At 69.1% G+C, this 45,360-nt stretch carries 51 protein-coding genes (1 of these 51 cut by a window edge); 31 read left to right on the plus strand and 20 right to left on the minus strand.

Annotated elements, in window-relative coordinates; all coding sequences use genetic code 11:
- The 8 genes from ubiE to aspS form a co-directional block, all read left to right on the plus strand.
- Positions 1-509 carry the 3' portion of a bifunctional demethylmenaquinone methyltransferase/2-methoxy-6-polyprenyl-1,4-benzoquinol methylase UbiE gene (gene ubiE / locus A9977_RS11855; protein ID WP_183025047.1) on the plus strand. Its footprint begins 223 nt before the window's first position, so the window shows 509 of its 732 coding nt (coding positions 224-732); its start codon lies beyond the left edge, outside the window; its stop codon occupies positions 507-509.
- Between the two features lie 46 nt (positions 510-555).
- Complete coding sequence (locus A9977_RS11860) at positions 556-1,596, plus strand: Tim44 domain-containing protein (protein ID WP_183025096.1); 1,041 nt, start codon at positions 556-558, stop codon at positions 1,594-1,596.
- Between the two features lie 70 nt (positions 1,597-1,666).
- Positions 1,667-2,224 carry an SCP2 domain-containing protein gene (locus tag A9977_RS11865; protein WP_183025048.1) on the plus strand — a complete coding sequence of 186 codons (558 nt, stop codon included), beginning with the start codon at positions 1,667-1,669 and terminating at the stop codon, positions 2,222-2,224.
- Positions 2,221-3,786, plus strand: coding sequence for a ubiquinone biosynthesis regulatory protein kinase UbiB (gene ubiB, locus A9977_RS11870; protein WP_183025049.1), 1,566 nt, complete (start codon positions 2,221-2,223; stop codon positions 3,784-3,786). The genes A9977_RS11865 and ubiB overlap by 4 nt, the downstream gene beginning before the upstream one ends.
- A 65-nt stretch (positions 3,787-3,851) precedes the next feature.
- Entirely contained in the window at positions 3,852-5,300 is a 1,449-nt protein-coding gene (locus tag A9977_RS11875) for a sodium:solute symporter family protein (protein WP_183025050.1), read from the plus strand.
- An 82-nt stretch (positions 5,301-5,382) separates the two neighbouring features.
- Entirely contained in the window at positions 5,383-5,730 is a 348-nt protein-coding gene (locus A9977_RS11880) for an FmdB family zinc ribbon protein (protein ID WP_183025051.1), read from the plus strand.
- 18 nt (positions 5,731-5,748) lie between these two features.
- On the plus strand, positions 5,749-6,372 hold the full coding sequence (locus A9977_RS11885; protein WP_183025052.1) for a DUF502 domain-containing protein: 624 nt from the start codon (positions 5,749-5,751) through the stop codon (positions 6,370-6,372).
- Positions 6,373-6,407: 35 nt separating this feature from the next.
- Positions 6,408-8,216 carry an aspartate--tRNA ligase gene (aspS, locus tag A9977_RS11890; RefSeq protein WP_183025053.1) on the plus strand — a complete coding sequence of 603 codons (1,809 nt, stop codon included), beginning with the start codon at positions 6,408-6,410 and terminating at the stop codon, positions 8,214-8,216.
- A 102-nt stretch (positions 8,217-8,318) separates the two neighbouring features.
- Here the strand turns inward: aspS and mqo are convergent, their stop codons facing one another.
- The gene (gene mqo / locus A9977_RS11895; RefSeq protein ID WP_183025054.1) at positions 8,319-9,986 is read right to left on the minus strand and encodes a malate dehydrogenase (quinone); all 1,668 of its coding nucleotides are present in this window, start codon (positions 9,984-9,986) and stop codon (positions 8,319-8,321) included.
- Positions 9,987-10,379: 393 nt separating this feature from the next.
- On the opposite strand from mqo, the gene nudB reads away from it, so the two are divergent.
- The 8 genes from nudB to A9977_RS11935 all read left to right on the plus strand — a co-directional run bounded on the left by nudB (position 10,380) and on the right by A9977_RS11935 (position 15,498).
- The gene (gene nudB, locus A9977_RS11900) at positions 10,380-10,841 is read left to right on the plus strand and encodes a dihydroneopterin triphosphate diphosphatase (protein ID WP_183025055.1); all 462 of its coding nucleotides are present in this window, start codon (positions 10,380-10,382) and stop codon (positions 10,839-10,841) included.
- Positions 10,838-11,596 carry an endonuclease/exonuclease/phosphatase family protein gene (locus A9977_RS11905; RefSeq protein ID WP_183025056.1) on the plus strand — a complete coding sequence of 253 codons (759 nt, stop codon included), beginning with the start codon at positions 10,838-10,840 and terminating at the stop codon, positions 11,594-11,596. The genes nudB and A9977_RS11905 overlap by 4 nt, the downstream gene beginning before the upstream one ends.
- Positions 11,597-11,666: 70 nt before the next feature.
- Positions 11,667-12,398 (plus strand): GTP cyclohydrolase I, encoded by a 732-nt coding sequence (gene folE, locus A9977_RS11910; protein ID WP_183025057.1) that lies wholly within the window; start codon positions 11,667-11,669, stop codon positions 12,396-12,398.
- Between the two features lie 5 nt (positions 12,399-12,403).
- On the plus strand, positions 12,404-12,826 hold the full coding sequence (locus A9977_RS11915) for a BLUF domain-containing protein (protein WP_183025058.1): 423 nt from the start codon (positions 12,404-12,406) through the stop codon (positions 12,824-12,826).
- Positions 12,827-12,882: 56 nt separating this feature from the next.
- Positions 12,883-13,764: a DMT family transporter gene (locus A9977_RS11920; protein WP_183025059.1), complete on the plus strand. Its 882-nt coding sequence runs from the start codon at positions 12,883-12,885 to the stop codon at positions 13,762-13,764.
- Between the two features lie 13 nt (positions 13,765-13,777).
- Positions 13,778-14,614, plus strand: a complete 837-nt coding sequence (locus tag A9977_RS11925; RefSeq protein WP_183025060.1) for a DUF429 domain-containing protein — start codon at positions 13,778-13,780, stop codon at positions 14,612-14,614.
- 121 nt (positions 14,615-14,735) lie between these two features.
- Positions 14,736-14,933, plus strand: coding sequence for a CsbD family protein (locus tag A9977_RS11930; RefSeq protein WP_183025061.1), 198 nt, complete (start codon positions 14,736-14,738; stop codon positions 14,931-14,933).
- 43 nt (positions 14,934-14,976) lie between these two features.
- Positions 14,977-15,498 carry a BON domain-containing protein gene (locus tag A9977_RS11935; protein ID WP_259651921.1) on the plus strand — a complete coding sequence of 174 codons (522 nt, stop codon included), beginning with the start codon at positions 14,977-14,979 and terminating at the stop codon, positions 15,496-15,498.
- A 68-nt stretch (positions 15,499-15,566) separates the two neighbouring features.
- Here the strand turns inward: A9977_RS11935 and A9977_RS11940 are convergent, their stop codons facing one another.
- The 4 genes from A9977_RS11940 to A9977_RS11955 form a co-directional block, all read right to left on the minus strand.
- Positions 15,567-16,022, minus strand: coding sequence for a hypothetical protein (locus A9977_RS11940; RefSeq protein ID WP_310936118.1), 456 nt, complete (start codon positions 16,020-16,022; stop codon positions 15,567-15,569).
- Entirely contained in the window at positions 16,012-16,392 is a 381-nt protein-coding gene (locus A9977_RS11945; RefSeq protein ID WP_183025063.1) for a hypothetical protein, read from the minus strand. Before A9977_RS11945 ends, A9977_RS11940 begins: the two co-directional genes overlap by 11 nt.
- 38 nt (positions 16,393-16,430) lie before the next feature.
- Positions 16,431-16,805 carry a hypothetical protein gene (locus tag A9977_RS11950; RefSeq protein ID WP_183025064.1) on the minus strand — a complete coding sequence of 125 codons (375 nt, stop codon included), beginning with the start codon at positions 16,803-16,805 and terminating at the stop codon, positions 16,431-16,433.
- 171 nt (positions 16,806-16,976) lie between these two features.
- Complete coding sequence (locus tag A9977_RS11955) at positions 16,977-18,332, minus strand: CHASE3 domain-containing protein (protein ID WP_183025098.1); 1,356 nt, start codon at positions 18,330-18,332, stop codon at positions 16,977-16,979.
- A gap of 132 nt (positions 18,333-18,464) precedes the next feature.
- Here A9977_RS11955 and A9977_RS11960 point away from each other — a divergent pair, with 132 nt between their 5' ends.
- Positions 18,465-19,097 (plus strand): response regulator transcription factor, encoded by a 633-nt coding sequence (locus A9977_RS11960; protein ID WP_183025065.1) that lies wholly within the window; start codon positions 18,465-18,467, stop codon positions 19,095-19,097.
- 68 nt (positions 19,098-19,165) lie between these two features.
- Here the strand turns inward: A9977_RS11960 and A9977_RS11965 are convergent, their stop codons facing one another.
- Positions 19,166-19,567, minus strand: coding sequence for a response regulator (locus A9977_RS11965; protein ID WP_183025066.1), 402 nt, complete (start codon positions 19,565-19,567; stop codon positions 19,166-19,168).
- Between the two features lie 308 nt (positions 19,568-19,875).
- Here A9977_RS11965 and A9977_RS11970 point away from each other — a divergent pair, with 308 nt between their 5' ends.
- Positions 19,876-21,897, plus strand: coding sequence for an AsmA family protein (locus A9977_RS11970; protein ID WP_183025067.1), 2,022 nt, complete (start codon positions 19,876-19,878; stop codon positions 21,895-21,897).
- A gap of 15 nt (positions 21,898-21,912) precedes the next feature.
- On the opposite strand, the gene A9977_RS11975 is transcribed toward A9977_RS11970, so the two are convergent.
- The 3 genes from A9977_RS11975 to gpmA all read right to left on the minus strand — a co-directional run bounded on the left by A9977_RS11975 (position 21,913) and on the right by gpmA (position 24,971).
- Positions 21,913-22,671, minus strand: coding sequence for a molybdopterin-synthase adenylyltransferase MoeB (locus tag A9977_RS11975; RefSeq protein WP_183025068.1), 759 nt, complete (start codon positions 22,669-22,671; stop codon positions 21,913-21,915).
- Positions 22,672-22,705: 34 nt separating this feature from the next.
- On the minus strand, positions 22,706-24,148 hold the full coding sequence (locus A9977_RS11980; protein WP_183025069.1) for a S41 family peptidase: 1,443 nt from the start codon (positions 24,146-24,148) through the stop codon (positions 22,706-22,708).
- 79 nt (positions 24,149-24,227) lie between these two features.
- Positions 24,228-24,971: a 2,3-diphosphoglycerate-dependent phosphoglycerate mutase gene (gpmA, locus tag A9977_RS11985; RefSeq protein ID WP_183025070.1), complete on the minus strand. Its 744-nt coding sequence runs from the start codon at positions 24,969-24,971 to the stop codon at positions 24,228-24,230.
- Positions 24,972-25,065: 94 nt separating this feature from the next.
- Here gpmA and A9977_RS11990 point away from each other — a divergent pair, with 94 nt between their 5' ends.
- The 7 genes from A9977_RS11990 (at position 25,066) to pabB (ending at position 31,247) form a co-directional block, all read left to right on the plus strand.
- The gene (locus A9977_RS11990; protein ID WP_183025071.1) at positions 25,066-25,485 is read left to right on the plus strand and encodes a rhodanese-like domain-containing protein; all 420 of its coding nucleotides are present in this window, start codon (positions 25,066-25,068) and stop codon (positions 25,483-25,485) included.
- Positions 25,486-25,551: 66 nt separating this feature from the next.
- Positions 25,552-25,812 (plus strand): glutaredoxin 3, encoded by a 261-nt coding sequence (gene grxC / locus A9977_RS11995; protein ID WP_183025072.1) that lies wholly within the window; start codon positions 25,552-25,554, stop codon positions 25,810-25,812.
- Between the two features lie 140 nt (positions 25,813-25,952).
- On the plus strand, positions 25,953-26,411 hold the full coding sequence (gene secB, locus A9977_RS12000) for a protein-export chaperone SecB (RefSeq protein WP_183025073.1): 459 nt from the start codon (positions 25,953-25,955) through the stop codon (positions 26,409-26,411).
- A gap of 24 nt (positions 26,412-26,435) precedes the next feature.
- The gene (locus A9977_RS12005) at positions 26,436-27,467 is read left to right on the plus strand and encodes an NAD(P)H-dependent glycerol-3-phosphate dehydrogenase (RefSeq protein ID WP_183025074.1); all 1,032 of its coding nucleotides are present in this window, start codon (positions 26,436-26,438) and stop codon (positions 27,465-27,467) included.
- Between the two features lie 31 nt (positions 27,468-27,498).
- Complete coding sequence (gene nadC / locus A9977_RS12010; RefSeq protein ID WP_183025075.1) at positions 27,499-28,377, plus strand: carboxylating nicotinate-nucleotide diphosphorylase; 879 nt, start codon at positions 27,499-27,501, stop codon at positions 28,375-28,377.
- Positions 28,378-28,383: 6 nt separating this feature from the next.
- Positions 28,384-29,496 (plus strand): quinolinate synthase NadA, encoded by a 1,113-nt coding sequence (gene nadA, locus A9977_RS12015; protein ID WP_183025076.1) that lies wholly within the window; start codon positions 28,384-28,386, stop codon positions 29,494-29,496.
- Positions 29,496-31,247, plus strand: coding sequence for an aminodeoxychorismate synthase component I (gene pabB, locus A9977_RS12020; RefSeq protein WP_183025077.1), 1,752 nt, complete (start codon positions 29,496-29,498; stop codon positions 31,245-31,247). Before nadA ends, pabB begins: the two co-directional genes overlap by 1 nt.
- 3 nt (positions 31,248-31,250) lie before the next feature.
- Here the strand turns inward: pabB and panC are convergent, their stop codons facing one another.
- From panC to A9977_RS12045, 5 genes are all read right to left on the minus strand, one after another.
- Positions 31,251-32,081 carry a pantoate--beta-alanine ligase gene (gene panC, locus A9977_RS12025; RefSeq protein ID WP_183025078.1) on the minus strand — a complete coding sequence of 277 codons (831 nt, stop codon included), beginning with the start codon at positions 32,079-32,081 and terminating at the stop codon, positions 31,251-31,253.
- A 13-nt stretch (positions 32,082-32,094) separates the two neighbouring features.
- Positions 32,095-32,982 carry a 3-methyl-2-oxobutanoate hydroxymethyltransferase gene (panB, locus tag A9977_RS12030; RefSeq protein WP_183025079.1) on the minus strand — a complete coding sequence of 296 codons (888 nt, stop codon included), beginning with the start codon at positions 32,980-32,982 and terminating at the stop codon, positions 32,095-32,097.
- 60 nt (positions 32,983-33,042) lie between these two features.
- Positions 33,043-34,620, minus strand: a complete 1,578-nt coding sequence (nadB, locus tag A9977_RS12035) for an L-aspartate oxidase (protein WP_183025080.1) — start codon at positions 34,618-34,620, stop codon at positions 33,043-33,045.
- Positions 34,621-34,709: 89 nt separating this feature from the next.
- Positions 34,710-35,507, minus strand: coding sequence for a ScpA family protein (locus A9977_RS12040; protein ID WP_183025099.1), 798 nt, complete (start codon positions 35,505-35,507; stop codon positions 34,710-34,712).
- Between the two features lie 58 nt (positions 35,508-35,565).
- On the minus strand, positions 35,566-35,772 hold the full coding sequence (locus A9977_RS12045; RefSeq protein WP_183025081.1) for a DUF3460 family protein: 207 nt from the start codon (positions 35,770-35,772) through the stop codon (positions 35,566-35,568).
- A gap of 41 nt (positions 35,773-35,813) precedes the next feature.
- Here A9977_RS12045 and A9977_RS12050 point away from each other — a divergent pair, with 41 nt between their 5' ends.
- Positions 35,814-36,305: an outer membrane protein assembly factor BamE gene (locus A9977_RS12050; protein ID WP_183025082.1), complete on the plus strand. Its 492-nt coding sequence runs from the start codon at positions 35,814-35,816 to the stop codon at positions 36,303-36,305.
- Between the two features lie 12 nt (positions 36,306-36,317).
- Here the strand turns inward: A9977_RS12050 and A9977_RS12055 are convergent, their stop codons facing one another.
- The 3 genes from A9977_RS12055 to A9977_RS12065 form a co-directional block, all read right to left on the minus strand.
- Positions 36,318-36,524: a hypothetical protein gene (locus A9977_RS12055; RefSeq protein WP_183025083.1), complete on the minus strand. Its 207-nt coding sequence runs from the start codon at positions 36,522-36,524 to the stop codon at positions 36,318-36,320.
- A gap of 147 nt (positions 36,525-36,671) precedes the next feature.
- Positions 36,672-38,768: a methionine--tRNA ligase gene (gene metG, locus A9977_RS12060; RefSeq protein ID WP_183025100.1), complete on the minus strand. Its 2,097-nt coding sequence runs from the start codon at positions 38,766-38,768 to the stop codon at positions 36,672-36,674.
- Positions 38,769-38,895: 127 nt separating this feature from the next.
- Positions 38,896-39,561: a hypothetical protein gene (locus A9977_RS12065; RefSeq protein ID WP_259651922.1), complete on the minus strand. Its 666-nt coding sequence runs from the start codon at positions 39,559-39,561 to the stop codon at positions 38,896-38,898.
- Positions 39,562-39,664: 103 nt separating this feature from the next.
- Here A9977_RS12065 and A9977_RS12070 point away from each other — a divergent pair, with 103 nt between their 5' ends.
- The 4 genes from A9977_RS12070 (at position 39,665) to A9977_RS12085 (ending at position 42,401) form a co-directional block, all read left to right on the plus strand.
- Complete coding sequence (locus A9977_RS12070; protein ID WP_183025084.1) at positions 39,665-40,240, plus strand: TetR/AcrR family transcriptional regulator; 576 nt, start codon at positions 39,665-39,667, stop codon at positions 40,238-40,240.
- Between the two features lie 17 nt (positions 40,241-40,257).
- A complete protein-coding gene (locus A9977_RS12075) occupies positions 40,258-40,575 on the plus strand; it encodes a hypothetical protein (protein WP_183025085.1) in 318 nt (105 codons plus the stop codon).
- A gap of 76 nt (positions 40,576-40,651) precedes the next feature.
- Positions 40,652-41,689 (plus strand): isocitrate/isopropylmalate dehydrogenase family protein, encoded by a 1,038-nt coding sequence (locus A9977_RS12080; RefSeq protein WP_183025086.1) that lies wholly within the window; start codon positions 40,652-40,654, stop codon positions 41,687-41,689.
- A 1-nt stretch (position 41,690) separates the two neighbouring features.
- On the plus strand, positions 41,691-42,401 hold the full coding sequence (locus A9977_RS12085) for a YceH family protein (RefSeq protein WP_183025087.1): 711 nt from the start codon (positions 41,691-41,693) through the stop codon (positions 42,399-42,401).
- Between the two features lie 16 nt (positions 42,402-42,417).
- Here the strand turns inward: A9977_RS12085 and A9977_RS12090 are convergent, their stop codons facing one another.
- The 3 genes from A9977_RS12090 to A9977_RS12100 form a co-directional block, all read right to left on the minus strand.
- A complete protein-coding gene (locus A9977_RS12090) occupies positions 42,418-43,287 on the minus strand; it encodes a nucleotidyl transferase AbiEii/AbiGii toxin family protein (RefSeq protein WP_183025088.1) in 870 nt (289 codons plus the stop codon).
- A complete protein-coding gene (locus tag A9977_RS12095) occupies positions 43,284-43,889 on the minus strand; it encodes a type IV toxin-antitoxin system AbiEi family antitoxin domain-containing protein (RefSeq protein WP_183025089.1) in 606 nt (201 codons plus the stop codon). The genes A9977_RS12090 and A9977_RS12095 overlap by 4 nt, the downstream gene beginning before the upstream one ends.
- A gap of 62 nt (positions 43,890-43,951) precedes the next feature.
- Positions 43,952-45,214 (minus strand): patatin-like phospholipase family protein, encoded by a 1,263-nt coding sequence (locus tag A9977_RS12100; protein ID WP_259651923.1) that lies wholly within the window; start codon positions 45,212-45,214, stop codon positions 43,952-43,954.
- On the opposite strand from A9977_RS12100, the gene A9977_RS12105 reads away from it, so the two are divergent.
- On the plus strand, positions 45,171-45,360 hold a 190-nt coding region (locus A9977_RS12105; RefSeq protein WP_310936119.1), incomplete at its 3' end, for a patatin-like phospholipase family protein. The genes A9977_RS12100 and A9977_RS12105 overlap by 44 nt on opposite strands.

Below are 45,360 nucleotides of genomic sequence, written 5' to 3' on the forward strand. Positions count from 1 at the left end.
CCTTCGCCAAGAAGGTCGGCGCTTCGGGCCAGGTGGTGCACACCGACATCAACGAGGCCATGCTGAGCACCGGCCGCGACCGCCTGCTCGATGCCGGCGTGGTGCTGCCCACCATGGTCTGCGACGCCGAGAAGCTGCCCTTCGCCGACGGCCACTTCGACGTCGTGACCGTGGCCTTCGGCCTGCGCAACATGACCCACAAGGACATCGCGCTCAAGGAGATGAACCGCGTGCTCAAGCCCGGCGGCAAGCTGCTGGTGCTGGAGTTCTCCCGGGTCGCGAAACCCCTGCAGAAGGCCTACGACTGGTACTCCTTCAACGTGCTGCCGCGGCTGGGCAAGCTGGTGGCCGGCGACGACGCCAGCTACCGCTACCTGGCCGAGTCGATCCGGATGCATCCGGCGCAGGAAGAGCTCAAGACCCTCATGAAAGAGGGTGGTTTCGGGCATGTGGACTATCACAACATGACGGGTGGCGTGGCGGCCTTGCATGTTGGAATCAAGTGTTGAATTGACGATTGCATTGCCGTTTCTGGCGATCAGAGGAGACTTCATGATGAAAAAACTGGGTACTGTTTTGCTGGTGTGTGCCATGACCTTGGGCGGCATGCAGGCTGAAGCCGCGCGCATGGGCGGCGGCAAGTCCTTCGGCCGCCAGTCGGGCAACGTGACACAACGCCAGGCGACCCCGCCGGCCAACGCGCCGGGTGCACCGGCACAGAACGCCACCAATGCGGCACCGGCCAAGCCGGCTGGCGCCGCCGCCCCCGCGGCCGCCGCCGCGCCCAAGCGCCCCTGGGGCGCGATGCTGGGCGGCCTGGCCGCCGGCCTGGGCCTGGCCTGGCTGGCGAATTCGCTCGGCCTCGGTGCGGCCTTCGGCAACATGCTGCTGATCGGCCTGCTGGTGCTGGCGGCGGTGGTGGTGTGGCGCATCTTCGCGGCCCGTTCGCGTGCCGGCAGCGGCAATGGCGCCAACCAGGGCGGCTTCGCCTTCCAGGGCGCAGGCGGCCCGGGCAACCCGTCGGCTCCCGCGCAGTACAACCCCGGCAATGTCGGCAACGACGCGTCGGCCCGTCCCTGGGAGCGCCAGAACGCCGCCTCCTTCGACGCCAGCCCGGCCACGGCCAGCGGCTCGTCGATGGCCGGTGCGGCCGGTGCCGGCGGCGCGAGCATGATCGGTTCGGCGCTCGAGGGCGGACAGTCCTGGGGCATCCCCGCGGGCTTCGACGTCGACGGTTTCCTGGGCGCGGCCAAGCGCAACTTCGTGACCCTGCAGGACGCCTGGGACCGCAACGACATCCAGTCGCTGCGCTCGATGATGACCGACAGCATGGTCGGCGAGATCCAGGCCCAGCTGGCCGAGCGTGAAGCGCACATCGGCAGCCAGCCCAACAAGACCGAAGTCGTGATGCTCGATGCCAAGCTTCTGGGCATCGAAGAAGCGCCCGACGTCTACCTGGCCAGCGTCGAGTTCTCGGGGATGATCCGCGAAGACGCATCGGCCGGCCCGAGCCCGTTCCGCGAGGTGTGGAACATGACCAAGCCCACCGACGGCCGCGGCGGCTGGCTGGTGGCGGGCGTGCAAGCCCTCCAATGACCCGATAGATAGGCGCGATCTGTCGCATCGCAGGCCCCGATCCAGGGGCCGGGTCGGGAATAATGGGGACATGGCCACACCATCGTCCCCATTCGCATTTCTGAATGACCTCGTCAGCCGCATCGGCACCCGGCTGCAGCCGCCGCCGTGGGCCGTGCACGAGATCCAGCACCGCGCGGTGCTCTTCCTCAACCATGTGCTGCAGCAGGAGCCCGAGGCCCAGCAGCGCCTGGTGCGGCAGAAGGGGCGGGTGGTGCAGTTCGAATGGAGCTTCGTCACGATGCGGCTGATCGCCACGCCGGCCGGCCTGCTCGACCTGGCGCCCGAGGGCGCGGTCCCCGAACTCACGCTCACCGTCACCGACACCTCGCCCTTCGACCTGGCCCGCGCCACCTTGCGCGGCGACAAGCCGGCGGTGCGCATCGTCGGCGACGTACAACTGGCGGCCGAGGTGAACTGGCTGGTCGACCATGTGCGCTGGGACGTCGAGGACGACCTCGCCCGCGTGATCGGCGACGTGCCGGCCCACACCCTGGGCAATGCGGCGCGCCGCGTGGTGGGCGCGCTGCGGCAGTTCGTCGGCGATCGTGTGCCCAGACCTGGCATCGGCGGCACGGGCGCCGAATGACGCGTTTCTATCGCGGCATCTTCATCGTCTGGGTCGCGCTGCGCTACGGCCTCGACGAGCTCGTGCTCACGAGCTTCCAGAAGCCCTGGCTTCGCATCGTGGCGCGCGTCGTTTCCATCGGCCGCAACCTCGATGCGCCGCGCGGCCAGCGGCTGCGCGAGGCGCTCGAACGGCTGGGCCCGATCTTCGTCAAGTTCGGCCAGGTGCTGTCGACCCGGCGCGACCTGCTGCCGCCCGACATCGCCGACGAACTGGCCTTCCTGCAGGACCGCGTGCCGCCGTTCCCTTCCTCGGTAGCCATCGCCACCATCGAGCGCGCCTTCCGCCGCCCGGTGGGCGAGGTGTTCGTGCAGTTCGACGAGACGCCGGTGGCCAGCGCCTCGATCGCGCAGGTGCACTTCGCGACCGTGCGCGACGCCAAGGGCGCGCTGCGCGACGTGGCGGTCAAGGTGCTGCGCCCGGGCATGCGCACGGTCATGGAGAAGGACCTGGCGCTGATGGCCATGATGGCGCGCTGGGTCGAGAACCTGTCGGCCGACGGCAAGCGGCTCAAGCCGCGCGAGGTGATCGCCGAGTTCGACAAGTACCTGCACGACGAGCTCGACCTGGTGCGCGAGGCCGCCAACGCGGCGCAGCTGCGGCGTAACATGGAGAAGCTCGAGCTGGTGCTGATCCCCGAGATGCTCTGGGACTACTGCCACCCGGAAGTGATCGTGATGGAGCGCATGAACGGCGTGCCCATCGCGCAGCTCGAGCGCCTGCGCGCGGCCGGCGTGGACATCCCCAAGCTGGCGCGCGACGGCGTCACCATCTTCTTCACCCAGGTGTTCCGCGACGGCTTCTTCCACGCCGACATGCACCCAGGCAACATCATGGTGAGCCTGCAGCCGCAGACCTTCGGGCGCTACATCTCGCTCGATTTCGGCATCGTGGGCACGCTCACCGAGACCGACAAGGAATACCTGGCGCAGAACTTCGTGGCCTTCTTCCGGCGCGACTACAAGCGCGTGGCCGAGCTGCACCTGGAAAGCGGCTGGGTGCCCGAGGGCACGCGCATCGACGAGCTCGAGGCCGCGATCCGCACCGTCTGCGAACCCTACTTCGACCGGCCGCTCAAGGAGATCTCGCTGGGCATGGTGCTGATGCGCCTGTTCCAGACCTCGCGCCGCTTCCACGTCGAGATCCAGCCGCAGCTGGTGCTGCTGCAGAAGACGCTGCTCAACATCGAGGGCCTGGGCCGCCAGCTCGACCCCGAACTCGACCTCTGGGCCACGGCCAAGCCCTTCCTCGAGAAGTGGATGATCGACCAGATCGGCCCCAAGCGGCTGTTCGCGCAGCTCAAGGCCGAGGCGCCGCGCTATGCCAAGCTGCTGCCCCAGCTGCCGCGCCTGCTGCACGAGTTCCTGGAGAACAAGCCGGCCGACCACCGCCGGGAACTGCTGGAGCTGCTGGCGGCGCAGAAGCGCACCAACCGGCTGCTGCAGACCGTGATCGCGACCGGCCTGGGCTTCGTGCTGGGCCTGGTCGTGATGCAGATCGTCGTGCGCGTCCAGGTCTTCTGACTGGCACGGCCCTTGCGCGGCCTCCAAGAGCCGCATCGAATTGAGAGAGAAGAGGAGAAATCGTCGTGTTGTTGACCCTGGTCGCCGTCTACCTGCTGTTCACGATCGCCATCGGGCTCTATGCGGCCCGGCGGGTCAAGAACACCACCGACTTCGCGATTGCCGGGCGGCACCTGCCGCTCTTCATGATCGTGACCACAACCTTCGCGACCTGGTTCGGGTCGGAGACGGTGCTGGGCATTCCGGCCAAGTTCATCGAGGGCGGTCTGAACGGCGTGATCGAGGACCCCTTCGGCGCCGGCACCTGCCTGATCCTGGTGGGCCTGTTCTTCGCCGGCAAGCTCTACCGCATGACGCTGCTGACCATCAGCGACTACTACCGCGAGCGCTACGGTCGGGTGATCGAGGTCGCGTGCTCGCTGATCATCATGCTGAGCTACCTGGGCTGGGTCTCGGCCCAGGTCACGGCGCTGGGCCTGGTCTTCAACGTGCTCTCGGGCGGCGCCATCGGCGTGTCGCTGGGCATGGTGATCGGCGTGGTGTCGATCCTGGCGTACACGCTGTTCGGCGGCATGTGGTCGGTGGCCGTCACCGACTTCATCCAGATGATCATCCTGGTGCTGGGCCTGGCGGTGATCGCGGTGTTCGCGGGCCAGATGGCCGGCGGCGCGGACAAGGTGGTGGCCTTCGCGGTCAGCAAGGACCTGTTCAAGTTCTGGCCCGAGCCGAACTACAAGGACATGGTGTTCTTCTTCGCCGCGGCGATCACCATGATGCTGGGCTCGATCCCGCAGCAGGACGTGTTCCAGCGCGTGATGTCGGCCAACAACGTCAAGTCCGCGACCCGCGGCCCGGTGATCGGCGGCATCGCCTACATCCTGTTCGCTTTCGTCCCGATGTTCCTGGTGGCCAGCGCGCTGCTGATCATGCCGGAACAGACCGCGGCCCTGCTCAAGGACGATCCGCAGAAGGTGCTGCCCACGCTGGTGCTCGAGAAGATGCCCTTCGTGATGCAGGTGCTCTTCTTCGGTGCGCTGCTGTCGGCCATCAAGTCGACCGCCTCGGCCACCTTGCTGGCGCCCAGCGTGACCTTCACCGAGAACATCTGGCGCCAGTTCCGCCCGGCCGGCAACGACCGCGAGAACCTGCGCACCATGCGCATCACCACCCTGGTCTTCAGTGCCGCGGTGCTGGCCTATTCGATCCGCATGCAGGGCACGCCGATCTACGAGCTGGTCTCCGGCGCCTACCAGGTGCCCCTGGTCGGCGCCTTCGTGCCGCTGGTGTGCGGGCTCTACTGGCAGCGGGCCACCACGCAGGGTGCGGTGGCGGCGGTGCTGCTGGGCATCGGCACCTGGCTGCTGTTCCTGGCGCTGCCCTGGGGCCAGGCCTTCCCGGCGCAGCTGGCCGGCGTGCTGGCGGCCTTCGTGGGCATGGTGGCCGGTTCGCTGGCGCCGCAGTGGGTGTCCAACACCCGCACGCCGCACCGTCCGCTGGTCGAGGGCACGCTCTGAGCGTGGAGGGCGGGGTCGGGCCCGGCCGTATAATTGCGGGCTTTGCGAGCGACAGCTGCGTCGTTCTTTTTCGCCCACTCCCATGCCCATCTACGCCTACAAGTGCAGCGCCTGCGGCTTTGCCAAAGACGCGTTGCAGAAAATGTCCGACGCCCCTCTCACGGTGTGCCCGGCCTGCGGGGCGAGCACCTTCGAGAAGCAGGTGACCGCCGCCGGCTTCCAGCTCAAGGGCTCGGGCTGGTACGTGACCGATTTCCGTGAAGGCGGCGGCAAGAAGGCCGAGCCCGCGACCGCGCCGGTCTCGGGCGACGGCGCCAAGTCCGGTGGCGAGTCGTCGTCGGCCGCCCCCGCGGCGAGCCCGGCACCCGCACCCGCCGCATCCCCCGCACCGGCGCCCGCGCCGGCCACCGCCGCCAAGAGCGGCGACTGAACGGGGCCCGCCACCGCCATGCTCGCCCTGCGCAAATGGTTGTTCGCCGGCCTGCTGGTGATCGTTCCGCTGTTCGTCACCCTGGCGGTGCTCAAGTGGATCATCGACACGCTCGACCAGACCCTCTGGCTGCTGCCCGAGGACTGGCAGAGCTGGCTCACGATGCACAAGATCCGCGGCCTGGGCGTGCTGTTCACGCTGGCGATCCTGCTGGTGGTGGGCGCGGTGGCGAGCAATTTCATCGGCAAGCGCCTGCTGGGCTGGGGCGACGCGGTGGTGCGGCGCATCCCGGTCGTGCGTTCGATCTACTCCAGCGTCAAGCAGGTGTCGGACACGCTGTTCTCCGAGAACGGCAACGCCTTCCGCACCGCGGTGCTGGTGCAGTGGCCGCGTGAAGGCGTCTGGACCATCGCGTTCGTGACCGGCACGCCCGGCGCCGACGTGCTGGCGCACCTGGGCGGCGGCGAATACCTGGGCGTCTACGTGCCGACCACGCCCAACCCCACCGGCGGCTACTTCGTGATGCTCAAGCGCAGCGACTGCATCGAACTCCAGATGAGCGTGGACGAGGCGCTCAAGTACATCGTCTCGATGGGCGTGGTCGTTCCCGGCGGCCCCGCGACCCTCGCAACTTCTTCCTGAATGAACACGCGCCCTCCCGGCGCCGGAATCGACTTATGGCCATGCGTTCTCACTACTGCGGTCTCGTGACCGAAGCCCTGCTGGGCGAAACCGTCACCCTGTGCGGCTGGGTCAACCGCCGCCGCGACCATGGCGGCGTGATCTTCGTCGACGTGCGCGATCGCGAAGGCTACGTGCAGGTGGTCTGCGATCCCGACCGTGCCACCACCTTCGCCGTGGCCGAAGGCCTGCGCAACGAGTTCTGCGTGCAGATCAAGGGCCTGGTGCGCGCACGCCCCGAAGGCACGACCAACGACAGCCTCAAGAGCGGCAAGATCGAAGTGCTGTGTCACGAGCTCAAGGTGCTCAACCCTTCGGTCACGCCCCCCTTCCTGCTCGACGACGACAACCTGTCGGAGACCACCCGCCTCACGCACCGCGTGCTCGACCTGCGCCGCCCGGCGATGCAGCGCAACATGATGCTGCGCTACAAGGTGACGATGGAGACCCGCAAGTTCCTCGACGCCAACGGCTTCATCGACATCGAGACCCCGATGCTCGGCAAGTCCACGCCCGAAGGCGCGCGCGACTACCTGGTGCCCAGCCGCGTGCACGACGGCAGCTTCTTCGCGCTGCCGCAGTCGCCCCAGCTGTTCAAGCAGCTGCTGATGGTGGCCGGCTACGACCGCTACTACCAGATCGTCAAGTGCTTCCGCGACGAGGACCTGCGCGCCGACCGCCAGCCCGAGTTCACGCAGATCGACATCGAGACCTCCTTCCTGTCGGAAGAAGAGATCCGCGAGATGTTCGAAGGCATGGTCCGCACCATGTTCCGCAACGCCGCGGGCATCGACCTGCCGGTGTTCCCGACCATGACGTACGGCGACGCGATGTTCAAGTACGGCTCGGACAAGCCCGACCTGCGCGTCAAGCTCGAGTTCACCGAACTGACCGAGCTCATGAAGCGCGTTGAGTTCAAGGTGTTCTCGAACGCCGCGACCATGGCCGGCGGCCGTGTGGTGGCCCTGCGCGTGCCCGGCGGCGGCGGCGAGGGCGGCCTGTCGCGCGGTGAAATCGACGCGTACCAGGAATTCGTCAAGATCTACGGCGCCAAGGGCCTGGCCTACATCAAGGTCAACGACGCGGCCGCGGGCCGCGAAGGCCTGCAGAGCCCGATCGTGAAGAACCTCGACGACGCCACGCTGGCCGAGATCATCGCGCGCACCGGCGCGCGCAACGGCGACATCCTGTTCTTCGGCGCCGACAAGGAAAAGATCGTCAACGACGCCATCGGCGCGCTGCGCGTGAAGATCGGCCACAGCGCCTTCGGCAAGAAGAGCGGCCTGTTCGACGACCGCTGGGCACCGCTGTGGGTGGTGGACTTCCCGATGTTCGAGTTCGACGAGGAAGGCCAGCGCTGGTCGGCCGTGCACCATCCGTTCACGGCCCCCAAGGACGGCCATGAAGACCTGATGGACACCGCGCCCGAGAAGTGCATCGCCAAGGCCTACGACATGGTGCTCAACGGCATCGAGATGGGCGGCGGCTCGGTGCGTATCCACCGCGAGGAAGTGCAGAGCAAGGTCTTCCGCGCGCTCAAGATCAGCGCCGAGGACGCACAGCTCAAGTTCGGCTTCCTGCTCGACGCGCTGCAGTACGGCGCGCCCCCGCACGGCGGCATCGCCATCGGCCTGGACCGCCTGGTCATGCTGATGACCGGCGCCGAGTCGATCCGCGACGTGATCGCCTTCCCCAAGACCCAGCGCGCGCAGGACCTGCTGACGCAGGCGCCGAGCCCGGTCGACGAGAAGCAGCTGCGCGAACTGCACATCAAGCTGCGCAACGTGCAGCCCGCGGCGGCCTGACGCTGCGGCCGGCGGCGCAGGCCGCAACGACAAAAAAAGGCACCCCGAGGGGTGCCTTTTTCTTTGGCCGAAAGCCGGAGCCTGCGCTCCGGTGGCTGCGCCTTACAGCGCGACGTCGGCGACGGGCTTGCTCTTGCGCGCCGCGGCCGGGGCGTTGGTCGGCGCTGAGGCTGGCGCAGGCGCGGCCGCGCCCGGCGTGAGGTCGATCGCCGGCGGCGGGCTCAACTGCAGCACCTGGGCCGTGGCGGTCCATTCCTGCACCACCTTCTCGGGCGAGGCGTTGAGCGCGGTGCCGTAGCTGGGCACGATCTCGCGGATCTTGGCCTGCCAGGCGGGCGTCGCCAGCTTGTCCTTGAAGACCTGCTTCATCAGGTCCAGCATGATCGGCGCGGCCGTGGACGCGCCGGGCGAGGCGCCCAGCAGGCCGGCCAGGCTGCCGTCCTGCGAGCTGACGATCTCGGTGCCCAGCTTGAGCACGCCGCCCTTGGCTTCGTCGCGCTTGATGATCTGCACGCGCTGGCCGGCCTGCCAGAGGCGCCAGTCTTCCTTCTTCGCGTTCGGGAAGTACTCGCGCAGGGCCTTCATCCGGTCGTCGTCCGACAGCATCAGCTGGCCGGCCAGGTACTGGACCAGCGAGAACTCGGCCATGCCCACCTTGGCCATCGGCCAGACGTTGTGCGGCGTGGTGCTGGTGAACAGGTCGAGGTAGGAGCCTTCCTTGAGGAACTTGGTCGAGAAGGTGGCGAAGGGACCGAACAGGATCACGCGCTTGCCGTCGAGGATGCGGGTGTCGAGGTGGGGCACCGACATCGGCGGCGAACCAACCGAGGCCTTGCCGTAGGCCTTGGCCAGGTGCTGCTCGGCGATGCCGGGGTTCTCGGTCACGAGGAAGGAGCCGCCGACCGGGAAGCCCGCGTAGTTCTTCGCCTCGGGGATGCCCGACTTCTGCAGCAGGTGCAGCGCGCCACCGCCGGCGCCGATGAACACGAACTTCGCGTCGGTCTGCGTGGCCGTGCCGTCCTTGACGTTCTTGTAGGCGATGCGCCAAGTGCCGTCGGCGTTGCGCGTGATGTCCTGCACCTCGCTCGACAGCTTGAGCGAGAAGTTCGGGCGCGACTGCAGGTGGCCGACGAACTGGCGCGTGATCTCGCCGAAGTTCACGTCGGTGCCGATGGGCGTCCAGGTGGCGGCGATCTTCTGGGCCGGGTCGCGGCCTTCCATCATCAGCGGCACCCATTGCTTGATCTGCGCCGGGTCTTCCGAGTACTGCATGCCGCGGAACAGCGGGCTGGCCTGCAGCGCGTCGTAGCGCTTCTTGAGGAAGGCGATGTTGTCGTCGCCCCAGACGAAGCTCATGTGCGGCGTCGAGTTGATGAAGGAACGCGGGTTCTTCAGCACGTTGTTCCTGACCTGCCAGGACCAGAACTGGCGCGAGATCTGGAAGGCCTCGTTGATCTCCACCGCCTTGGCGATCTCGACCTTGCCGTTCTTGTCCTCGGGCGTGTAATTCAGCTCGGCCAGCGCCGAGTGGCCGGTGCCGGCGTTGTTCCAGCCGTTCGAGCTTTCCTGGGCGACCTGGTCCAGCCGTTCGACCATCTCCATCGACCAGCCGGGCTCGAGTTCGCTGAGCCAGATGCCCAGGGTCGAGCTCATGATGCCGCCGCCGATGAGCAGCACATCGACCTTCTTCGGCTCGGCCGCATGGGCCGTGGCCAGGGTGAGGGACAGCGCCCAGCCCAGCAGGACGGGGTAGGTTTTCTTCAAGATCATCTTCTGGTGATTCCTGTGGTGTGGAAGGACACCCGTCTGCCGTCATCGACCTGTGGACGCCAGCCGAGCGCGGGGCAGGGCGGGGGCATGCACGGTGCGTGCGGAGGTCGAGGCGGACGAACGGACACGACCGAGACCGAGGGCTCACGCCCCGTTCTCGAATCTTTATGTCCCCTGCACCGTCGTCTACCGACTTCTGGATTGAACCGTGCGCGCGGAGCTCGTCGGACGGGCTTAAGGCCCGGGCTCCTGGATGCGTGGCTTGGCTTGCTCCGGGCCGGCCGGGAAGCGCCATCGCTGCGTCGGGGTGGATTTTACCGGGGGCGCCAAAACCCGGGCCATGGCAAGGCCGCATGCTGTACCGTGGCTGCTTTGCCCGCCCGCCTGCCGACGATGAACCCCTTCAAGATTCCCGAGTCCGTGCTGGTCGTGGTCCACACGCCGGCGCTCGACGTGCTGCTGATCCGGCGCGCCGATGCCGACGAGTTCTGGCAGTCGGTGACCGGCAGCAAGGACCATGTCGACGAGCCGCTGGCGCTGACCGCCGCGCGCGAGGTGGGCGAGGAGACCGGCATCGACTGCATGCCCGGCAGCGCGCTGGCGCCGCAGCTGCGCGACTGGCGGCTGCAGAACGTCTACGAGATCTACCCGCGCTGGCGCGCGCGCTATGCGCCGGGCGTGACGCGCAACACCGAGCACCTGTTCGGCCTGTGCGTGCCCGAGCGCATCGTGCCGGTGCTCGCGCCGCGCGAGCACACGGCCTGGCAATGGCTGCCGCACCGTGCCGCGGCCGAAGCCTGTTTTTCCCCTTCGAACGCCGAAGCCATCCTGCTGCTGCCACAATTTGCGCCATGAACGCGACCGCGAACACCTTTCGGGTGGCGACCTACAACATCCACAAGGGCGTGCAGGGCATCGGCCCGGCGCGCCGCCTCGAGATCCACAACCTCGGCCACGCGATCGAACAGCTCGACGCCGACATCGTGTGCCTGCAGGAAGTGCGCAAGATGAACCGGCAGGGCGAGCGCCACTTCGCGCGCTGGCCCGAGCTGCCGCAGGCCGATTTCCTCGCGCCCGAGGGCTACACCGCCGTCTACGAGACCAACGCCGTCACGCGCCATGGCGAGCACGGCAACGCGCTGCTCACGCGCTGGCCGGTGATCCGCACCACCCACCAGGACATCTCCGACCACCGCTTCGAACAGCGCGGCCTGCTGCACGTGCTGATCGACGTCGACGGCGCGCCGGTGCACGCCATCGTGGTGCACCTGGGCCTGATCAAGGGCAGCCGGGTGCGCCAGATCGCCCGGCTGCGCGAATTCATCGAGCGCGAGATCCCGCCCGACGAGGCGGTGCTGGTGGCCGGCGACTTCAACGACTGGGGCGCGCGCATGCGTTACGCGATGAACGCCATGGGCATGCGCGACTCCAGCGACCTGCGCGGCCCGCCGACGCTGACCTATCCTTCGCGGCTGCCGGTCACGCAGCTCGACTTCATCTATGCGCGTCGGCTGGCGCCGGTCGCCTGCAGCGTGCCGCGCGGCCCGATCTGGGCCCGGATGTCCGATCACCTGCCGCTGCTGACCGACTTTTCGCTATCGAATAAGTAGCGCTTCGCGGGCGCGGGGTGTGCGCCGGCGGCCCCGCGGCGTTCGGGCGTTCGCTGGTAGGATTCCCGCCATGCTCAGGAAGATCGACGCCCCCCAACCCCCCGCCGCACCGGCCGATGACGAGGGGACGCCCGTCTCCGTCAAGATCCGGGAGCGCCTGCAGGCCGCGCGCAAGCGCTTCAACGCCAACGACAACATCGCGGAGTTCGTGCAGCCGGGCGAGCTCGAGGCGCTGCTCGACGAAGTCGAGGTCAAGATGAAGGGCGTGCTCGAGAGCCTGGTGATCGACGTCGAGAACGATCACAACACCGACAACACCGCGCGCCGCGTGGCCAAGATGTACCTCAACGAGGTGTTCCGTGGCCGCTACGTGCCGCCGCCCTCGCTGACCGAATTCCCCAACGCCGAGCACCTCAACGAGCTCATGATCGTCGGCCCGATCACGGTGCGCAGCGCCTGCTCGCACCACTTCTGCCCGATCATCGGCAAGCTCTGGATCGGCGTGATGCCCAACGAGCACACCAACGTGATCGGCCTGTCGAAGTACGCGCGGCTGGCCGAGTGGGTGATGGGCCGGCCGCAGATCCAGGAAGAGGCCGTGGTCCAGCTGGCCGACCTGATCCAGGAGAAGACCCAGCCCGACGGCCTCGCGCTGGTGATGGAGGCCGAGCATTTCTGCATGGCCTGGCGTGGCGTCAAGGAAATGGACAGCAAGATGATCAACTCCGTCATGCGCGGCGTGTTCCTCAAGGACCCGAACCTGCGCCGCGAATTCCTCTCCCTGCTGCCGCGCTCGCGCTGAACGCCATGCTCGTACGCCTCCTCTACGCCAGCCGCGCGGTCGACAACAGCACCAGCGCCACCGATGCGATCCTCGCGCAGTCGAGGGCGCACAACACCGCCTGCGGCATCACCGGCATCCTCTGCTACAGCGCGGGCATCTTCCTGCAGGCCATCGAGGGCGGCCGCGTGGCCGTGAGCGACCTCTACGGCCACATCCAGAAGGACCCGCGCCACAAGGACGTGGTGCTGCTGCACTACGAAGAGATCAGCGAGCGCCGCTTCGGCGGCTGGACCATGGGCCAGGTGCACCTGACCAAGGTGCATGCCGCCACGCTGCTGCGCTATTCCGAGCGCCCGGAGCTCGACCCCTACGCCGTCTCCGGCAAGGTGTCGATGGCCCTGCTCGAGGAACTGATGGCCACCGCCGCCATCGTCGGACGCAACTGAGGCCCGTGGGTCCCGCGCCCGGTCTCTCGCACCGCCGCGTCCGCGTCTAGACCGCGGTGCCGCTGTCCGCCTTCGCCCTGATCCTGCTGGCCGGGATCATCCACGCCAGCTGGAACATCGCCGCCAAGAAGGCCAACGGCGACGCGCGCTTCGCCTTCCAGACCAGCGTGCTGATGATGTTCGTCTGGGGCCCCGTGGGCCTGTGGCTGGGCTGGAACGTGGTGCCGCAGTGGGGCGCGAAGGAGTGGGCCTTCATCGGCGTCAGCGGCCTGCTGCACGTGGTCTATTACGTCACGCTGCTGCGTGGCTACCGCAAGTCGGACCTCACGGTGGTGTACCCGCTGGCGCGCGGCTCCGGTCCCTTGCTCTCCTCGCTGGTGGCCATCCTGTTCCTGGGCGAGCGCATCAGCCTGGTGGGGCTGGTCGGCATCGTCGGCGTGGTGCTCGGCGTGTTCCTGGTGGCGGGCGGCCCGCGGCTGTGGCGCGGCCCGCACGATGCGGCGCAGCGCGACCGCGTGCACAAGGGCATCCGCTACGGCGTGCTCACCGGCGCCTTCATCGCGGCCTACACCGTGGTCGACAGCTACGCGGTCAAGTTCCTCGCGATGTCGCCGATCCTGCTCGACTACTTCGGCAACCTGGTGCGCATCGTCCTGCTGCTGCCCGTGGCCCTGCGCGACCGGCCGGCCACGGTGCGGCTGTGGCGCGCGCAGTGGAAGTACGCGCTGGTGGTGGCCGCCATCAGCCCGGTGTCCTATGTGCTGGTGCTGTACGCGGTGCAGCAGGCGCCGATCTCGCACGTGGCGCCCGCGCGCGAGGTCTCGATGCTCTTCGCCGCGCTGATCGGCGGGCACCTGCTGCGCGAGGGCGACCGCGTGCTGCGCCTGATCGGCGCCTGCTTCATCGCGGTCGGCGTGATCGCACTGGCGCTGGGGTGAGGCGCGCGTGCCGATGAGCCCGCAGCCGCCGCCGCTGCTGTTGGGCTGCGACTTTTCCAGTGCACCCTCGGCCCGCAAGCCGATCGTGGTGGCGCTGGGCGCGATGCGCGGCGCGCGCGTGACCCTGTCGAAGCTGCTGCCTTTCGCCACGCTCGAGGCCTGGGGCCAGTGGCTGCACGACACGCCGGCCTGGATCGGCGGCTTCGACCTGCCTTTCGGCCTGCCGCGCGAGCTGGTCGAGCAGCTGGGCTGGCCGCAGGAGTGGCAGGCCTGCATGGCGCACTACGCGGGCCTGGAGCGTGCGCAGATCCGCGACGCCTTCGCGGCCTTCTGCGATGCGCGGCCGATGGGCGGCAAGTTCGCGCATCGGCGCACCGACCTGCCGGCGGGTTCGAGCCCGTCGATGAAATGGGTGAACCCGCCGGTGGCCTTCATGCTGCATGCGGGCGTGCCCAGGCTGCTGGCCGCGGGGGCCGCCTTGCCGGGCCTGCACGCGGTGCCGGGCGCCACCCGCATCGCGCTCGAGGCCTACCCCGGCCTGCTGGCGCGCGAGCTGATCGGCCGGCGCAGCTACAAGAGCGATGACCTGGCACGGCAGGACACCGAGCGCTGGGTGGCGCGGGCCGACCTGCTGTCGGCGCTGGAGCGCGGCGCGACCCGGCTCGACCTGCGGCTGGCGCTCACGCACGCCCAGCGCGACCAGCTGCTGGCCGATGCGCGCGGCGATGCGCTCGATGCGGTGCTGTGCCTGGTCCAGGCGGCCTGGGCGGCGCGGCAGGGCCATGAAGCGCACGGTTACGGCCTGCCTGCCGACCTCGATCCGCTCGAGGGCTGGATCCTCAGCGCCTGACGCAGCACCGTCCTACAGGGCCTTGAGGCAATGGCGACGGGGTGGGGCAGGGGGTGCCGGGCCACAGTGGACGCAGTCGCCTCGATGAGGCGCGTTTCTCCAACTCACCGAAAGGCAAACCATGAACAAAGATCAAGTCGCAGGCCGTGTGGACCAAGCCAAGGGCAAGGTCAAGGAAGTGACCGGCCGGGTCGTGGGCAACGAGTCGCTCGAAGCCGAGGGCGCCGCCGAGAAGGTCGCGGGCAAGGTGCAGAGCACCTATGGCGACGTCAAGGAAAAGACCAAGGACGCCATCAAGGACGGCGCCAAGAAGCTGTGAGTCCGAGGGTCCCCACGGGACCCGCGTCTGAAAGGACAGTGCGATGAACTCCCCGATGCATTTCCACGGGGCGCCGCGCGGGCGAATTCCGGGCCTGGCACGCTTTGCGTTGCTGGGCCTTTTGCTTGCGCTGGCTGCCTGCGACGAGGCCGACGAACGCAGCGCGGGCCAGAAGGTGGATTCCGCGATCGCGCGCACCCAGCAGGCTGCGACCGAAGCGGCGGCGCGCACCGAGGCCCTGGCCCGCGAGGCAGGCGCCAAGGTGAAGGCTTCGAAGCCCGCGATGCAGCAGGGCCTCGACAGAATCAAGGAAGCCGCCAAGGAGACCGGTGCGGCCGTCTCCGCGGGGGTCAGCGATGCCACCATCACCGCCAGCGTGTCCGCCGGATTGGCCAGGGACCCGGCGCTGAGCGCCACCCGCATCGACGTCGACACCCAGGGCGGCACGGTCACTCTGCGCGGCCCGGCGCCCAACGCCGAGGCGAAGGCGCGGGCCGAGACCATCGCGCGCGGCGTGACCGGTGTGAGCCAGGTCGACAACCGGCTGGAAGTGAGGGCGATGTAGACGCGCCTCCTCCGCCCCCAAGAAAAAAACCCGGCATGCCGGGTTTTTTCATGGGGGCAGGGGCGTGCTCAACGCCGTTCGTCGTCGCGCTGCATCAAGGTGGTGACCATGTCGGCCACGTCGGAAGTCTTGAGCAGCATGGCCAAGACGGCCGTGACCGACAGCAGGCGCCACGGCTTGACCAACACCGCCAGCGCACCGGTGCCGGCGGCCACGGCCATCAGGCGGCCGGGACGCTCCTCGGCGAAGCGCTGCAGTACCGGGCGGGCCAGCTGGCAGGCAGCGTTGGCCGGATGCCGGCGCCACCAGCGCAGGGCGACGCTGCGGCCCATGTCCAGCCACGGCAGGCCCTGCAGCGAGAACGCTCTGGCCATGGGTTGATCGCCGCGCGCGGCCGAGGTTTCGGCCGCTTCCAGCGGGGCGTCGTAGGCTTCGTCGGGAACGGGGGCGGGCTGTCGGAACAGCGCGCGGCGCGAGAGCGCCAGGCGCTGCTGCGGTGTCAGAGCATCACGGTCAATCGCCACGGCGTCCTCCAGCGGCATGCAGTGCACGCAGGTCTTCGTCGAACTGCGCGCGGACTTCGGCCAGGCCGTGCCAAGCCAGCGGCCGGCAGGCGATCCAGCCGGCGATCAGTGCGATCAACAGCGATCCGGCAGGGATGGCGACCAGCGTCCAGTGGAAGCGGCCTTCCATGCCGTAGAGCATGGCGGCCACGCCCGCCAGGCCGAGCGCCAGCAGCAGCGCGATGGCGGCCACAACGCCCGCGGCAATGCGCGCGCCCAGACCGCGCCCGGCCTGTGCGGCTTCGAGCTTGATCAGGGCGGCGTAGTTGCCGACGTGTTCGGCGATGAGCTCCGGATGCCCGAGCACCGTTGCATAGAGGGGATGAAGCATGGTGCGCGAGCGGGGACGGTGTCAGCGGCCGTCAGGGCTCAGTAGTCATCCCGGTTGCCGCGGCGGCTGGCCAGCACGATCAGCGCGGTGATGGCGGCGCCGGCGGCGGCGGCGATCAGCACCGAACGCACGGGCTGGTCGGAGATGTACTTGCCCGTCACGTCCGCGGCCTGTTCCAGGCGGCGCTGGGCGCGTGCGCTGGTGGTCGATGCGGCGTCGAGGCCGCGCTGCACGGCCTGTTGCACGCGGGCCGCGATCTGTTCGACGCTGGGCTCGGCTTCGCGGCGCAGGTCGCGCACCTTCTCGCCTGCGGCGTTCACGGCGTTCTGTGCGTAAGCGCGGGTCGACTCGATGGCGTCGTTGGCGGTGCGGCTGGCTTCGTCGGCGAGTTGCGATGCGGTCTTCGTGTTCATGGAAAGAGTCCTTTCTGGGAGATTGAGCGCTTTGGCCTGTCCATCGTAACGGCGTCCGCCCGGCGCTGGAAGGCGTTGGCGGGCCGTGATGAGCAGCTTGGTGTCCACCTTAGCCACGCTGCCCGCCGCGGCTTGTCAGCAGCCGTGCGCGGGCCTCGTAGGAGAGCAACGTCAGCGTCCCGGCGCCACGCCGGCCGGCGTCGGCGTCGCGACGACGCGGCGAACCGGCAGCATGGCCGTGAGCCGGGTGCCGTGGCCGGGCGTGGAGATCACCGTGAGCTTGCCTTGCGCGGCCTCGACGCGGTGCCGCATGCCCGCCAGGCCATGGGTGGAAGGGCGCACGCGCTGGGTGTCGAAGCCCTTGCCGTTGTCGGCCACTTCGACGATCACGTGGTTGCCGTAGTCCTTCATCACGATGGTGGCTTCGGAGGCCTCGGCGTACTTGCCGATGTTGGTCAGGCTCTCCTGCACCATGCGGTAGATCGTGAGCTGGCGTGCTTCGTCGAGCACGGCCGGCTCCAGCGACATCTCGATCTGCAGGCCGGAGCGGTCGGCGAATTCACGGCCCAGGATCTCGAGCGAGGCGACCAGGCCCAGGTTGGACAGCGACGAGGGCCGCAGGTCCTCGATGATTCGTCGCTTGAGCGCGATGCCGCTGTTGAGCAGCTCGGTCAGGTGCTGCAGGCGTTCGATCGCGTCGGGCGTGTCGGCCAGGCGCGACTTGAGCCGGGCCACGTCGAGCTTGGCGGCCGTGAGCAGCGAGCCGAGCTCGTCGTGCAGCTCGCGTGCGAGGTAGCCGCGTTCCGTTTCGCGCACTTCCTGCAGGTGGGTCGCCAGCTCGGCCAGCGTGGCCGTGCGATCCTGCACCTCGGTCTCGAGCGCATTGCGTTCGCGTTGCAGGGCCTCCTGCTGGCGTTCGCCGGCCGAGCGCAGCGCGTGGCTCTGGCGCAGGTAGAGGTAGAAGGCCAGCAGCGCGGCCAGTGCCACCACGGCGATGCCGACGCGGGCCAGCTGCAGCGACTTCGCGATCTGCACCTGGCCGCGCGCCAGGGCGGCGTCGCTGCTGGCGACCAGTGCGTTGGCCTGGGTCCGGATGGCCTCCATCTCCTCGCGGCCGACGTCGGTGGTGATGACGAACTTCCAGGCGTCCTCGTTGCCGTTGGTGCGCAGGCGCACGCTCATCTCCATCTCGGCGAGCTTGCGCGCCACATGCGTCGACAGCACGGTCAGCCGGGCGCTGTCCTCCGGCCGGTCGGCGTACAGCGCGCGCAGCACGTTGAGCTGGCCGTCGATCTGGCGGATCGCGTTGTCGTAGGGCTCGCGGTAGTGCGTCTCGCCGGTCAGCAGGTAGCCGCGCTGGCCGGTCTCCGCATCCACCACGTTCTGCAGCAGGGCGCTGAGGGCCGTGCGCATGCGCTGGGCCTGGCCGACCTCTTCGAGCGCGCGGGTCGACTGGCGGAATCCGGCTTCGTTGATGCCCACGAGCACCACCGCGGCCAACAGGGCCAGGGTGAGGCTCAAGGCCATCTTGGGAAAGGCTAACCAACGCATGTAGAGGCTTCCGCTGACGGTCCCGTGATCAATTTCGTGAATAATCAATGCCGTTCAGGGAACGATATATCGCGACTCACGAGTGCGCGACAACAAAGAGGATGACAGATGATCAAGATCGGAATTGTGGATGACCACGCCATCGTTCGGTCCGGCTTGCGGCAGTTTTTCTCCGAGCATGTGGATTTGCGCGTCGTAGGCGAGGCGGGAACCGGACGCGAGGCGATCGAGCTCGTGCGCACGACGGAGCTCGACGTGCTGGTGATGGACTTGTCCATGCCCGGTCAGAGCGGCATCGACGCGCTGGCGATGATTCGGGCCAAGGCGCCGGATGTGGGCATCCTCATCCTGAGCGGCTACCCCGAGGAGCACTACGCGATGAACCTGATCCGTCAGGGCGCCAGCGGCTACCTCAACAAGGAATGCGAGCCGATCGAGATCGTGAATGCGATCCGTACCGTCTCGCTGGGCCGTCGCTACATCACGCCCGCCGTGGCCGAACTGCTGGCACGCCAGCTCGACCGCAAGGACGATGCAGCACCGCACGAGCAGCTCTCGGAGCGCGAGTTCCAGGTGTTCCTCAAGCTGGCCAAGGGCGAAACGGCGGGCGACATCGCCAAGACGCTGTCGCTGTCGGTGAAGACCGTGAGCACCTACCGCACGCGCCTGATGGAGAAGATGAACCTCTCCTCCAACAGCGACCTGACCTACTACGCGCTGAAAAACAAGCTGATCGACTGAGATCGCGGACCGAGCCGCGGCGTCCCCGAGGGCGCCGCGGTCGGGCATCGCCTTCGGCGCGCCGCTGTTCAAGCGCCGTCGTTGCTCGCGCGATCGGAGGACTGCGCGAGGCAGAAGTCCAGCAGCGCGTCGATCTCGTTGGACTTGTCGAACACCGCGTCGGCCCCCAGCTGGACGCAGCGCCGGCGGATGTCCTGGGTCGCGTAGTTGCTGAGCACGACCACCTGCTGGCGCGGCCCGCGCACCGCACAGGCCTGCAGCACCCCCAAGCCGCTGCCCTGCTTGAGGAACAGGTCGATGATGATCAGATCCCATGCATCCTTGTGCGTTGCCAGCCAAGCGCGCGCCTCGGCTTCCGTTTCGGCATGGCCGATGGCCTCGGCGCGCGTGAGTTCTTCCAGGGTTCCGACAAGGTTCTCGCGGATCGTGAGGTTGTCTTCGACGATGTAGGTTTTCAATTTTGTGTCCATGGCGAAGACCCGTTCTCCCTCCATGCCGCCCGCCGGTGTCGTGCGTTGGCAGGTACAGCCACTCGTCGCATCGTAGCCACGGCATCCCGTCATCTTGCAAGCACGGGAGGAGGGCGTTTGTAGGCGCATTCCGACTTCAGGGCCCGGGCCCGGGATCGACGCCTTTTTCGTAGGCCCCTGCCCACAGGGGCTGCCGTGCCGTGCCGACCTCGGCACCCCCTGGCGCCGTATAACCTCGCGCCGTGCACGCCGGCCTGGGCCGCCGGAGTCGTGTCCCGTATCAGCCGCCCCGCAGAAGGAACACTTCCATGCAGAACGACAAGCCAAGGGGCCGAAAGTGGGCAGTGCGGATCGTCACGGCCTTGGTGGCCCTGTTCGCGGTCTTGGTGCTGGTGGTGATGTTCTTTCCCTGGGACGTGCTGCGCGGCCCGGTGAATCGCTATGTCAGCGAGAAGACCGGGCGGACCTTCGAGATCACGCGTCACCTCGATGTCGACCTCGGCTGGCGCAGTGCCACCGTCAAGCTCGACGGCATCGAATTCGCCAATCCCTCCTGGGCGCGGGACCCGTACCTGGTGCGCGCCGACCGGGCCGAACTCGACCTGCGGCTGTGGCCGCTGCTGGGCGGCAAGGTCGTCATCCCGCGCCTGATGATGGTTGCCCCCGCCGTGGGCCTGCAGATGGAGAAGGACGGCCGCCGGACCTGGGCGCTGGGCAAGGACACCTCGGACGAAGGCACGGTGCCCACCATCGGCCAGATCCAGGTCGACAACGGCAGCGTGGACTTCCTGGCCCCGCATTTGGGTGTGGACCTGCATGCGGAGGTCGCCTATGACAGCAGCAAGGGCGAGCTGCCCCTGAGCTACCGCATCAAGGGCACCTACCAGCGTCAGCCGCTGACGGCGCAGGGGCGCACCGGCAACGTGATGCAGCTCGCCGCCACCGGCCAGCCGCCGTTCCCGCTGGAGATCGATGCCCGCGCAGGCCAGACCCGGCTCAAGGCCGCGGGCACGGTGGCCGCGCTCAGCAGCCTCGACGGCATCGACGCCACCTTCGACCTGCGCGGCCAGAGCCTTGGCGACCTCTACGGCCTGTTGGGCATCGCATTGCCGCAGACTTCGCCCTATGCGTTGAGCGGCCAGCTCGGCAAGCGCGCGAGCCTGTGGGAGGTCAAGGGCCTCAAGGGCAAGCTGGGGCTGTCCGACATCGGCGGCGAGATGCAGTTCGACCAGGGCACGAAGGTGCCGATGCTCTCGGGCACCTTGCGCTCGCAGGTGATGGACATGGACGACCTGGGCCCGCTGATCGGCCTGCCGCCGACGGCCCGCTCGGCCAATGCGGTGGAGGGCGTCGCACCGCCGCCGACGGTGACCCAGGTCAAGCGGCCGCAGCGCAACGGGCAGGACAAGGTGCTGCCCACCGCCACGCTCGACTTCGAGCGCCTGGGCGCCATGAACGCCGACGTGCGCTACAGCGCCGACCGGATCCGCAACGTGCGCGAGGTGCCGCTCGACAAGGGCAGCGTGCACGTGAAGCTGCAGGACAAGGTGCTCACGCTCGACCCGCTGGACCTGGGCGTGGCCGCGGGCAAGCTGAGCGGCGCGATCCGCATCGACGCGGCGAAGAACCCGGCCGACATTCGCGCCTCGCTGGACCTGCGCGGTATGCAGCTGGCACGCCTGTTCCCCAAGCTCGAGACGACGGGCAACAGCGTGGGCAAGTTCGGCGGCCGCATCAATCTCTCGGGCTCCGGCAATTCGGTGGCCAGCTGGCTGGGCGGTGCTTCCGGCGACGTGGCGGTGCTGTCGGGCAGCGGCCAGTTCGGCAACCTGCTGCCGGTGTTCGCGACGCTGGTGGGCGGCGACATCATCAAGTTCCTGCTGCGCGGCGACCGCAACGTGGAGTTGCGTTGCGCGGCCGTGGCCTTCGACGTCAACAAGGGCCTGATGACTGGCCGCACGCTGGTGGTGGACACCACCAATGCCGTGTTCATCGCGAGCGGCCAGGCCAACCTGGCCAACGAGACGCTGGACTTCGTGGTCCGCCCCGAGCCCAAGAGCAAAAACATCCTCTCGATCCGCACGCCGCTGGTGGTCAGCGGCACCTTCGGCGATCCGAAGGGCGGCGTCGAGGTCGCGCCGCTGGCGGGGCGCGGCCTGGCCGCGCTGGCGCTGGGCGCGATCAATCCGCTGCTGGCGCTGGCGGCGACCATCGAGACCGGTCCCGGCGAGGATGCGGACTGCAAGGGCGTGCTGGCGGATGCGAACCGGCCGACCGCCGGCGCGGCCGCCAACGGCGCGGCCCGGGCCAAGGGCGCCAAGCAGCGCTGAGCAGGGAAGGGCGCTTCAAGCGCCGGGGCGCTGCGCGCACACGCTGCAGTGCGGGTCGCGCGCCACCTGGAGGCTGTCGAAAGCCGTGCGCCGGCCGTCGAACATCAGCAACTGCCCGGCCAGCGAGGGGGTGATGCCCGCCAGCAGCTTGAGTGCCTCGTGCGCCTGCAGCGTGCCGATGGTGCCGACCACGGGTGCGAACACGCCCATCACCGCGCAGCGCGTCTCCTCGAAGGCCGCATCGGGCGGGAACACGCAGGCGTAGCAGGGCGAAGCGGGATCGCGCAGGTCGTAGACGCTCAATTGCCCGTCGAAACGGATCGCGGCGCCCGCCACCAGCGGCTTGCCGTGGGCCACGCAGGCGGCGTTCACCGCATGGCGGGTGGCGAAGTTGTCGCAGCAGTCGATCACCACGTCGGCCGCCCCCACCAGTTCCGACAGCAGCGCCGCATCGGCCCGCAGCGCATGCAGCGTGAGCCGGACGCCGGGGTCGATGGCCCGCATGGCCTCGGCCGCCGAGGCGACCTTCGACTGGCCCACGCGCGCCGTGGTGTGGGCGATCTGGCGTTGCAGGTTGGTGAGGTCGACCGTGTCGTCGTCGACCAGCGTGAGGTGGCCCACGCCCGCCGCCGCGAGGTAGAGGCAGACCGGCGAGCCCAGGCCGCCGGCGCCGATCACCAGCGCATGGGAGGCCTCGACGCGCTGCTGGCCGTCGAAGCCGTACTCCTCGAGCAGAACGTGCCGCGAATGGCGCAGCAGGGCCTCGTCGTCCATACGCTTGGCGCCCGCCGCGTCGCCGCGGCCGCGCTCAGTTCTCTTTCTTCTCTTCCTTGTTGTCGACGATCACCTGCGTCTTGCTGACGATGACCGGCGCGCCCTTGAGGCTGGCGATGGCCTGCAGCAGCGGGAAGTCCTTGTCGTTGCCGAACTCGGGCACCTTGCGTTCCTGCGGCGGCTTGCGGGCCTCTTCCTCGAGGCGCTTGCGGGCCTCGTCGCGGGCCTTCTCGCGCTCGGGGTCCTTGGTCTCGGGGCCCTGGCCGCTGGCCAGGTGCTTCTCGAGGTCGGCCTCGCGCATGCGCAGGGCCGCGTAGGGGCTGCCCTCGGCGCTTTCGTCGACCAGCACGTTGGGCACGATGCCCTTGGCCTGGATCGAGGCGCCGCTGGGCGTGTAGTAGCGCGCGGTCGTGATCTTCAGGCCGGTGTCGGGGCCCAGCGGGCGCACCGTCTGGACCGAGCCCTTGCCGAAGGTCTGGCTGCCCATGATGGTGGCGCGCTTGTGGTCCTGCAGCGCGCCGGCCACGATCTCGCTGGCCGAGGCCGAGCCCTCGTTGACCAGCACCACCAGCGGCACGGTCTTGAGCGCCGCGGGCAGGCCGCGCAGCGGGTCGGTGCCCGAACGGCGCTGGTAGAACTCCGGCGCGGCCTTGTAGACGAACTTGCTCTCGGCGAGCTGGCCGTCGGTGGACACCACCGTCACGTTCTCGGGCAGGAAGGCTGCCGAAATCGCCACCGCCGCGTCGAGCAGGCCGCCCGGGTCGTTGCGCAGGTCGAGCACCAGGCCCTTGAGGTTGGGGTCCTGCTTGTAGATTTCCTCGACCTTCTTGACGAAGTCGTCGACCGTGCGTTCCTGGAACTGCGACAGGCGGATCCAGCCGTAGCCCGGCTCGATGACCTTGCCGCGCACCGATTGAGTGCGGATTTCCTCGCGCGTGATCGTGACCGGGAAGGTGCGGTTCTCGTCCTTGCGGTAGATGGTCAGCAACACCTTGGTGTTGGCTTCGCCGCGCATGCGCTTGACCGCATCGTTGAGCGACAGGCCGCGCACCGCGGTGTCGTCGATGCGCGTGATCAGGTCGTTGGGCTTGAGGCCCGCGCGGAAGGCCGGCGAACCCTCGATCGGCGACACCACCTTGACCAGCCCGTCTTCCTGGGCGATCTCGATGCCGACGCCGACGAAGCGCCCGGTCGTGCCCTCGCGGAATTCCTTGAAGGACTTCTTGTCGAAGTACTGCGAGTGCGGGTCGAGGCCGGCGACCATGCCGGCGATCGCGTCGGAGATGAGTTTCTTCTCATCCACCGGCTCCACGTAGTCGCTCTTCACCATCCCGAACACCGCCGCGAGCTGTTGCAGCTCCTCGAGCGGCAAGGGTGCCAGCGAACCGCGTGCCACGGTCTGCAGCGAGACGGTGGTCAGCACGCCGGCCACGGCGCCGGCTGCAACCCAGCCGGTGATCTTGAGTTTCTGGCCCATGTAATGAGTGTCCTAGTCGGGTGTCAAGCCAATATACAGCTAGCTTTGAAGCAATTCTTCTACCAGGGTTCCTTAATCTTCAACCTTTGCCTTGCGAAGCCACCGCGGCAGCGGCCTTGGCGGCCGCTTCGGCGTCGCCCAGGTAGTAGTGGCGCAGCGGCTTGAGCTCGTCGTCCAGCTCGTAGACCAGCGGGATGCCGTTGGGGATGTTGAGGCCGACGATGTCGCTGTCGGAGACGCCGTCGAGGTACTTGACCAGCGCGCGGATGGAATTGCCGTGGGCCGCGACCACCAGGCGGCGGCCGCTGCGGATGGCGGGCGCCATCGACTCGTTCCAGAAGGGCAGCACGCGCGCCACGGTGTCCTTCAGGCACTCGGTCAGCGGGATCTGCTCGGGCGCGAGCTTGGCGTAGCGCAGGTCGCCGCGCTCGCTGCGCGGGTCGGCCGCGTCGAGTGCCGGCGGCGGCGTGTCGTAGCTGCGGCGCCACACCAGCACCTGCTCGTCGCCGTACTCCTTGGCCGTCTCGGCCTTGTTGAGGCCCTGCAGGCCGCCGTAATGGCGCTCGTTGAGGCGCCACGAATGCACCACCGGCAGCCAGGTGCGGTCGAGTTCGTCGAGCGTGTGCCACAGGGTGCGCGTGGCGCGCTTGAGCACGCTGGTGTAGGCCACGTCGAAGTCGTAACCCTCGGCCTTGAGCAGCCGACCGGCCTGCTTGGCCTGTTCGACGCCGGTCTCGGTCAGGTCGACGTCGGTCCAGCCGGTGAAGCGGTTTTCGAGATTCCAGGTCGACTCGCCGTGGCGGATCAATACCAGTTTGTGCATGGGGAAGGCCTTTGGCGGAGATTGAGATTCGGGAATGCAGGAGCCTGCATGACCCGCCATTCTAAAATCGGCGGTTTGCCATTCAAGGAACCCTGTGAAATTCATCGTCGACAACTGGATGCTGATCCTGCTCGCGGTCGGCTCGGGCAGCATGCTGGCCTGGCCGCTGATCCGTGGCAACGGCGGTGGCTCGCTCACGGCGCAGGGCGCCGTGCAACTGATCAACCGCGAGCGCGGCGTGGTGGTCGACGTGCGTGACGCGGCCGAATTCGCCGCCGGCCACGCGACCGGCGCCCGCAACGTGCCCTTCGACCAGCTCGAGCAGAAGCTGCCGACCACGGTCAAGAACAAGGGCGTGCCGGTGCTGCTGATGTGCGCCTCGGGGGCTCGCGCCCAGCGCGCGCTGGCGGTGGCCAAGAAACTCGGCTACGAGCAGGCCCAAGTGATCGCCGGCGGACTCAAGGGCTGGAAAGACGCTAACCTGCCCGTTGAGAAGGCTCCCGAAAAAGCCTGAACCCACGGGCCGCGCAGCCGGATTGCGCGGCGTTGAAAAACCGCCATCGTCCCCAAGGTACAGCGCATGCAAGCCGTCAAGATGTACACCACCGCCGTCTGCCCCTACTGCATTCGCGCGAAACAGGTCCTGAAATCCAAGGGCGTCGAGCAGATCGAGGAGATCCGCATCGACACCGACCCGCAGGCGCGCGCCGCCATGATGGAGATCACCCAGCGCCGCACCGTGCCGCAGATCTTCATCGGCGACACCCATGTGGGTGGCTGCGACGACCTGATCGCGCTCGACGGCCGCGGCGGCCTGGTGCCCCTGCTGCAGGGCGCCTGAGCGCGGGGCGGCGCCGCCGCTTCCACGGTGTTTCACGAATGAGCCTCGCCGTCGGGCGATAATCGTCGGCTCATTCATCTGCAGCCCGCTGCGGGAAGCTCTCCCCGGCGGGCATTGTTTTGATTCTCGAAAGTTCAGCCATGGCCGATACCCCTGATCCCGTGTTCCAGATCCAGCGCGTCTACCTGAAGGACCTGTCGCTCGAACAGCCCAATTCGCCGGCCATCCTGCTCGAGCAGGAACAGCCCACGGTCGACATCCAGCTGGGCGTCGACGCCCAGCCGGTGGCCGACGGCATCTTCGAGATCACCGTGTCCGCCACCGTGCAGACCAAGGTGCAGGACCGCACCGTGTTCCTGGTCGAAGCCAAGCAGGCCGGCATCTTCGAGATCCGCAACCTGCCAGAAGACCAGATGGGCGCGATCCTGGGCATCGCCTGCCCGCAGATCGTCTACCCCTACCTGCGCGGCAACGTGGCCGACGTGATCCAGCGCGGCGGCTTCCCGCCCGTGCACCTGGCCGAGATCAACTTCCAGGCTATGTACGAGCAGCAGCAGGCCGCCGCCGCCGGCCAGCCCTCGCCCATCGTCACGCAGTAAACCGGCCACACGCCGCCAACGCCGATGAAGATCTGCGTTCATGGCGCCGGTGCCTGGGGCACGGCCGTCGCCGTCAACGCGGCGGCCCGCCACGAGGTCACGCTGTGGGCGCGCGATGCGACCCAGGCCGACGCCATGTCGGCCGCGCGTGAAAACACCCGCTACCTCCCGGGGCTGGCGCTGCCGGCCCCGCTGCGCGTGCGCGGCGGCGACATCGGCACGGCCAGCGCCGGCGCCGACCTGGTCATCGTGGCCACGCCGATGGCGGCCCTGCGCGAGCAGCTGCTCGCGCTGCGCGGCTGCACCGTGCCCGTGGCCTGGCTCTGCAAGGGTGTCGAGCCTGCGCGCGACGCCTCTCCCACGGCCTATGGCCTGCTGGCCCACGAGATCTGGGCCCAGGTCGCGCCCGAACTGCACGCCGGCGTGCTCAGCGGCCCCAGCTTCGCGCAGGAGGTGGCCGAAGGCCGGCCGACCGCGCTGGTCGCGGCCAGCCCGCATGCGGCGGTTCGCGACGCGCTGGTCGAGGCCTTCCACGGACCGGCGCTGCGCGTCTACGCCAACGAGGACATCGTGGGCGTCGAGGTCGGCGGGGCGGTCAAGAACGTGCTCGCCATCGCCACCGGCCTGTGCGACGGCCTGGCGCTGGGCCTCAATGCGCGCGCCGCGCTGATCACCCGCGGCCTGGCCGAGATGACGCGTTTCGGCCTCGCGCTGGGCGCGCGTGCCGAGACCTTCATGGGCCTGTCGGGCCTGGGCGACCTGGTGCTGACTTCCACCGGCGACCTGTCGCGCAACCGCAAGGTCGGCCTGCTGCTGGCCCAGGGCCGCACTTTGGCGCAGGCCGTCGCCTCGCTGGGCCATGTGGCCGAAGGCGTGTACTGCGCCCGCACCGTGGTGCAGCGCGCGCGCGGCCTGGGCATCGAGATGCCCATCGCCGAAGGCGTGGTCGCGCTGCTCGACGGCCGCGTGAGCCCGCGGGATGCGGTCGTGGCGCTGACCGGCCGCGACCCGGTGCCGGAGTCGCCGTCTTCGGCCGGCCCGGCGTCCCCCCGTTGAATACATAACAAGAACACAGAGACCGAGTGCCATGAGCCTTCGCTTTGATTTTTCGGCGTCGGCCGTGGCCGCGCTGGCCCTGTCCGATGCCACCCGTGCCCTGCAGGAAGACGTCGCCGAGGGCGACCTGACCGCCTCGCTGGTCGACCCCAACCGCCGGGCCCGCGCCCGCGTGCTGGCGCGCGAAGCAGCGGTGGTCTGCGGCGCGCCCTGGGTCGAGGCCACGCTGCGCCAGCTCGATCCCGAGGTGCGCATCACCTGGCAGGTGGCCGAAGGCGAGCGTTGCGCCGCCGACCAGACCGTGCTCGAGATCGAAGGCCGGGCGCGCGCGCTGCTGACGGCCGAGCGCACCTCGCTCAACTTCCTGCAGCTGCTGAGCGCGGTCGCGACCAAGACCGCGCTGTACGCCGAGGCGGTGAAGGGCACGCGGGCCCGCATCGTCGACACCCGCAAGACCCTGCCGGGCATGCGCCTGGCGCAGAAATACGCGGTGCGCACCGGCGGCGGCCTGAACCACCGCATCGGCCTCTACGACGCGGTGCTGATCAAGGAGAACCACATCGCCGCGGCCGGCGGCGTGGCCGCCGCGCTGCGCGCGGTCGCACCGGTGGCCGCGCAGGCGGCCTTCGTCGAGGTCGAGGTCGAGACCCTGGCCCAGCTGCACGAGGCGCTCGCGGCCGGCGCGCGCATGGTGCTGCTCGACAACATGGACCTGCCCACGCTGCGCGAGGCGGTGCGCATCAACGACGCGGCCGGCGAAGAGCGCAAGGCGATCCTGGAGATCTCGGGCGGCGTCACACTGGACGGCCTGCGCGCGCTGGCCGAGACCGGCGTCGACCGGATCTCGGTCGGGGCCCTGACCAAGGACGTCAAGGCCACCGACTACTCGATGCGTTTCCAGGAAGGCTGAGCCGCCATGTCGTCCCCGGTCATCGACGTCGACTACGAACAACCGGCCCAGGGCTCGGTCTGCGACACGCGCCACGCCTGGGCGCGCGTGCCGCCCGAGCCCTCGCCCGACGAGCGCATCGCGCTCAAGGAACGCATCCGCCGCCTGTTGCGTGAACGCAATGCCGTGATGGTGTCGCACTTCTACGTGCACCCCGACCTGCAGGACCTGGCCGAGGAAACCGGCGGCATCGTGAGCGACTCGCTGGAGATGGCGCGCTTCGGCCGCGACCATGCGGCGCAGACGCTGGTGGTCTCGGGCGTGCGCTTCATGGGCGAGACCTCGAAGATCCTCTCGCCCGAGAAACGCGTGCTGATGCCCGACCTCGACGCGAACTGCTCGCTCGACCTGGGCTGCCCGGTGGAGGAATTCAGCGCCTTCTGCGACCGGCACCCGGACCGCACCGTGGTGGTCTACGCCAACACCAGCGCGGCCGTGAAGGCGCGCGCCGACTGGCTGGTCACCTCGAGCTGCGCGCTCGACGTGGTCAATGCGCTGCACGCGGCCGGCCAGAAGATCCTCTGGGGCCCGGACCGCCACCTGGGCGACTACATCCAGCGCCAGACCGGCGCCGACATGGTCAGCTGGAACGGCGCCTGCATCGTGCACGACGAGTTCAAGGCGCTCGAGCTCGAGCTGCTCATGAAGGAGCACCCGCGGGCGAAGGTGCTGGTGCATCCAGAGTCGCCGGCCGACGTGATCGCGCTGGCCGACGCGGTGGGCTCGACCTCGGCCATCCTGAACGCGGCGCAGCGCCTGGACGCGAAGGAATTCATCGTCGCCACCGACAGCGGCATGCTGCACAAGCTGCGCACCCTCAACCCGGGCAAGACCTTCATCGAGGCGCCCACGGCCGGCAACGGCGGCACCTGCAAGAGCTGCGCGCACTGCCCCTGGATGGCGATGAACGGCCTGGCCGACCTGGCGCGCGCGCTCGAGACCGGTTCGGGCGAAGTGCACGTCGACCCCGCGCTGGGCCTGCGCGCCCGCGTGCCGATCAACCGCATGCTGGCCTTCACCGCCGGGCTCAAGCAGGGCCTTGCGCCCGGCAGCCTGGCGGCGGGGATCGGCGCGGCCTGATGACGGCAAGCGTCTCGGCGCTGATCGACTTCAGCACGCCCGGGTCGCCCGACGGTGCACGCCTGCGCCATGCCTTCGGCGTGCCGCGCGAGACCTTGGTCGCGCACAGGCCCGACGAGGTGCGGCCGCTGCTCGACGCCGTGCAGGCGCACGCGCGGCAGGGCCGCTGGTGCGTGGGCTACCTGCGCTATGAAGCCGCATCGGCCTTCGATCCCGCGCTGGCGGTGCATGCCGCGGACGGTCCGCTGGCCTGGTTCGGCGTGCATGACGGCACCCGGCTATGGCCCGCGCCGGCCGAGGAGGCCGCGCCCTCGCTGCAGTGGGAAGACACGCTGACGCGGCCTGCCTTCGACCGCGCGATGGCCGAGATCCACCGCGCCATCGCGGCCGGCGCGCTCTACCAGCTCAACTACACGGCGCCCCTGCAGGCGCAACCGGGCGCGCTTTCGGACGACGCACGGCACGCGCTGTTCGCGGCCCTGCAGCGGGCCCAGCCCGGCGGCTATGCGGCCTTCATCGATGCGGGCGACGAGCAGCTGCTGTCGGTGTCGCCCGAGCTGTTCTTCGACTGGCGCGAGCGGCGCCTGCTGGCCCGCCCCATGAAGGGCACGGCCGCGCGCGGTGCCAATGCCGAGGCCGACGCCGCGGCCGCGGCCTGGCTGCGCAGTTCGGCCAAGGAGCGGGCCGAGAACGTGATGATCGTCGACCTGCTGCGCAACGACATGTCGCGCGTGGCCGAGCCCTTCTCGGTGCGCGTGCCGCGGCTGTTCCACACCCAGGCCCTGCCCACCGTGTGGCAGATGACCTCCGACGTCGAGGCGCGCACGCGCGCCGGCTGCAGCCTGGCTGACCTGTTCGCCGCGCTCTTTCCCTGCGGCTCGGTCACGGGTGCGCCCAAGGTCGCGGCGATGCGCCTGATCCGTGACCTCGAGCCCGTGCCCCGCGGCATCTATTGCGGCGCCGTGGGCGTGGTGCAGCCCGGCGGCGCGGCCACCTTCAACGTGCCGATCCGCACCGTGACCTTGCAGGGCGGCACGGCCCGCTGCGGCATCGGCAGCGGCATCACCGCCGATGCCGGCAGCGACGGCGAGTGGCAGGAGTGGCGCCACAAGCGCGCCTTCCTCGAACGGGCGAGCGCGCCCTTCGCGCTGCTCGAGACGCTGGCGCTGGAAGACGGACAGCTGCGCCACCGCGAGGCCCATCTGGCGCGCATGGCGGCCGCAGCCGCGCACTTCGCCTATCCCTGGGACGCACAGGCCGTGGCGCAGTGCCTCGATGCATTGCGCGCGGCGCATCCCGAGGGCCTGTGGCGCGTGCGCCTGTTGCTCGATGCGCGGGGCCGCTCACAGGCCCAGGCCTTTGCGAAGGACGCCGCGCCCGCACGCGTGCGGCTGCAGTTGGCCGACCGCGCCCTCGAGGCGGCCGACAGCGAGTTCGTGCGCTTCAAGACCACGCGGCGCGCGCACTACGAGGCCTTCGCACCCACGCGTGCGGGCGTGTTCGACACGCTGCTGTGGAACCGGCACGGCGAGCTCACCGAGACCACGCGCGGCAACATCGCGCTGCAGCTCGACGGCCGCTGGGTCACGCCGCCGCTGCACTGCGGCCTGCTGGGCGGCATCGGCCGCGCACAGACGCTGGCCGAGGGGCGGCTCGCCGAAGCCGTGGTGCGTGTCGAGGACCTGCCGCGCGTGCAGGCCATGGCCTTCGTCAACAGCCTGCGCGGCTGGATCGAAGCCGAGCTCGACTGATTTTCAGACGTCGATTTCCAGGTTGTCGATCAGCCGCGTGCTGCCCAGCCGCGCCGCGGCCAGCGCCACCAGCGGTTCGCCCGCCGAGGGGGCGAGCAGGTCGGCCCGGCGGCGCAGCACCAGGTAGTCGGGCTGCCAGCCGCGGGCAGTCAGCGTCTGCATCGCGCGTGCCTCGATCGCGGCCAGGTCGCGCTCGCCTTCGCGCACGGCCGCGGCCATGGCCTGCAGCGTCTTCGACAGCTGCACCGCCTCGGCGCGCTCGGCCTCGCTGAGGTAGCCGTTGCGCGAGGACAGCGCCAGGCCGTCGGCGGCGCGGAAGGTCTCGCCGCCCACGATCTCGATCGGCAGCGCGAACTGCCGCACCATGTGGCGGATGGTCATCAGCTGCTGGTAGTCCTTCTTGCCGAACACCGCCACGCGCGGCTGCACGCAGCTGAAGAGCTTCATCACCACGGTGCACACGCCGATGAAGAAGCCGGGCCTGAAGTGGCCTTCGAGCAGGTCGGCCAGGGCCGGGTCGGGGTGCACCTTGCAGGTCTGAGGCTCGGGGTAGAGCGCCTTCTCGTCGGGCGCGAACAGCACGTCGCAGCCGGCCGTGCGCAGCTTCTCGCAGTCGCTGTCCCAGGTGCGCGGGTAGGTGTCGAAATCCTCGTGCGGCAGGAACTGCAGCCGGTTCACGAAGATGCTGGCCACGGTCACGTCGCCCAGGGGTTGGGCCTGCTTCACCAGGGCCAGGTGGCCGTCGTGCAGGTTGCCCATGGTGGGCACGAAGGCGGGGCGGCGGAAGGCTGCGAGGTGTTCGCGCAGTTCGGGGATGGTGCGTGCGATGTGCATGATGAAGAAGCTCTTACCAGGCGTGGAGTCGATCGTCGGGGAAGCTGCCGTCCTTGACGGCGCGGACATAGGCCTGCAGCGCGGGCAGCACGCCCGGCGCATCGGCCATGAAGTTGCGCACGAACTTCGGCATCTTGCCGAGGTTGATGCCCAGCATGTCGTGCAATACCAGCACCTGGCCCGCGGTGCCCTGGCCGGCGCCGATGCCGATGGTGGCGCAGTGTTTCAGTTCGGCCGTGAGTTCGGTGGCCAGCGCGGCCGGCACCATCTCGAGCACCAGCATCGCGGCGCCCGCGTCCTGCAGCGCATGCGCCTGCTGCTTGAGCAGCGCGCCGGCGTCGCCCTTGCCCTGCACCCGGTAGCCGCCCAGCGCATGCACGGTCTGCGGCGTCAGGCCCAGGTGGGCGCAGACCGGGATGCCGCGCTCGACCAGGAAGCGCACGGTCTCGGTGGTCCAGCCGCCGCCCTCGAGCTTGACCATGTGGGCCCCGGCCTGCATCAGCACGGTGGCGCTTTCGAGCGCCTGTTCGCGCGACTGCTGGTAGCTGCCGAAGGGCAGGTCGGCGATCAGCCAGGCCGTGCCCTGCACGCGGCGCAGGCCGCGCGACACGCTGTCGGTGTGGTAGCGCATGGTGTCGAGGCTCACGCCCACGGTGCTGTTCAGGCCCTGGCAGACCATGCCCAGCGAGTCGCCGACCAGCAGGCAGTCGACGCCGGCGGCATCGGCCATGGCGGCGAAGGTGGCGTCGTAGGCCGTGAGCATCGCGATCTTCTCGTCGCGCGCATGCATGTCGGCGATGCGCGGCAGGCTCACGGGCTTGCGCGCGGCCGACTGCGAGGCCGGTGGCAGCGTGCCGTAGGGCGATGCGGTCTCGGGCTGGGTCTGTGATGAGGTCGACATGGTTGGCTTTTCTCCTGCGGGCGTCGGTGGCCGGGCATCCTCGGTTGAAGAGAAGGGAAGCTAGCCCGCGGTGGGCGTCAGCACCGTCGGTGCGGTCGGTTCGGCGAGCGAAGGATAGTCGCGGCTGAAGTGCAGGCCGCGGCTCTCGTGGCGGGCTTGGGCCGAGCGCACGATCAGCTCGGCCACCTGCACCAGGTTGCGCAGCTCCAGCAGGTCGCGCGTGACGTGGAAGTTGGCATAGAACTCCTGGATCTCGGCCTGCAGCAGCGCGATGCGGTGGCTCGCGCGCTCCAGGCGCTTGTTGGTGCGCACGATGCCCACGTAGTCCCACATGAAGCGGCGCAGCTCGTCCCAGTTGTGCGAGATCACGACCGCCTCGTCGGCATCGGTGACGCGGCTGTCGTCCCAGGCGGGCAGTTCGGCGCGCGCAGGCACGGGCGCCCCGGCGATCGCGTCGGCCGCGGCGCGCGCGAACACCATGCACTCGACCAGCGAGTTGCTGGCCAGCCGGTTGGCGCCATGCAGCCCGGTGCAGGCGGTCTCGCCGATGGCGTAGAGGCCGGGCACGTCGGTGCGCCCGGCGAGGTCGCTCAGCACGCCGCCGCAGGTGTAGTGCGCGGCCGGCACCACCGGGATCGGCTCGCGCGTGATGTCGATGCCTAGCTCGGCGCAGCGCGCGAGGATGTTGGGGAAGTGTTCCTGCAGGAAGGCGGCGGGCTGGTGCGAGATGTCCAGGTACACGCAATCCAGGCCGTGCTTCTTCATCTCGAAGTCGATGGCGCGCGCCACCACGTCGCGCGGCGCGAGTTCGGCGCGCGCGTCGTGGGTGGGCATGAAGCGCGTCCCGTCGGGCAACTTGAGCAGCCCGCCTTCGCCCCGCACCGCTTCGCTGATCAGGAAGGACTTGGCATGCGGGTGGTAGAGGCAGGTCGGGTGGAACTGGATGAACTCCATGTTCGACACCCGGCAGCCCGCGCGCCAGGCCGCGGCGATGCCGTCGCCGGTGGCGGTGTCGGGGTTGGTGGTGTAGAGGTAGACCTTGCCCGCGCCGCCCGTGGCCAGGATGGTGTGCGGCGCGCGGAAGGCCAGCACCTCGTCGGTGGCGTCGTCGAGCGCGTAGAGGCCCACGCAGGCCGGGTCGGCCAGGCCCAGCTTGGGGCCGGTGACCAGGTCGACCAGCGTGTGGTGCTCGAACAGCGTGATGTTGGGGGTGCGGCGCACGCGCTCGATCAGCACCTGCTGCACGGCCGCGCCGGTGGCGTCGGTGGCGTGCACGATGCGGCGCTGGCTGTGGCCGCCCTCGCGCGTCAGGTGCAGGCCGCCGTCTTCTTCCGAGAAGGGCACGCCCAGTTCGCGCAGCCAGCCGATGGCCTGGGGCGCGCCTTCGACCACAAGCCGCGTGGCCTCGGGGTCGCAGAGGCCGGCCCCGGCCACCAGCGTGTCTTCCACATGGGCGTCGAAGCTGTCGCCCGCGGCCAGCACGGCCGCGATGCCGCCCTGCGCCCAGGCGCTGGAGCCGTCGTTCAGGGCCCGCTTGGTGAGCACGGCCACGCGGTGGGTGGGCGCCAGGTGCAGCGCGGCGGAGAGGCCGGCGAGGCCGCTGCCGACGATCAGGACATCGAAATCTTGTGAAGCCATCGAGGAAGTGCCAAGTTCGGGATCGGTGACAGGTCGGGCGGCAGGGGGCGGCGAAGCGAAGCGCGGTGCGCGAAGCCTGGGGGCGAGCCCTACACAGGGGAGTAGGCCAGGCGCACGTAGATGGGTGCGAACGCTTCGGCCTGGGTGATGTCGATCAGCGTTTCCTTGGCCAGCTCGAGCATCGCGATGAAGGTCACGATCAGCACCGGGGCGCCACGCGAGACGTCGAAGAGTTTCTCGAACTCCACGAACTGGCGCCCTTGCAGATGGCGCAGCACCACGCTCATGTGCTCGCGCACGCTCAGTTCCTCGCGCGAGATCTTGTGGTGCTGCACGAGCTTGGCGCGCTTGAGGATGTCGGCCCAGGCCTCGCGCAGGTCGACCACGTTCATCTCGGGGAAGCGCGGCTTGAGCGACTGCTCGATGTAGACCTGCGCCTTCCAGAAGTCGCGGCCGTAGGTCGGCATGGCGTTGAGCGAGGCGGCCTGCAGCTTGGTCTGCTCGTACTCGAGCAGGCGGCGCACGAGTTCGGCGCGCGGGTCCTCGGCCTCTTCGCCGTCGGCCACCTTCTTGGGCGGCAGCAGCATGCGCGACTTGATCTCGATCAGCATCGCCGCCATCAGCAGGTACTCGGCGGCGAGTTCGAGGTTGGTCTGGCGCACCTGGTCGACGTAGGTCAGGTACTGGCGCGTCAGCCCGGCCATCGGGATGTCGAGGATGTTGAAGTTCTGCTTGCGGATCAGGTAGAGCAGCAGGTCCAGCGGCCCCTCGAAGGCCTCCAGGAAGACCTGCAGCGCTTCGGGCGGGATGTACAGGTCGTTGGGCAGCGCGAACAGCGGCTCGCCGTACAGGCGCGCCAGCGCCACCTGGTCCACCACCTCGGGCATGGTGGCGAGCACCGGTTCGCTGTCGTCCGGCGGGGCGGCAGCCTGCTTGCGCACCGGCTTACTTGGCCTGGGTCTGGTAGACGTAGGGCTGTTGCGCCACGCGGGCCTGGCCGTACTCGTCGAGCTGGCTGCGGTCGAGCTTCTTGTCCCACAGCAGGGCACGTCCGGCGCGCTGTTCCGCCTCGAGCGAGGGCTTCTTGCGCTTGAGTTCGTCGATGAACTGGGTGGCGTCGGAGGTGTAGTGGGGGCGGTTGAAGATGGACATAGACTGGAACCTTTGGTGCGCGATTTTACGGGGGCCGCGACATGGCATGCGAAAAATGGGGCAAGGCGCTGGTTTTGAGCCTCCTGCTGGCGCTGGCCGCCTGCGACAACCAGGCCATCCGCGAGCTGGAAGAGGGCGTCGCGACCGAGGCCGACGTGCGGGCGCGCTTCGGCACGCCGGAGAACGTCTGGGACAGCCCGGCCGGCCGGGTCTTCGAATACAACCGCCAGCCCCAGGGCCAGAAGAACTACATGATCACCATCGGCGCCGATGGCCGCATGAGCGCGCTGCGCCAGGTGCTCACGCCGCAGAACTTCGCCAAGGTGCAGCCCGGCATGGCGATGGAAGAACTGCGCAAGCTCCTGGGCAAGCCGGCCAAGGTCACGCCCTATGCGCTCAAGCGCGAGACCGAATGGGAGTGGCGCTGGGTGCAGCCGCCCAATGCGCCGATGGTCTTCACCGCGGTGCTCAACGACGACCAGCGCGTGCTGCGCAGCGGCTCGTCGCCCGACCGCGCGACCGAGGCGCCCTGAGCGCCTGCCGATTCAGGGGGCGCCGCCGCCTGGAATCACCGCATCGGCCGTGGCGCCGATGACCTTGCCGCCGATGCGCACCGTCCCCACCACCGCATCCGCCGCCAGCCCGACCGCCGAGGCGCCCACGCCGACCACGGTGCTGGTCACCGCGACCACTGCGCAGCCGCCGAGCAGGCCTGCCAGCGAAACGCACAGGAGGAGGCTGAGAAGTTTCATGGTCGGATGTCGGTTCAGAACGTGTGAAGGACGCGTCGCGAGCGCCCCTAGCCTGCCAAGGCTGAGTTCTGGAGCGGAGCCGCACTCTCGTGCGGTGAGCACCGCAGATGCGGGATCGGGGTGCGCAGCAGCTTCATTCGCACGTTCTCAGCGCACGCGCATGCCGGGCACTGCGCCCGGCCAGGGTTCGAGCACGTGGATGCCCGGATGGGCCTTTTCGTCGGCGTGGCTCGCGGCCAGGACCATGCCTTCGCTGACGCCGAACTTCATCTTGCGCGGCGCCAGGTTGGCGACCAGCACCGTGAGCTTGCCCACCAGTTGCCCGGGCTGGTAGGCCGAGGCGATGCCGCTGAACACGTTGCGTGTGTTGGCTTCGCCCGCGTCGAGCGTCAGGCGCAGCAGCTTGGTCGAGCCCTCGACCTTCTCGCAGGCCACGATCTTCGCGATGCGCAGGTCGATCTTGGCGAAATCGTCGATGGTGATGGTCGGTGCGATGGCTTCACCGCCCGGCAGTGCCTCGGCGGCCGGTGCTTCGGCGGCGGCAGGTGGGGCTTCGGCGGGCTCGAACAGCGCATCCAGCAGCTTCGGGTCGACGCGCTGCGTCAGGTGCTTGTAGTCGCCGATCGCGTGGCCGGCCGGCAGGGCCGTGGCCGCATCGCGCCACTGCAGCGGCGCGATCGCGAGGAAGCTCTCGACGTTCTTCGCCAGCGCCGGCAGCACCGGCTTCAGGTACAGCGTGAGCAGGCGGAAGGCCTCGATGCAGACCGTGCACACGTCGTGCAGCCGCGCCTCCATGCCTTCCTTCTTCGCCAGTTCCCAGGGCTTGTTGGCATCGACGTACTCGTTCACGCGGTCGGCCAGCGCCATCGTGTCGCGCAGCGCGCGCGCCGTGTCGCGACCGTCGTACAGCACGCGCAGGGCCTCGGCCTCGGCGCGCAGGGCCGAGAGCAGGGCCGCGCCGTCTTCCGACACCGTGCCCAGCTGGCCGCCGAAGCGCTTGCCGATGAAGCCCGCCGCGCGGCTCGCGATGTTGATGTATTTGCCCACCAGGTCGCTGTTGACGCGCGCCACGAAGTCGTCGGGGTTGAAGTCGATGTCCTCGTTGCGGCCGCTGAGCTTGGCCGCGAGGTAGTAGCGCAGGTGCTCGGGGTTGAGCCCGGTCGACAGGTACTTGAGCGGGTCGATGCCGGTGCCGCGGCTCTTGCTCATCTTCTCGCCGCTGACCGTGAGGTGGCCGTGCACGTACACGGCGTTGGGCGCCTTGCGGCCGCTGAAGTGCAGCATCGCGGGCCAGAACAGCGTGTGGAAGGTGATGATGTCCTTGCCGATGAAATGCACCTGCTCCAGCTCGGGATCGGCCATGTACTCGGTGTAGGAGATGCCGTCGCCGCCCAGTTCGATGCAGCGCTTGTCGAGCAGGTTCTTGAGCGAGGCCAGGTAGCCCACGGGGGCGTCCAGCCACACGTAGAAGTACTTGCCCGGCGCATCGGGGATCTCGATGCCGAAGTAGGGCGCGTCGCGGCTGATGTCCCAGTCGCCCAGGCCGCCCTTGCCCTCGTCGTCCTTGTAGAGCCACTCGCGGATCTTGTTCTGCACCTCGGGCTGCACATGGCCGGGCGCGGTGGTCCATTCCTTGAGGAAGGCCTCGCAGCGCGGGTCCGAGAGCTTGAAGAAGAAGTGGTCGGAGCTGCGCAGCTCGGGCTTGGCGCCCGACAGCGCCGAGTAGGGGTTGATCAGCTCGGTGGGCGCGTACACGGCGCCGCAGACCTCGCAGTTGTCGCCGTACTGGTCCTTGGCGTGGCACTTCGGGCACTCGCCCTTGATGAAGCGGTCGGCCAGGAACATGCCCTTCTCGGGGTCGTAGAACTGCTCGACGCTGCGGGTCTCGATCAGGCCGGCCTTGTCGCGCAGGTCGCGGTAGATGGCCTGCGCCAGGTCGTGGTTCTCGGGCGAATCGGTCGAGCTCCAGTTGTCGAAGGCGATGTGGAAGCCGTCGAGGTAGGGCTTGCGACCGGCCGCGATCTCGGCCACGAAGGCCTGCGGCGTCACGCCGGCCTTGTCGGCCGCGATGGTGATGGCCGCGCCGTGCGCGTCGTCGGCACAGACGAAGTTCACGTCGGCGCCATGCATTCGCTGCGCCCGCACCCAGATGTCGGCCTGGATGTACTCCATGATGTGGCCGATGTGGAACTTGCCGTTGGCGTAGGGCAGGGCGGTGGTGACGAAGAGCTTGCGCTGAGGCATCGAAGGGCGCTTTCTGGGAGGGTCCATGTCGGCGCGCAGCACGACGTGCGCTGCGGCGGTGGGGAGGGGCATTTTAGGTTGTCCTTTAGGTTGCCCGTGTCCCCCTTCAGCTCGCCGCCTGAGCTGCCTACTTGCGCGCCAGCGGGATCTGCAGGTTGGTCGGCCGGTTGGCCTCGGTGTCGAAGCCGCGTCCGTCGACATGGCGTGCGCCCCAGAACAGCAGGCCGTTCGAAAGGTGGACCAGGTCGAACTCCATGAAGTTCCTGCCCTGGACCAGGCCGAAGGGCGCGAAGCTCTTGCCGAAGATGCTCTGGGCCGTGCCGACTTCCCACTTGGCATAGCCCTGGTTCGCCACCTGGTTGAGCAGGTCGGCGAAGCCCTGCAGCAGCGGCGTCACCTCGTAGGCCTCGTCGGCCACGAAGTCGACCTTCTGCGCGCCGGGCGCCACCGGGTGCTCGCCGCGCCAGGCCACATGGCCGCGGATGACGATGCGCGCCAGCGGCACCTTGCCGTAGGCGTCGGCCGAATTGACGATCGCCAGTTCGAAGCGGTCACCCGCGAGGTAGCTGAAGTCGCGCTTCAGATAGAAGGGCTTGAGCGTGCCGTCGGCATTCCTGGCCGCGCTGGGCCGGACTTCGGTGGCAAGGCTGGTCCATTCGCCCACAAGGGCTTGCTGGATCTGTTCGACGGTCATGGCGGATGCTCCTGGGGTGGTGGGGGTGTGAAGAGGAGAGGCGGTGCCGCAGGCGGCGAGCGCCAGCGGGATCAGCAGGCTGGAGGCGATTTTCCACATGTCGGGTCCTTTGCGAGCAATTTCTATGACGATCATCATAGTGCAGAATTATGATGACTGTCATAGTGGCGCAGAATCGGAGGCGAAAGGTGGCGAGCAAGTCATGGCGAAGGAAGTTCGGGATCGCATGGTCGACGGCGCGATGGTGCTGCTGGGAAGGCGCGGCCTGCACGCGACCTCGTTCTCCGAAGTGCTGGCCGCGACCGGCGCGCCGCGCGGCTCGCTCTACCACCACTTCCCGGCCGGCAAGGACCAGCTGATGGCCGCGGCGGTCGACCGGGCCGGCGCCGTACTGGTCGATGCGCTCGAGCGCTGCGCGGGCGCGCGGGCCGATGCGGTGGTGGCGCAGTTCCTGGCCATCTGGCGCGCCGTGTTGACGCGCTCGGCCTGCGAGGCCGGCTGCGCCGTGCTGGCCGTGACGGTCGCCACCGATTCGGCCGAGCTGCTGTCGCATGCGACGGCGGTGTTCCGGGCCTGGCGCGAGCGGCTGGCCGACCTGCTCGAGCAGGGCGGGCTCGGGGCCGCGCAGGCGCGCAGCTTCGCCATGATGCTGATCGCCTCCGCCGAAGGCGCGGTGGTGCTGAGCCGGGCCGACCATGGCATCGAGCCCTTCGAGGCCGTGGCACAGCAACTGCTCGAGCAGGTGGGGCGCATGCTGCCGCCCGAAGCCGCGGCCTGAGCACGGCCGCCCAGGCCATGGACAGCTTCACCCTCATGATGCTCGGGCCCATCGCGGCCTCGGTGGCGGCCTTCGCCTGGCTGGGCTTCAGCGGCTCGCGCCGTGCGCTGGTCGCCGCGCTGCTGCTGGCGTTGACTACCTTGCTGTTCCGGGGCTGGATCGCCTGGAACCTGCGCGATGGCCTGTTTGACTTCTTCACGCCGGCCTCCACCGGCGCGCTGGCCTGGCACAAGTTCTGGGCCCATTACTGGCCCGAGCCGCTGGCCGGGTGCGCCTTCACCCTGGCAGCCCTGGGGCTGTTCCGCTGGCGCAGGCGGCGCAGCGGCACCGGCTGAGCCGCGCCGCTATGCTTCAGGCCCAGGCCGTGCCCGCGGCGCCCCGATTCGACGACGAGAGAAGAGAGAACTGCCGATGACTGCTTCCATCCCTGCCACCCTGATCGCCGGCGACGGCATCGGTCCCGAGATCGTCGACGCCACGCTGGCCGCCTTCGACGCGCTCAAGGCCCCCTTCGCATGGGACCGCCAGGTCGCCGGCCTGGGCGGCGTGCAGCAGTCGGGCGACCCGCTGCCGGCCGCCACGCTCGACAGCATCCGGCGCACGCGCCTGGCGCTCAAGGGCCCGCTGGAAACGCCCTCGGGCGGCGGCTACCGCTCGTCGAACGTGCGGCTGCGGGAGGAATTCCAGCTCTACGCCAACCTGCGCCCCGCGCTCACCGTGATCCCCGGCGGGCGCTTCGACAAGATCGACCTGGTGGTGGTGCGCGAGAACCTCGAGGGCCTCTACATCGGCCACGAGCACTACGTGCGCATCGACGACGACCCGCATGCGGTGGGCATGGCGACCGGCATCAACACCCGCCAGGGCTGCCACCGCCTGCTTGAGTACGCCTTCGACACCGCCATCGCCACCGGCCGCAAGAAGGTCACGCTGGTGCACAAGGCCAACATCATGAAGGTGCTGACCGGCCTGTTCCTCGAGACCGGCTTGCGCCTGTACGAGGAGCCGCGCTACAAGGGCAAGTTCGAGCTCGAGACCATCATCGTCGACGCCTGCGCGATGAAGCTGGTGCTCAACCCCTGGCAGTTCGACATGCTGGTCACGACCAACCTGTTCGGCGACATCCTGTCGGACCTGGTGGCCGGCCTGGTCGGCGGCCTGGGCATGGCGCCCGGCGCCAACATCGGCACCGACGCGGCGATCTTCGAGGCGGTGCACGGCTCGGCGCCCGACATCGCCGGCAAGGGCATCGCCAACCCGACCGCCCTGCTGCTGGCCGGCGCGCTGATGCTCGACCACTGCAAGCTCAACGCCGAGGCCACGCGGCTGCGCCGGGCCATCGACGAGACGCTCAACATCGACAAGGTGCGCACCGGCGACCTGGGCGGCACGGCCAACACCGCGGCCTTCACCAAGGCGCTGGTGGCGCGCATCCAGGGTGGTGCCTGAGATGTCGGAGCCCGTGGCGCCCACGGCCCGGCCGGTGCCGATCCTCTCGCTGCTCGAGACCCGCGTGCTCGGCGTGCTGGTCGAGAAGCAGCGCACCGTGCCCGACAGCTACCCGCTGACACTCAACGCGCTGCTGTCCGGCTGCAACCAGAAGACCAGCCGCAACCCGGTGCTCGAGGTCAGCGACGCCGAGGCGCAGGCCGCCATCGACAGCCTCAAGGGCTACAGCCTGGTCGACGAGAGCAGCGGCGGCCGCGCCTCGCGCTATGCGCACAACATGGACCGGGTGCTGCGCATTCCCTCGCAGTCGTCGATCCTGCTGACCGTGCTGATGCTGCGCGGCCCGCAGACCGCGGGCGAACTGCGCATCGCCTGCGAGCGCATGCACAACTTCGCCGACATCTCGGCCGTCGAGGGCTTCCTCGACGAGCTGGCCGAGCGCCCGGCCGGCGCGCTGGTGATGAAGCTGCCGCGCCTGCCCGGCGCGCGCGAGGGCCGCTGGGCGCATCTGCTGAGCGGCGAACCGGCCCCCGAGGCCTTTGCCGCGGCCGCCACGTACGGCGGGCAGGGTGCGGGCAGCGACGTGTCGCTGGGCGAGGTCGCGGCCCTCAAGGCCAACGTGGCGCGGCTCGAGGCCGAGCTGACCGACCTGAAGGCGCTGGTGGGGCGGATCGCGTCGGAACTGGGGATTCAGGCGGACAGCGCTGCCTGATCTGCGTGCCTTGCGTTCAGGGCGTGCGCAACAAGGTCGACGCTTGCGCGAGGGATGGCGCGAGCCGGTCGCGCAGGGTCGTGACCACCTGGCCCAGAGGCCGCAGCGCCATGCCGTTCTTCCGGAGGAAGGCATGCCACAGCGCCTGGCGTGAGGGATCGCTGGCGAACTCGTCGCTCAGCCCCAGCGGCGGAGAGCCTGGCACGGCCATGCCACGTCGAATGAACGTCGCGGCAATGGCGCGGGCCAGCGTGTCGGCATCCAGCGCTTCGCGTTCCAGGAGGACCGACAGGTCCAGGTAGTCCTTGAGCCGGCTGTTGGTCATGCCGAGCACGGTGATCGCGTGCAGCTTTTCCGATATGACGGTGTAGACCGGGTAAGCGCGCAAGCGCGGCGCGGGCAGGTCGGGGATCAGCACGGGGTAGGTCGCATCGGTGGGCTCGGGCGTGACGGCGTCACCGAAGCCGATGTCGATCTGTGTCTTGCAACGTGCCTTTGCCACATCTGCGTCCATCAAGACCCGGGCTCCGGCATACCCCGCATCCTTGCGGATGTCCTCGACCTTGACCGAGGCCGGATCGAAGCGGATGCCGTCCTCCACGGCCACGCTCGCAATGTCGCGGAAGGCCTGGGCGACAGACACCAGGTCGCTGGGGCCAAAGCCGAGCAGATCGGCGTCGCGCGTCGCGCGGTGGGGCATGTCGTACCAGAGCGTGAACAGCAGCGCGCCCTTGAGCACGAAGCGATCGGCATGCGCCGACTGGCTCAGGCGGTACAGCATTCGCTCGAGAGCAAAGCGCACCAGCACCTGGTTGAAGTCCACGCCCTGGGCCTTGGCCAGATTCAGCAGGCGCGCCCGGAGGGATGCTGCAAGGTCCTTGCTCATTCGATCGCCTCCAGATAGGGCCGCATCACGTTGGTCACGCGGCAGATCTTGGCGTAGTGCCACAGCTCGTCCGTCGATGCTCTGCGTTGGGCGCGCACGTCCCGCAGTGCTTCCAGCGCCACGTCCAGTCCGATCTTGTTGCGGTGCTTGAAGCAATCGACCACGGTGCGGGCGGCGCCGTAGACACGCAGCGGAACTTGATTGCGTTCGACCACCTCGATGCCCGCCGCGTAGGCCGCGTCGGAAACCTGAATCATCTTGAGTGGGGGGTAGTCGATCCGCGGCACATGGCTGCCGCGCGGCATGGCGATCCAGACCTGACGCGGCAGCTGTGTCGTCAGCGCATGGAATTGCAGTGCGGTGAGCAGGCAGAACACGGCCTGGGGAACCCGGGTGGCGATGGTCGTCAGGCTCTCGTGTTCCAGGCCGTCACGCTCGGGCAGACGGTAAAGGCCGCGGCCGACTTTCTCCACCAGGCTGGCAGCGCTCAGGCGCGTCAGCACCATGCGAGGCACCTCGATGGCATCGAGATCGCTGGGGCGCAGCATCCCCTTCTGGGCAAGCAGGTCGAGGACCTGCCGGGCGTGGGTGTCCGGTCTCATGGTGCGAGTAGTATGTTCCTTTTTTTCGTCAAATATATTTACTTGACGAAAAAATGGAACATCTAAGGGGCACTGCGCAAGGCTTCTGCGGACCTGGCGCTCCGGCCCCCCGCCCAGCCGAAGAACCCACAGATCGCCTCCCGCTGCCGCATCGCATCGGCCCGCCCCAGCGCCATCAGCTCGCGCGTGAAGCCGGGCTCGAACAGCAGGTAACTCGCGAGCGCCGCGCTCTGGGCCGGCGCGCCGCCTTCGCCCGGATTCGTGCCGCTGGCCAGCAGGCGGCGCACCGCGCGCGGCAGGGTCTCGGTGTGGCGCGCGGCGATGGCGTCGATGCGTTCCGAGGGTGCGATCAGCAGCAGTTCGATCGGCCGCAGCCGGGTGCGCGCGCGGGCCTCGGGCGGGATCAGCGCCAGCGTGTCGTTGATGCGCAGCGCCCGCTCGACGTCCACGGCCAGCGCGTCGAGGAAGATGCTCGACATGGCATGGCCCGCGATCTGCGCCAGCGTCGGTTCGCCGCTGAAGGTGGTGGGCGCGCCCGCGTCGAAGGGTTCGTGCATGCGGCCCGCGCCGATCGCGAGGATGCGCTCGGCGCCCAGGTGGATGGCCGCGGCCGTGGGCGCCGTCTGGCGCATCGAGCCGTCGCCGAAGTACTCGGTGTGGCCGCGCATCGGCAGTCCGGCCGCGGGGAACACGAAGGGAATCGCGGAGGAGGCCAGCAGGTGCGCATGCGTGATGCGGTCGGCCACCGCGACGCGCTGCGAGCGTGTCCAGGGCTGCATCGGCCGCCGCGATTCGAAGAAGGTCACGTGCTCGCCCGAGCTGTAGCTCGAGGCCGTGACCGCCAGCGCATCGAGGTGGCCGTCGCGCATCAGCCCGGGCAGCCGCTCGAAATGCACCAGCTGCTGGAGCAGTTCGCCCAGCGGCGCGTTGTCCAGCAGCGAGCGCGGCTTGAGCCGCAGCCAGCGGGCCAGCAGCTGGCCGATGCCCAGGATCAGCCGCCAGCGCGCCGCCGCGTCGAGCATGGCGTAGGTGTCGGTGCGGTAGACGTCGTGCGCATGGAGCGCGCCCCAGACCTCGACCATGTGGGCGACGGCGCCGTCGAAATCGTCGGCCCGGCAGGCCAGAGCCGCGGCGTTGATGGCGCCGGCCGAGGTGCCGGTGATGATCGGGAACGGATTGCCCGCCGCGCCGGCCCCGGCCTCGCGGCGCAGGGCGGCGATCGCTTCGAGCACGCCCACCTGGTAGGCCGCGCGGGCGCCGCCGCCGGTGAGCAGCAGGCCGGTGACGGCCGGGGCCGGCGCGGCGGGCAATCCGTTCCCGATCATCACCGGCACCTCGGCCGGCGCCATCAACGCCGCGGCTCTGGCCTGCCGGGCCGACGATTTCGACGGCGCCGTCGCCCACATGGTCGAGGTCTGGGGCGCGCTCCATGCGCACGACGTCTACCGCACCGACACCTACGCCATGCTCG

It is taken from the genome of Variovorax sp. UMC13 (assembly GCF_014170375.1).
Lineage (GTDB): Bacteria > Pseudomonadota > Gammaproteobacteria > Burkholderiales > Burkholderiaceae_C > Variovorax.

Excerpts from the sequence above, each read along its gene's own strand:
- A9977_RS11880 (WP_183025051.1), top strand. The coding sequence starts at position 5,383 with ATGCCCATCTACGCCTACAAGTGCAGCGCCTGCGGCTTTGCCAAAGAC.
- mqo (WP_183025054.1), bottom strand. The coding sequence starts at position 9,986 with ATGATCTTGAAGAAAACCTACCCCGTCCTGCTGGGCTGGGCGCTGTCC.
- A9977_RS11955 (WP_183025098.1), bottom strand. The coding sequence starts at position 18,332 with ATGGCCTTGAGCCTCACCCTGGCCCTGTTGGCCGCGGTGGTGCTCGTG.
- nudB (WP_183025055.1), top strand. The coding sequence starts at position 10,380 with ATGAACCCCTTCAAGATTCCCGAGTCCGTGCTGGTCGTGGTCCACACG.
- A9977_RS11975 (WP_183025068.1), bottom strand. The coding sequence starts at position 22,671 with ATGGACGACGAGGCCCTGCTGCGCCATTCGCGGCACGTTCTGCTCGAG.
- A9977_RS12100 (WP_259651923.1), bottom strand. The coding sequence starts at position 45,214 with ATGATCGGGAACGGATTGCCCGCCGCGCCGGCCCCGGCCGTCACCGGC.
- A9977_RS12055 (WP_183025083.1), bottom strand. The coding sequence starts at position 36,524 with ATGAAACTTCTCAGCCTCCTCCTGTGCGTTTCGCTGGCAGGCCTGCTC.
- ubiB (WP_183025049.1), top strand. The coding sequence starts at position 2,221 with ATGACGCGTTTCTATCGCGGCATCTTCATCGTCTGGGTCGCGCTGCGC.
- A9977_RS11960 (WP_183025065.1), top strand. The coding sequence starts at position 18,465 with ATGATCAAGATCGGAATTGTGGATGACCACGCCATCGTTCGGTCCGGC.
- secB (WP_183025073.1), top strand. The coding sequence starts at position 25,953 with ATGGCCGATACCCCTGATCCCGTGTTCCAGATCCAGCGCGTCTACCTG.
- A9977_RS12070 (WP_183025084.1), top strand. The coding sequence starts at position 39,665 with ATGGCGAAGGAAGTTCGGGATCGCATGGTCGACGGCGCGATGGTGCTG.
- A9977_RS11980 (WP_183025069.1), bottom strand. The coding sequence starts at position 24,148 with ATGGGCCAGAAACTCAAGATCACCGGCTGGGTTGCAGCCGGCGCCGTG.
- A9977_RS11865 (WP_183025048.1), top strand. The coding sequence starts at position 1,667 with ATGGCCACACCATCGTCCCCATTCGCATTTCTGAATGACCTCGTCAGC.
- A9977_RS11970 (WP_183025067.1), top strand. The coding sequence starts at position 19,876 with ATGCAGAACGACAAGCCAAGGGGCCGAAAGTGGGCAGTGCGGATCGTC.
- A9977_RS12045 (WP_183025081.1), bottom strand. The coding sequence starts at position 35,772 with ATGTCCATCTTCAACCGCCCCCACTACACCTCCGACGCCACCCAGTTC.
- pabB (WP_183025077.1), top strand. The coding sequence starts at position 29,496 with ATGACGGCAAGCGTCTCGGCGCTGATCGACTTCAGCACGCCCGGGTCG.
- A9977_RS12095 (WP_183025089.1), bottom strand. The coding sequence starts at position 43,889 with ATGAGACCGGACACCCACGCCCGGCAGGTCCTCGACCTGCTTGCCCAG.
- nadC (WP_183025075.1), top strand. The coding sequence starts at position 27,499 with ATGAGCCTTCGCTTTGATTTTTCGGCGTCGGCCGTGGCCGCGCTGGCC.
- nadB (WP_183025080.1), bottom strand. The coding sequence starts at position 34,620 with ATGGCTTCACAAGATTTCGATGTCCTGATCGTCGGCAGCGGCCTCGCC.
- A9977_RS11930 (WP_183025061.1), top strand. The coding sequence starts at position 14,736 with ATGAACAAAGATCAAGTCGCAGGCCGTGTGGACCAAGCCAAGGGCAAG.
- A9977_RS12005 (WP_183025074.1), top strand. The coding sequence starts at position 26,436 with ATGAAGATCTGCGTTCATGGCGCCGGTGCCTGGGGCACGGCCGTCGCC.
- A9977_RS12080 (WP_183025086.1), top strand. The coding sequence starts at position 40,652 with ATGACTGCTTCCATCCCTGCCACCCTGATCGCCGGCGACGGCATCGGT.
- A9977_RS11935 (WP_259651921.1), top strand. The coding sequence starts at position 14,977 with ATGAACTCCCCGATGCATTTCCACGGGGCGCCGCGCGGGCGAATTCCG.
- A9977_RS11885 (WP_183025052.1), top strand. The coding sequence starts at position 5,749 with ATGCTCGCCCTGCGCAAATGGTTGTTCGCCGGCCTGCTGGTGATCGTT.
- A9977_RS11915 (WP_183025058.1), top strand. The coding sequence starts at position 12,404 with ATGCTCGTACGCCTCCTCTACGCCAGCCGCGCGGTCGACAACAGCACC.
- folE (WP_183025057.1), top strand. The coding sequence starts at position 11,667 with ATGCTCAGGAAGATCGACGCCCCCCAACCCCCCGCCGCACCGGCCGAT.
- A9977_RS12065 (WP_259651922.1), bottom strand. The coding sequence starts at position 39,561 with ATGTGGAAAATCGCCTCCAGCCTGCTGATCCCGCTGGCGCTCGCCGCC.
- nadA (WP_183025076.1), top strand. The coding sequence starts at position 28,384 with ATGTCGTCCCCGGTCATCGACGTCGACTACGAACAACCGGCCCAGGGC.
- gpmA (WP_183025070.1), bottom strand. The coding sequence starts at position 24,971 with ATGCACAAACTGGTATTGATCCGCCACGGCGAGTCGACCTGGAATCTC.
- A9977_RS11860 (WP_183025096.1), top strand. The coding sequence starts at position 556 with ATGAAAAAACTGGGTACTGTTTTGCTGGTGTGTGCCATGACCTTGGGC.
- A9977_RS12090 (WP_183025088.1), bottom strand. The coding sequence starts at position 43,287 with ATGAGCAAGGACCTTGCAGCATCCCTCCGGGCGCGCCTGCTGAATCTG.
- A9977_RS11925 (WP_183025060.1), top strand. The coding sequence starts at position 13,778 with ATGAGCCCGCAGCCGCCGCCGCTGCTGTTGGGCTGCGACTTTTCCAGT.
- A9977_RS12085 (WP_183025087.1), top strand. The coding sequence starts at position 41,691 with ATGTCGGAGCCCGTGGCGCCCACGGCCCGGCCGGTGCCGATCCTCTCG.
- A9977_RS11905 (WP_183025056.1), top strand. The coding sequence starts at position 10,838 with ATGAACGCGACCGCGAACACCTTTCGGGTGGCGACCTACAACATCCAC.
- A9977_RS11945 (WP_183025063.1), bottom strand. The coding sequence starts at position 16,392 with ATGCTTCATCCCCTCTATGCAACGGTGCTCGGGCATCCGGAGCTCATC.
- panC (WP_183025078.1), bottom strand. The coding sequence starts at position 32,081 with ATGCACATCGCACGCACCATCCCCGAACTGCGCGAACACCTCGCAGCC.
- metG (WP_183025100.1), bottom strand. The coding sequence starts at position 38,768 with ATGCCTCAGCGCAAGCTCTTCGTCACCACCGCCCTGCCCTACGCCAAC.
- panB (WP_183025079.1), bottom strand. The coding sequence starts at position 32,982 with ATGTCGACCTCATCACAGACCCAGCCCGAGACCGCATCGCCCTACGGC.
- A9977_RS12040 (WP_183025099.1), bottom strand. The coding sequence starts at position 35,507 with ATGCCCGAGGTGGTGGACCAGGTGGCGCTGGCGCGCCTGTACGGCGAG.
- A9977_RS12075 (WP_183025085.1), top strand. The coding sequence starts at position 40,258 with ATGGACAGCTTCACCCTCATGATGCTCGGGCCCATCGCGGCCTCGGTG.
- A9977_RS11965 (WP_183025066.1), bottom strand. The coding sequence starts at position 19,567 with ATGGACACAAAATTGAAAACCTACATCGTCGAAGACAACCTCACGATC.
- A9977_RS11950 (WP_183025064.1), bottom strand. The coding sequence starts at position 16,805 with ATGAACACGAAGACCGCATCGCAACTCGCCGACGAAGCCAGCCGCACC.
- grxC (WP_183025072.1), top strand. The coding sequence starts at position 25,552 with ATGCAAGCCGTCAAGATGTACACCACCGCCGTCTGCCCCTACTGCATT.
- A9977_RS12050 (WP_183025082.1), top strand. The coding sequence starts at position 35,814 with ATGGCATGCGAAAAATGGGGCAAGGCGCTGGTTTTGAGCCTCCTGCTG.
- aspS (WP_183025053.1), top strand. The coding sequence starts at position 6,408 with ATGGCCATGCGTTCTCACTACTGCGGTCTCGTGACCGAAGCCCTGCTG.